The following is a 54,896-nucleotide window of genomic DNA, read 5'->3' as shown; positions in this document are numbered from 1 at the left end:
TGGCTGTGGTTCACCGTACTGTTCGCCAATTTTGCCGAAGCCCTCGCCGAAGGCCGGGGCAAGGCGCGCGCCGATAGCCTCAAGGCCGGCAGCCAGGGCCTGAACGCCCGGCGTCGCACGCGCTCGGGTGATTTCGAGGTGGTGCTGGCCAGCGACCTGCGCAAGGGCGATGTGGTGCGTGTCGAGGCCGGCGAGATGATCCCCGGCGACGGCGAGGTGATCGAGGGTATCGCTGCGGTCAACGAGGCGGCCATCACCGGTGAGTCTGCGCCGGTGATCCGCGAGTCCGGTGGCGACCGCTCGGCGGTTACCGGCAACACTCGGCTGGTCTCCGACTGGCTGCTGGTGCAGATCACCAGCAATCCCGGCGAGTCGACGCTGGACCGCATGATCGCCCTGGTGGAAGGCGCCAAACGCCAGAAAACCCCCAATGAGATCGCCCTCGACATCCTGCTGATCGGCCTGACGCTGATCTTCCTGGTGGTGGTGGTTACCCTGCAACCGTTCGCGCATTTTGCCGGCGGCAGTATCCCCATGATCTTCCTGGCGGCGCTGCTGGTGACGCTGATTCCCACCACCATCGGCGGCCTGCTGTCGGCCATCGGCATCGCCGGCATGGACCGCCTGGTGCGGCTCAACGTGATCGCCCGTTCCGGGCGCGCAGTGGAGGCGGCGGGTGACGTGCATGTGCTGCTGCTGGACAAGACCGGCACCATCACCTTCGGCAACCGCCGCTGCAGTGCGGTGCACGCCGCCCCTGGCATCAGTGCCCGTGAGCTGGGCGAGGGCGCCTTGCTAGCCTCGCTGGCCGACGATACCGCCGAGGGCAAGTCGATCGTCGAGTACCTGCGCCAGTGGCATGACATCTCTACGCCCGACGCCACGCAACTGGTGCCGGTCGCATTCAGCGCCGAAACCCGCCTGTCGGGGGTCGACTTCGGCGTGCACCGCTATCGCAAGGGGGCGGTGGACTCGGTACTGGCCTTCGTCGGCATGCAGCGCCTGGACCTGCCCGCCGCGCTGGCCCGTGAAGTGGAGCGTATCGCCCAGAGCGGCGGCACGCCGTTGCTGGTGTGCGTGGACAAGCGCCTGCTTGGCGTGATCCACCTCAAGGACGTGGTCAAGCCCGGCATTCGCGAGCGCTTTGCCGAGCTGCGTACGCTGGGCATCCGCACCGTGATGGTGACCGGTGACAACCCGCTGACCGCCGCCGCCATCGCCGCCGAAGCCGGGGTCGACGACGTGCTGGCCGAGGCCACGCCCGAGAAGAAGCTGGCGCGCATTCGCCAGGAGCAGAACGACGGGCGCCTGGTGGCCATGTGCGGTGATGGCGCCAACGATGCGCCGGCGCTGGCCCAGGCGGATGTCGGCATGGCCATGAACGACGGCACCCAGGCGGCTCGCGAGGCGGCCAACATGGTCGACCTGGACAGCGACCCCACCAAGTTGCTGGAGGTGGTGCAGGTGGGCAAGGAACTGCTGGTGACCCGCGGGGCGCTGACGACCTTTTCCATCGCCAACGACGTGGCCAAGTACTTTGCCATCCTGCCTGCCCTGTTTGCCGCGATCTACCCGCAGTTGGGCGTGCTCAACCTGATGCAACTGGCCAGCCCGCAGAGCGCGATCGTCTCGGCGATCGTGTTCAACGCGCTGATCATCGTGGTGCTGATCCCGCTGGCGCTGCGCGGGGTGCGCGTGCAGGCGGCGAGTGCCGCGCAACTGCTGCGGCGCAACCTGCTGATCTATGGCCTGGGCGGGCTGATCGTGCCGTTCGCCGGGATCAAGCTGATCGACCTGCTGCTCAACGCGCTGCACCTGGTCTGAACCAAGGAGAGAGACATGACATCTGTCGTACGTCCGGCCCTGAGCCTGATTGTGTTGATGAGCCTGATCACCGGTGTGGCCTACCCACTGGTGGTCACCGGGGTCGCCCAGCTGGCGTTCCCCGAACAGGCCAATGGCAGCCTGCTGCATGACGCTACAGGGCAGGTACGCGGTTCGCGCCTGCTCGGACAGTCGTTCAGTGGCGATGCCTGGTTTCATTCGCGGCCGTCGGCGGCCGACTACGCCACCGTCGCCAGTGGCGCGAGCAACCTGGCGCCGAGCAACCCGGCCCTGGCCACGCGGGTCGGCGACGCAGCCCGCAGCCTGTATGTGCAAGCGCAGGGGCCGGTGCCACTGGCCCTGTTGACCACCTCCGCCAGCGGGCTGGACCCGCACCTGCCACCGGCCGCCGTGGCCTATCAGTTGCCGCGGGTGGCCGCGGCGCGGCAACTGCCGGTGGCGACCTTGCAAGGGCTGGTGGAGCAGTCCACCCTGCAGCCACTGGTGGGGCCACCGATAGTCGATATCCTGGCCCTGAACATGGCCCTCGACCTGCTGGCGCCGGCTACGAACTAAGGACATGCGTTGACCATGAGTGATTCAGTACGCGCCGATGCGTTGTTGGCCGAGTTGCCCCGTGAAGGGCGCGGCCGGTTGAAAGTGTTCCTGGGGGCGGCGCCCGGCGTAGGCAAGACCTACGCCATGCTGCAGGCTGCGCATGCCCAGGCGCGCCAGGGTGTGAAGGTGCTGGCGGGCATCGTCCAGACCCACGGGCGCAGCGAAACCGAGGCACTGCTGGGTGGCTTGGCGCAGCAGGCGCTGGTGCGCGCCGAGTACCGTGGCGTGATGCTCGAGGAAATGGACCTGGACGGCCTGCTCAAGGCTGTCCCGCACCTGGCGCTGGTGGACGAGCTGGCCCACAGCAACGCGCCCGGCAGCCGCCATGCCAAGCGCTGGCAGGATGTGCAGGAGCTGTTGGCGGCAGGCATCGACGTGTACACCACCGTCAACGTGCAGCACCTGGAAAGCCTCAATGACCAGGTGCGTGGCATCACTGGCGTGCAAGTGCGCGAGACGCTGCCCGACTGGGTGCTGCAGGAAGCCTTCGAGCTGGTGCTGATCGACCTGCCGCCGCGCGAACTGCTCGAGCGCCTGCGCGATGGCAAGGTGTACGTGCCGGAGCAGGCGCGTGCGGCGATCGACGCGTTCTTCACCCAGACCAACCTCACCGCCCTGCGTGAGCTGGCCATGCAGACCGCTGCGGCGCAGGTGGACGCCGACCTGGCGCACGGCTACCGCACCCTGGGCCAGGATGCCCCGGCATTGCGCGGGCGGCTGCTGGTCGGCGTGGATGGCGATGCCCAGGCCGAGCGCCTGGTGCGCCACGCCAGCCGGGTGGCGCAGCGTCGTCATTTGCCCTGGAGCCTGGTGCACGTGGACAACGGCCGGCTGCGTGACGAAAACGCCCGCCAGCGCCTGCAGGCGGCGCAGCAACTGGCCGAGCGCCTGGGGGGCGAAGTGGTGCTGCTGCGCGCGGGCGAGGTGGCCAAAACCCTGATCCAGCATGCCCTGCAACGGCGTGCCAGCCTGGTGCTGGTCGGCCAGTCGCGTGATCGGCTGCGCCGGCGCTGGTTTGGCGCCGGGGTGGCGGCGCGCCTGCTGCGCGAGGCGCACGGGCTGGAGATCAACGTGCTGGACCGCGATGCCCAACCCGCGCCGCCACGTGCACAGGTGGCCAGGGCCTGGGCGTGGCGGCATTACCTGTTGGCGCTGCTGGCGACGCTGCTGGCCAGTGCGTTGGCGTGGGGAGTGGCGGGGCTGCTGGCGTTGCCCAACATTTCCCTGGTGTTCCTGGCGGCAGTGCTGCTGGTGGCGGTGCGCAGCAGCCTGGGGCCTGCGCTGGTGTGTGCGGCACTGTCGTTCCTGGCCTACGACTTTCTGTTCATCCCGCCGAATTTCTCCCTCAGCATCCAGCGCGAGGAGGACGTGCTGACCCTGGTGTTCTTCCTGCTCATGGCCGCACTGACCGGCAACCTGGCCGCACGCCAACGTCGTCAGGTGCAGGCCCTGCGCGAAACCCAGGAGCAGACCGGGCAGTTGCTCGACCTGTCGCGCAAGCTGACTGCCGCCACCGACCGCCAGGCCGTGTTCAGCGCTGCCGGGCAGCACCTGGAGGGCTGGACGGACGTGCAGATGTGCCTGCTGGAGCGCGATGCCGAAGGCCTGTTGCAGGTGGCCAGCGGCGGTGCGCTGCAGTTCAGCGACAACGAACGGGCGGCCGCCGACTGGGCCTGGCAGCACGACCAGGCTGCCGGCCTTGGCAGTGACACCTTGCCCAACGGGCGCTGGTGGTGGTGGCCGCTGTCAGTGGACGAAGGCCCGCTGGCGCTGCTGGGTGTACGCCCGCGTGAAGGCCGGTTGCTGAGCGCGCCACGCCGACGACTGCTCAAGGCCCTTAGCCAGCCGTTGGCCCAGGCGCTGGCACGTGCGCGCCTGGCCGATCAACTGGAGGCCGCGCGCCTGCACGGTGAGACCGAGCAACTGCGCAGTGCGTTGCTGGCGTCGGTGTCGCACGACCTGCGCACTCCGCTGACTGCCATGCGCGGCAGCATCGACAGCCTGCTGGCGCTGGGCGAGGCGATCCCGGCGCAGGACCGGCGTGAACTGCTTGAAGGCACCCGTGACGAGGCCGAACGCCTGGACCGCTACATCCAGAACCTGCTCGACATGACCCGCCTGGGGCATGGCGGGCTCAAGCTGGCGCGTGACTGGGTGGCGCCGGCCGACATTGTCGCCAGTGCCCTGAGCCGCTTGCGCGTGCTGCTGGCACCGCTGCAGTTGCGCACCGAGGTCCCGGCCGAGTTGCCGCTGCTGTACGTGCATGCGGCGCTGATCGAACAGGCGCTGATCAATGTGCTGGAGAACGCCGCACGCTTCTCGCCCGTGCACGGTCGCCTCGAACTGCGGGTGAGCGTGGAGGCCGGCCTGCTGTGCGTTGCCGTGGCTGACCAGGGGCCGGGGATTGCCGTGGAAGATCGCGCGCGCATCTTCGACATGTTCTACACCGCCGCGCGCGGTGATCGGGGCGGGCAGGGCACCGGGCTGGGGTTGGCGATCTGCCAGGGCATGATCGGTGCCCATGGCGGGCAGATCCGGGTGGCTGACGGCCTGGATGGCCAGGGCACCTGCATCACACTATGCTTGCCGCTCCCGGCCCAACCTGAACTCGACAGCGAGACCCCATGAGCCTGAGCGCGACCGTGCTGGTCATCGACGACGAACCGCAGATCCGCAAGTTCCTGCGCATCAGCCTGAGCTCGCAGGGCTACAAGGTGGTGGAGGCCGGTACGGCCGCCGAGGGCTTGAGCCAGGCGGCATTGTCCCGCCCGGACCTGGTGGTGCTGGACCTGGGCCTGCCGGACATGGACGGGCAGCAGGTGCTGCGCGAACTGCGCGAGTGGAGCCAGGTGCCGGTGCTGGTGCTGTCGGTGCGCGCCAGCGAGGTGCAGAAGGTCGAGGCGCTGGATGGCGGGGCCAATGACTATGTGACCAAGCCGTTCGGTATCCAGGAGTTCCTGGCGCGGGTGCGCGCATTGTTGCGCCAGGCGCCGCAGGCGCTGGCCGAAGAGTCGGCGCCGTGCTTCGGGCCGTTGACCGTGGACCTTGCCTACCGGCGGGTGACGCTGGCGGGGGAAGAAGTGGCGTTGACACGCAAGGAGTATGCGTTGCTGGCGCAACTGGCGCGCCATCCGGGTCGGGTGATCACCCAGCAGCAACTGCTCAGGGATATCTGGGGGCCGAGCCATGTGGACGACAGCCACTATTTGCGGATCGTGGTGGCGCATGTGCGCCAAAAGCTTGGGGACGACCCGACGGCGCCGCGCTTCATCGTCACCGAGCCTGGGGTGGGGTATCGCCTGATCGGGCCGCAGCAAACGTAATGGCCCCTTCGCCGGCCTTGCCGGCGAAGGGGCTGGTACTGACGGCTAGCGCCGCTCGGCCTCGTAGTTGTCCAGCGTATCGCGCGCAATCTCGCGCCCCAGTGCGATCAGCTCGGGGGCCTTGTAGAACTCGAAGAAACGGCATACCCGCTTGGGCACGTTGATCAGGATATCGGGCGGGTACCCGGCGATCTTGTACTGCGCCAGTGACGTCTGCATCACCTCGAAACTCTGGTTGATCAGGTCCAGCAGCGAGGCCGGCCCGACGTTGTCGATGATGAACGAGCCCGTCGCCGATTTTGGCGCACCCGCCGACTCGGGCGCCGCCGCCGGCTGCTGCGCCTCGGGCTCGGCCGCATCGCTCAGCCACGGGTTGGGCGCGGCCTGCTCGATGCGGATCAGCCCCTCGGCCGCCTTGCGCCGGAACGGCAGGTGCGAGCCCAGCGAGCTGATCAGGTTGTCGAAGCGCAACTTGAACGCCGCCGGGCGCTCGATCACCGGTAGCTGATAATGCTTCTGGTTGGTCGAGTTGAGGTTCACCGCCACGATCAGGTCGCAATGGCTGGACACCACCGGGATGATCGGCAGCGGGTTGAGAATGCCGCCATCGACCAGCATGCGGTTGCCCTGCACCACCGGGGTGAACAGGCTCGGGATCGCCGCCGAGGCGCGCATCGCCTGGTGCAGGCAGCCCTCCTGGAACCAGATCTCCTGCTGGTTGGTGAGGTCGGCGGCCACGGCGGTGTAGGGGATGCGCAGGTCTTCGATGTTGATCTCGCCGACGATCTTGCGGATCTGCCCGAACACCTTTTCGCCACGGATCGCGCCCAGGCGGAAACTCACGTCCACCAGGCGCAGTACATCGAGGTAGTCCAGGCTTTCGATCCAGCGCCGGTATTCGTCGAGTTTGCCGGCAGCATAGATGCCGCCGATCACCGCGCCCATCGAACAGCCGGCGATGCAGGCGATGTCGTAGCCCCGTCGCTCCAGTTCTTCGATCACGCCAATATGTGCATACCCTCGGGCGCCGCCCGAGCCCAGCACCAGTGCTACGCGTTTGCCCATGATGGTTCCTTGCGCCTGTCCGTCGCCAATGCCCTAACAATGCACCTATTGGTGGCTGTGCTTCAATCGTGACAAGCGCTGCGCTACGCTGAACAGGGCACTTTTTGCGCGCTGTGACGTCGAAGTGCCATCTGAACATCTTCCTTTGAGGTATCACCGATGAAAGCCTGGATCTGTCTTCCCCTGATTGCCCTGGTCCTTGGCGGTTGTGCCGGCAAGACGGCCTACCGTGACAGTTGCGGCAATCAGCTTGATTCAGCCTGGAAGGAGCTTGACCTGGCCAAGGCCGAAGGCTTTGCCGGTACCGTCAGCTACTCCAAGGCCCTGTCGCTGTTGACCGGGGCCAAGACCCAGCAGCAGTTCGAAGCGTTCGAGGGCTGCAGCAAGAAGGCCGAGAAAGCGCGCTTCTATATTCGCGAATCGCGCGCCGGCCGTTGACCAGGGAGTAGACCATGTCGGCGATGCTCGACCATGTGATTGCCCAGGTGCTGAGCCTGCACGTGCGCCTGCTGGCCTGCCAGGCACGTCTGGCGGCCGATACCGACAGCGAGGCGTTGCACGACCTGCGCACCAGCGTGCGGCGCCTGCGCAGCCTGCTGCGGCCTTTGCGTGGCTACCCAGGGGTCGACCAGCTGGAAGCGGCGGCAGCCGCGGTGGGCCAGGTGACTACGCCGCTGCGTGACAGCGAGGTGCTGGCCGCGCAATTGCTCGAGCGCGGGCAACGGGTCGCGGCGCAGCAGCGCCTTTCCGGGCGCCCGCGCACCTTCGCGGCAGTGGCCGCCAGCGCCGAGCTGACGAAACTGCTGGGGGTTGTCGACGCCTTCCCGATGTTCCTGCGCGCCGCGCAGCGTCAGCAGATCATGCGCAAGCTCAAGCCGCGCCTCGACAAGCGCCTCGACAAGCAGTGGCGCCAGTTGCTGCGTGCCCTGCACGACCCGGCGCATGACCGTCACCGCCTGCGCCTGCTGATCAAGCGCGTGCGCTATGGCGCCGAGGCGTACCCGCAGCTTGATCATCTGCCTTCGGCCCTGCGCCGTACCCTCAAGCGTGCCCAGGGTGATCTGGGCGACTGGCACGACCTGTTGCAGTGGCTGCTGCAAGCCGAGCAGCAGCCGGACCTGGCCCCGTGTGTCGCGCACTGGCGTGAGCAGCAGCAGGCTGCCGAGCAAACGGCAGACCGCACGCTGGAGACCTTGGCGAGCGAAATCAAGCGTCGATAGCCGCGTATTTGGCAGATTTGCGGCCTGTTTGCCCAGTGCTGGCTGGGTAACATCGACACATTTGCGCTCAGGTCGAGGTACCGATGAATTTTTCCCAATTGCTGACCGCTGTGCGTTTGCAGCCCCAGGCGGTGGTCATCCCCGCCGAGTGGGCGCAGGGGCGCGCCTGCTTTGGCGGGCTGATGGCGGCCCTGCTGTACGAGGCCATGCATGCCAAGGTCGCGCCGGACCGTCCGGTACGCTCGCTGGCCATCACCTTTGTCGGCCCGGCCGAGCCCGGCATGCCGATCAGTTTTGAAGTGGAGCCGCTGCGCGACGGCAAGGCCGTCAGTTCGCTGCTGGGGCGCGCCGTGCAGAATGGCCAGGTGGTGACGCTGATCCAGGGCAGCTTCGGCGCCGGGCGCAGTTCGGTGGTGGAGGTGGCCGCGTTGCCGGCGGTGGCGCTCAAGCCCCTGGCCGAGGCCACACCCGAGATGCCTTACATCAAGGGCATCACCCCTGAATTCATTCGTCACCTGGCGTTGCGCTGGGGGATCGGCGGCTTGCCCTACAGCAACACCCAGGCCCGCAGCATGGGCGGCTGGGTACGCCTGCGCGGCGAGGATGTGGTCGAAGAGCTGGTGACCGAGGCGCACCTGCTGGCGCTGGTCGATGCCTGGCCCCCGGCCTTGCTGCCGCACCTGAGCACGCCGGCGCCTGGCAGTACCCTGACCTGGACCATCGAGTTCGTGCAGCCGGTGGCGAGCCTGACCACCCTGGACTGGTGCCAGTACTGCGCCCAGATCGACTATGCCCGTGATGGCTACGGGCATGTGTCGGCAGCCCTGTGGACCGCTGCAGGGGACCTGCTGGCAATCAGTCGCCAGACCGTCACCGTGTTTGGTTGAGCGTCAGTGGCGCTGGCGATTCACGGCAACGCCGGCCAGCACCCCGATGATACCCACCGCCGCTGTGCCCGGGTCGGCGTCGTACAGCCCGGCCAGTACCAGCAGGCCACCGATCACCAGCAACGGCAGTGCGATCAGTTGCAGCGCCTGGTTGGTCGGGGTGCGCGGGGCGGGGTGCCAGTGGGGCAGGTGAAACAGGTGCTTGTTCATCACAGGCGTCCTCAGCAACGCTTTGACAGATGACTCAAGCGTAGTGTGGCCCCCTTTCGGGGGCCAATCGCGCCTGGCTATCGGGTTTATAGCTTGAGCTGACCGATGACCTTGTTCAACTCGCCGGCCAGGGTGGCCAGCTCGTTGCTGGTGGTGGCCGAGCCGACGGTTTGTTGCACTGTCTCTTCGGTCACATCACGGATGCTGACCACCGCGCGGTTCATCTCTTCGGCAACCTGGCTCTGCTGTTCGGCGGCCACGGCAATCTGCGTATTGCTTTCGCGCATCTGCGCCACTGCGCCGGTGATTTGCGCCAGCGCTTCGCCGGCTTCCTGGGCCTGCTTGACGCAATCGTCGGCCTTGAACGAGCTTTCGGTCATGAACTCCACTGCATCGCGCGTGCCGGCCTGCAGGGCCGAGACCATGGTGGTGATCTCATCGGTCGAACTCTGCACGCGCTTGGCCAGGTTGCGCACTTCATCGGCCACCACGGCGAAGCCGCGGCCCAGGTCGCCAGCGCGCGCCGCCTCGATGGCGGCGTTGAGCGCCAGCAGGTTGGTCTGTTCGGCAATGCTGTGGATCACCCCGACCACGCTGTTGATCTTCTGGCTGTCTTCGGCGAGCTGGCGGATCATTTCGGCGGTTTGCTGCACCCCGCTGGAGAGCCCGGCAATCGACGATTGCACCCGGCTGACCACCTCTTTGCCGCTGCCGGCGAGGGTATCGGCGCTCTGCGACAGGTCACGGGTAGCGCCCGCATGCTGGGCAATGTGGTAGACGGTGGCGGTCATTTCGTTGATGGCGGTGGCGGCCTGGTCGGTTTCGCTCTGCTGGCCGAGCATGCCGTGACGCACCTCGTTCATGCTCGCGGCCAGCCGCGCAGCGCCCGCATCGAGCTGCGCCGCGGTGCGCGCCACGGTGTTCACCACCCGGTGGTACGTGGTCTGCATGGCATTGAAGGCGCTGGCCATCTGGCCGACCTCGTCGGCGCAGGCCAGCGGCACTCGCGCCGACAGGTCGCCGGTCTTCTCCACATGCAGCATCACATCCTTGAGCGTATTGAGCTGGCTGAGCAGGAAACGGATCAGCAACTGCGAGGCGCACAGCATGGCCAGCATCAACACCAGCACGCAGACCGCGTAGTTGACGAAGCGGTCCGAGAACACCTGGGCCAGGCTTGGGCCCAGGGCCAGTACGGCGATCTGCTGACCGTTGTGGCTGACCACTTCGGCCCCGATCAACGGGTCGGTGCCCAGCAGCGGCAGGTCGTTCAACTCGACCCAGCCCCGCGCCGAGGCCAGGGCGCCAAGCGGTTCGCCGTTGAACGAGGGGGTCTGTCCGGAACTGAAACTCAGCCAGGTGGCCGATTGCGGCAAGCGCTGCTCGGCGGGCCAGGCGGCCAGCAGGCGGGCTTCGGCGTGGACGCGGAGCTGGGCCGCCTCGACCCGGGCCCGCTGCTCCAGGTGCACCGCATACAACACCAGGAACAGGGTTGTGACGAAGGCGACCGCGTTGACCGCCCAGAACTTGTACTTCAGTGAGATATTGCTGAGCCAGGCACCCATGGGTAGGTCTTCTCTGATTGAGCGGAAACAATGTTGGCAAGGTGCCATCATTTTGTCCGACAATTCAGCTCGGAATCTTGATATGCGTCAAGCTATGTCAGGAAGTGAGAAAAATCGCTGTGCGCACTGTGTGGTATGGGCTGCGACCTGTTCGGGCGACTCTCCCCTGTGTAACGCCACTTCACGCAGTACCTCGGGCAGATAGGCGGGTTCGTTGCGCCCGCTTTTGGGTTTTGGTCGCAGGCTGCGCGGCAGCAGGTAAGGGGCGTCGCTTTCGAGCATCAGGCGTCCGGCCGGAATGCTGCTGACCAGTGGATGCAGGTGCGTGCCGCGGCGCTCGTCGCAGATCCAGCCGGTGATGCCGATGTGCAGGTCCAGGTCCAGGTAGCTGAACAGCGCGCTGCGCTCGCCGGTAAAACAGTGCACCACGGCGGCGGGCAGGCGGTCGCGGTAGTCCTTGAGAATCTGCAGCAGGCGCTCGTTGGCGTCGCGTTCATGCAGGAACACCGGCATCTGCAGCGTGACCGCCAATGCCAGTTGCTCTTCGAGGGCTTTTTCCTGCTGCGGGCGCGGCGAGAAATCGCGATTGAAATCCAGTCCGCATTCACCCACGGCACGCACCCGTGGCTGTTCCAGCAGGGCGTGCAGGTGGCGCGCGGTATCGGCGTTCCAGCTGCTGGCATCGTGCGGGTGCACGCCGGCGGTGCTGAACAGGCGGCGGGCATCCGGGTCGAGCTGCTCGCACAGCTCCAGGGCCGCCTCGCTGCCGGCCAGGCTGGTGCCGGTCAGCAGCATCTGATGCACCCCGGCAGCCTGCGCACGTTCGAGCACCGCCTCGTGCTTGCCGGCAAAACTTGAGTTGGTCAGATTGACGCCGATGTCGATGAGTTGCATGGTGCTACCTCGGGGTGTGCGGCAAACGCGCCTGGCAGCGCCGAAAAATATCAATAACGCGAAGAACTTCAAAGCGTTGAAGTGGTCTTTTGCGGTCAATTGTCACGGATCGACAGTTCATTATGGCGTCAACTACTCAACCGCGGCCTGTTGCTGGAGACTGGATGACGCGAGCGCTGTCGCTGCTCCTGCTGTGTTTCACGCTGCTCTGCGCCGGGCCGGCGAGCGCACGTTTGCCAGGGCCTTCGCAGGCGACACCGCCCGCCAAGGTACGTGACCTGGCGCACATTCGCAGCAGCCGTGAGCTGCGCGTGCTGATCAACCAGAGCCGCAACAGCTCCGGTGAGGTCAAGGGCCAGCCGGTGGGTGTCGAGTACCATCGGCTGGTCGCGTTCGAGCATTACCTCAACGCCCGCGCGCGCGACGGCCAGGGCATTCGCCTGAAGATCATCCCCAAGGCCAAGGACCAGCTCATCGGCGCGCTGCAGCGTGGCGAGGGCGACCTGGTCGCCCCTGGTGAACTGATCGACCTCTCATCCACACGTGGCGTCACCGCCAGCGACCCGGTACTCGACAACGTGGCGTTGGTGCTGGTGGGGCGCAAGGGCGAGCGCATGTATCAACGGGTGGAGCAACTGGCTGGACGCACCCTGGCGTTGACCAGCGCGAGCGCGGCGGGGGACACCCTGCACGAGATCAACCAGAAGCTTGCCCTGCGCAAGCTGGCACCGATCAAGATCGAGTGGGTCGACCCGAGCCTGGCGGTCGAGGATGTGCTGGAGATGGTGCAGGCTGGCATCTATCACCTGACCGTGGTCGAGCAGCCGATTGCGTTGCGCTGGGCCAAGGTCATGCCCCGGTTGCAGGTGCAGCGCAAGCTGCAGCTGACTGCGCCCGAGTCCATGCACTGGTACGTGCGCCGCGATGCGGCAATGCTGCATGCGAGCATCGATCGTTTCCTGCAGGGGTACCGCGCGCCTGCCGACCAGGACGCGGCATTCGAGCGAATCTACCGGCGCCTGTACAAGGTGCATTACCCGCTGGCGCGGGCCAATCGCCAACGCCTGGAGAAACTGCGGCCGGTGCTGCAGCGCCATGCCCAGGCGCAGAACCTGGACTGGCTGAGCCTGGCTGCGCTGGCATTCAAGGAGTCGACCCTCAACCCCGCCGCCAGGGGCATGGGCGGTGCGCATGGCCTGATGCAGATCACCCCGAGTGCGGCGCAGCGGGTTGGTGTGCGAGACATCGCCAATGTCGACGGCAATGTGCAGGCCAGTGCTCGCTACCTGGCGTTGATCCGGCGCAAGTTCTTTTCCAGCAACCAGCTCAACGAGCGCGAACGCATGGCGTTCGTGCTGGCCGGCTACAACCTGGGGCCCGAGCGTGTGCAGGCGATGCGCGCCGAGGCACGCCGACGCGGCCTGAACCCCAACCAGTGGTTCTTCCAGGTGGAGCGCGTTGCCATGGAGCAGGTGGGAATGGGGCCGGTCAGCTATGTTAATAGCGTCAACAAGTACTTTTTGGCATTCGACCGCGAGCGTGCATCGCTGGAGCCGCAGGGGCAAAAGGTGGCGGCGCGAAAATAATCTTGTTTTTCGATTGTTATGTGCGGATTATTGCGATTTTAACATTTGTAAATATGATTAATATGGCGACCAACAGACACCTACAACGTTTAAGGAAGATCACATGAACGCCATCAACTCCGTATTGTTTACCCGTGCCGGCTGGGGCATCACCGTGCTGCGCATCATCGTCGGCATCATCTTCATGGCCCATGGTTCGCAGAAGCTGTTCGGCCTGTTTGGCGGTGGTGGCCTGGCGGGCACGGCGCAGTTCATGGAAAGCCTGGGGCTGACCCCGCCGATGCTGATGGCAATGCTGTCGGGGGGGGCCGAATTCTTCGGTGGCCTGGCGCTGGTGATTGGCCTGCTGGTGCGCCCGGCGGCGCTGGCGCTGATTGGTTTGCTGCTGGTGGCGATCTTCTCGGTGCATATCGGCAATGGCTTGTTCATGGCCAACAATGGTTATGAGTTCGCCCTGGCCTTGCTCGGTGGTGCGGTGGCGGTGCTGGTGGAAGGAGCGGGCAGGGCGTCGGTGGATCGTATTATTGCCAAGTGACCTCGGCGGGGCTGGTCGCCCTGCGATGTGCGGCAGTACTGCCAGGGCCGCACCTCGCGGGCGCGGGCCCCGTTGCCAGTCGACGCGCCACAGGCCTGCACCTGTTTTTTCAACGCGCCCACTCGTTCATCAGGCATCGGCGTTGTTGACAGCCAGGCCGCAGCTTCTCTAGGATGCCGACTTGCGCCGATTTAAACAGCTACTTGCGGGGCGCAGGAAGGCCTCGATCAGGTCTTCCGAATACCGCTAAAGCGCTGGTTCGGTGACGCCTCCCACCGCAGCCCAGCGGGATCTGCGAGGCGGAGAAAACTACTCCATGAGTTGCCCACGTACCAGCGTCTGCCTGGCCCCCCTTCCTGCCAGCCAGGTCTCGCGCACCCCGCGCATTCTACTGGGCGGTCAGCATCAACCCACGCTTCTGCGCTACCTCGATGGCTGGCCTCGCCGCAAGGGCCGCGCCACCGCCTTCCTGATCCAGTTCGCCGACACCTGCGAGTCACTCAGCCGTTTCGCCAACGACCGTTTCGACCTGGCCGTGGTGCAGGCACCGTCGCAGCAAGACGCCGCCGAAGTGATCCGCCACCTGACCCGCGTAGCGCGTCAGGGCCTGATTACCCGGGCCTGATGCCCTCAGGGGTAGGCAATCTCCACCACATACAGCGTCTGTTCGCCCGTCGGCGTCTGTACCCGCACTTCAGCATCCAGCGCCTTGCCGATCAGGGCGCGCGCCAGGGGGGAGTCGATGCTGATCAGGCCCTGCTTCAAGTCCAGCTCGTCGGGGCCGACGATTCGATAGCGTGACTGCTCGCCGTCCTCGTTTTCCACCGTCACCCAGGCACCGAAGTACACCTTGTTCGGGTCGCTGGGGCGCTCGCTCACTACCTTGAGGTTCTCCAGGCGCTTGGTCAGGAAGCGCACGCGGCTGTCGATTTCGCGCAGCATCTTCTTGCCATAGGTGTACTCGGCATTCTCGGAGCGATCACCCTGGGCCGCCGCCTCGCTCACCGACTGGGTCACCTGGGGCCTGCGCACATGCCACAGCTCGTGCAGCTCGGCGCGCATGCGCGCCTCGCCCTCGGGGGTGATCAGTGCAGTGCCGGCGGTGCGCGGCGGGCGGTATCGACTCATGGGCTTCCAGCTCCGGGCAACAAGCCGCCGAGTCTATCAGCCCTCGCGAAGCACTGTCAGTGGGCTGGCATTGAGCGCCCGGCGCGTGCCGAATACACCCGCACCGCCCACCAGCAACGCGCCCACCAGCGGCAACAGCAGCAGCCACGGGTGCGGGCTCCAGTGCAGGTCGAACGCGTAGCGGTACAGCAGCAGGCTGATCAGCTCGGTGCCCAGTGCCGCCAGCAAGCCGCTGGCCGCACCCAGCAGGCCGAACTCGATACGCCGCGCCTTCACCAGCAGGCTGCGTCCGGCCCCCAGCGCGCGTAACAACGCACCCTGGCGAATGCGTTCATCCAGCGTCGCCTGCAAGCCGGCGAACAACACCGCCAGCCCCGCCGCCAGCACGAACAGCAACACGTACTGCACTGCCAGCGTCACCTGGGCCAGGATGCTGCGCAACTGCTCCAGCAGCGCGTCCACCTGCAGGATGGTGGCCGCCGGAAAGGCACGCGACAGTGCCACGACCTGCTGGTCGTGGCCAGGGGCAAGGTAGAAGCTGGTCAGGTAGGTGGTCGGCAGGTCCTGCAGGGTGCCGGGCTGGAAGATCATGTAGAAGTTGGGCTGGAAGCTGTCCCAGTTGACGGTGCGCAGGCTGCTGACCCGGGCCTGGCGCTCCAGGCCGCCAATGCTGAAGGTCAATGTGTCGCCGAGCGTGAGCTTCAGGCTTTCGGCCAGTTGCGCTTCGACCGAGACACCGGGCAAGGTATCCGCCGGGGGCTGTGCCTGCCACCACTGGCCGGCACTCAGGGCGTTGCCCTGGGGCAGGTCGGCGGCCCAGGTCAGGCTCAGGTCGCGCTGGATCGCGCGATCACCGGTGGATTCCTTGCTGACGATCTCGCGCACCGGCTCGCCATTGATCTGCGTAAGGCGCCCGGGGATCACTGGGAACAGCGGCGCCGCGTGCATCGAGAATTCGTTGATGCGCTGGCTGAAGGCGTCTTTGTCGTCGGGCAGGATATTGAGCACGAAGTAGTTGGGGGCGTCCTTGGGCAACTGGTTCTGCCAGGTGTCGAGCAATTCGGTACGCAACAGGGCGATCAGCGCCATGGCCAGCAGGATCAGGCCGAAGGCCAGCGACTGACCGGCGGCGGCCAGCGGGTGCTTGAGCAGTTGCCCCAGGCCCAGGCGCCAGGCCAGCGGGGCACCGGCCAGCAGGCGGCGCAGACTGCGCAAGCCCAGCAGCAACAGACCGCCAAGCACCAGCGCCGCCAGCAGGCCGCCGCCCAGCAGGGCGAAGGTCAGCAACAGGTCCAGGCTCAGGCGCCACATGATCAGGCCCAGCGCAAGCAGCGCCGCGCCATATACCAGCCAACTGCTGGCCGGTACCGGCAGCAGGTCGCGACGCAGTACTCGCAGCGGCGGCACCCGGCCCAGCGCGGCCAGGGGCGGCAGGGCAAAACCGGCCAATGCCACCAAGCCTGTGGCGATCCCTGCCAGTGCAGGGCCCACGCCACCGGGTGGTACCACCGCCGGCAACAAGCCTTGCAGCAGGGCGAACAGCCCCAGCTGCGCCAGCCAGCCGAGCAGGGCACCGCTCAGTGCGGCCACGCTGCCCAGTAGCGCCAGCTGCAGGCAGAACAGGGTCAGCGCCTGGCGCCGCGACAGGCCCAGGCAGCGCAGCAGGGCACTGGCGTCGAAGCGGCGGATGGCGAAGCGGCTGGCTGACAACGCCACGGCTACGCCCGCCAGCAGCACCGCCACCAGGCTGGCCATGTTCAGGTAGCGCTCGGCCTTGCCCAGGGCGCCGCCGATCTGCTGATTGCCGTCGCGTGAGTCACGCAGGCGCTGGTGCGCGGCAAGGCCGGCCTTGGTGGCCTGGTTGTAGCGGGCCAGGGCGTCGGGTTCACCGCGCCACAGGTCACGGTAGGTTACCCGGCTGCCGGGCTGCACCACCCCGGTCGCGGCCAGGTCGGCCAGGTTCATCAGCACGCGTGGGGTCAGGCTGTAGAAGTTGCCGGCGCGGTCGGGTTCATAGGTCAGCACCCGGCTCAGGCGCAGGGTTTTGCTGCCCACATCGACGCTGTCGCCAATCTTGAGGTTCAGCGCGGCCAGCAGGCGTGATTCGGCCCAGGCCTCGCCGGGTGCCGGCCCGCCGCCTGCCACTTCCTGGCCATACGCCTCTGGCGCACTGCGCAGTTCGCCACGCAACGGGTAATTGCTGTCCGCCGCCTTGACGCTGGACAGCTGGATACCGTTGTCGGTGGCGATGACGCTGGAGAACTCGACGATCTGCGCATGCTTGAGGCCCAGTGCCTCGCCGCTGCTGATCTGTTGCGGGGCGGCCGGTGCACTGCCTTGCAGCACCAGATCGGCGCCGAGGAACTCGGTGGCCCGCAGCAGCATGGCGCCGTTGAGACGGGCGCCAAAGTAGCCGATGGCGGTGCTTGCGGCCACCGCCACCAGCAAGGCAAAGAACAGCACGCGCAGCTCGCCGGCGCGGGCATCGCGCATCAGTTGACGCAACGCCAGGCTCAGCAGGCGCAGAAACGACAGGTGTGCCATCTAGGGCTCCAGCGGGGTGACCAGGTGGCCGGCGTCCAGGCGGATCAGACGCCCGCAGCGGTGGGCCAGGCGTTCGTCGTGGGTAACCAGCACAAGGGTGGTACCGCGTTCTTTGTTCAGTTCGAACAGCAGGTCGGTGATGCGCTCGCCAGTGTGGCTGTCGAGGTTGCCGGTAGGCTCGTCGGCGAACAGCACTGCCGGGTGCGCGGCAAAGGCGCGCGCTATTGCTACCCGTTGTTGTTCACCGCCCGACAACTGGCGCGGCGAATGGCTCAGGCGCTGGCCCAGGCCGACCCGCTCGAGCAGGGCGTGGGCCTGCTCGCGGGCATCGCGACGCCCCTCCAGTTCCAGCGGCAGCATCACGTTCTCCAGCGCATTGAGGCTGTCGAGCAGTTGGAAGGACTGGAACACGAAGCCGACGTGTTCGGCGCGCACCTTGGCGCGCTGGTCTTCGTCGAGCGCGCCGAGGTCGTGGCCGGCGAGGGCGACCGAGCCCGCGCTGGGCAGGTCGAGCCCGGCCAGCAGGCCGAGCAGGGTGGATTTGCCCGACCCCGAGGCCCCGACGATCGCCAGGCTGTCGCCGGTGTTCAAATCGAGGTCCAGGGGGTGCAGGATGGTCAGGTCGCCTTCCGCGCTGGGGACCACTTTGCTAAGGTTGCGCGCAGTTAATATGCTGGGGCCCATGGAGAATCCAATGCAAAAATGGTTATTGAGTGCAGGCCTGGCCTTGTTGTGCATGGCCCAGGGCGCATCGGCAGGAACGGTGCTGATCGTCGGGGATAGTATCAGTGCCGCTTTTGGCCTGGATACCCGCCAGGGGTGGGTTGCCCTGCTGGAGCAGCGGCTCAGGGCCGAGGGTTTCGACGACAAGGTGGTCAATGCATCGATCAGTGGAGACACCAGTGCAGGAGGCCAGGCACGGCTGCCGGCGCTGCTTGCAGCGCACAAGCCAAGCCTGGTGGTGGTCGAATTGGGCGGCAATGACGGCCTGCGCGGGCAACTGCCTACGCAATTGCAACAAAATCTTGCTTCGATGATCGACCGCTCCCGCGACGCCGGTGCCAAGGTGCTGCTGCTGGGCATGCGCCTGCCCCCCAATTACGGCAAGCGTTACACCGACGCCTTCGCTCAGGTGTATGCCGATCTGCACGCCGAGAAAAAGGTCCCGCTGGTACCGTTTTTCCTCGAGGGCGTGGGCGGCATACCCGAGTTGATGCAGGCCGACGGCATTCATCCGGCGCAGGTGGCTCAGCAAAAGTTGCTGGAAAATGCCTGGCCATCAATAAAACCGCTGCTTTGACGCTTTTATAGTGACCGGCTTTGGGCTAATGTTGCGCCCCCGATTTGGAGCCCCCGATGCCGCGTCCCGCCTGGTCCCTGTATGCCTATCAATTGATCGAGCCTGACGAACAGCTTGACCTGTTCGCCTGCCAGGAGAGTCGCGTCCACCTGATCGCCCGCCAGCTCGAACTCGGCGGCTCGGCCGACCGCACGTTGTGCGGCACCTTGCTGCCCGCACAGCCGCGCTGGTCGGGGGTCGAGCGCACCATCTATCGCGACCAGCGCCTATGCGCGCTGTGCCGGGCCATTCTTGATGCCCAGCGGCGCGGCACCCGGCCGGTCTGGCCGCAGCTGTAGGCCCGCCTATCCGCCTTTTTACCTTTGGCAAGGGCTCTCCCGCCGGGATGCCTCCCGGTTGGGCGGGGGGCGGTGTACAATTGCCCTCTTGACCCTACTGAATTAGCGAAGGATTTCCCGGATGTTGCCGCGCTTTCCCGCCGTCACCCGTTGCCTGTCCCTGGCCGCCCTGCTCGCGGCGGGCCCTGTTGCTGCACTGGAGTTCCCCCTGCCGCCGCCTGGCGAGGACATCATTGGCCAGGTCCAGGTGATCAAGGCCAAGTACGAGGACACCTTTGCCGATATCGGTACTGCCAACGACCTCGGCTACCTGGAAATGGTCGCAGCCAACCCGGGGGTCGACCCGTGGCTGCCGGGCGCCGGTACCGAGATCGTGCTGCCGACCCGCTTCATCCTGCCGCCGGGCCCGCGCGAGGGCATCGTGATCAACCTGGCCGAGTACCGCCTGTACTACTACCCGAAAGGGCAGAACGTGGTGCACACCTTCCCATTGGGTATTGGTCGTGAGGGCTGGGGGTCGCCGATCGCCAACACCAAGGTTACCGCCAAGACCCCGAACCCGACCTGGACCCCGCCCGCTTCGATCAAGGCCGAGCACGCCGCCGATGGCGACCCGCTGCCCAATGTGGTGCCGGCCGGCCCGGACAATCCGCTGGGGCCGTTCAAGTTCACCCTGGGCGTGCCGGGCTACCTGATCCACGGGTCCAACAAGAAGTTCGGTATTGGCATGCGTACCAGCCACGGGTGCTTTCGCATGCTCAACAACAATGTGCTGCAACTGGCCGGCATGGCGCCGGTGGGCACGTCGGTACGCATCATCAGCGAGCCCTACAAGTTTGGCCTGAGTGCCGGCAAGGTCTACCTCGAGGCGCACACGCCGCTGGACGACAACGGTGACCCCTCGGTGGTGGACAAGCACACTGCCGTCATCAATGCCCTGCTCAAGCGTGAAGACCTGGCCAACAACCTGCGCATGAACTGGGACATGGTGCGTGACGTGGTCGCGGCCGAGGACGGTATGCCGGTGGAAATAGCTGTTCCCGTTACAGGTGCGGCGCCCATGGTATCGAGCGTGCCGGTCGAACTGCAGTAACGTCGTGCAGGCTCTTCGAGGCCCGCCTGATGGCGGGCCTCGTCGTTTGCGCCAGGCAATACTGCAGGCAATAAAAAAGCCGACCCACAGGTGGGTCGGCTTTTTCATAACAATCCCGAAGGACTATTACTTGCGGCTGGCTTTTTCCAGCATACGCAGAGCGCGCTCGTTAGCTTCGTCAGCAGTTTGCTGAGCTTTCTGAGCGGCAGCCAGAGCGTCATCAGCCTTGCGGTAGGCTTCATCGGCACGAGCTTGTGCACGGGCTGCTGCGTCTTCGGTTGCAGTCAGACGGGCTTCGGTTTCTTTGGAGACGCTGCTGCAACCGGTGGCCAGTACTGCGGCCAGAGCCAGAGCAGAGAATTTCAGAACGTTGTTCATCGTGTTCCCCTTCAAGGACTTTCTATTAAAGAGCCATCTCTCAACAAAGAGAAACTGGCCGGCGTACATAGTACCCATTACTTGTAGTAAGTAAACTGACCAAGCGCAAGAACTGCAAAAAAAATTGCGCGGCTGCAGGGCGCTTTGCGGTACGTGTGTGAAAAGTGCGTAAACGCCCCTGTAGCCGTGTTGAAACACCTGTGGTGAAGCGTTTTTTTGTTGAACTAAAAGTGACTTCAAGTGTCAGTCTACGTCTTATCCACTAAATCATCCGGCTACTCTTGACGGTGTTGCTCACTGTCGTGTTCGCGTGCTGCAAGTGCAGGATTTCACGATCAAGTACCTTGAGCATCTGTGCGCAGGGCGCCTACTATTTGTACGTGCTCAGTTGCCAGAGAACGACCAGGCTGTTCTTGCTGTCCAAGCGGGCACGGGGTGGCGTAGAGGTTCCTTCGCCGGACAAACATCGGTAAGGTAAGGGTCTACTAATACAAGACCCGCGAGGAGTAGTGATGAGCGAGGCGTTGTCCATCCACCATGACCAGGCTGGTCATCAGTTCGAGACCAATGTGGACGGTCATCGTGCCTACCTGACTTACATGGACCTGGGTAAGCAGACCTTGGATATCTACCGCACCTTTGTGCCGAACGCACTGCGCGGGCGAGGTATTGCAGCGGCGCTGACCGAAACGGCGCTCGCCTATGCCGAAGACATGGGCTACACGGTCATCCCTTCGTGCTCTTATGTCGAGCGCTACATGGAGCGCCAGCAGAAGCACTCCAGCAAGGCTTGAGTCGACTGCACCAGCCATGAACGAAAACGCCGGGCATTGCCCGGCGTTTTCGTTCATGGGGATCAGCCGCGGGCGCGCTTGGGCAGCACATCCTTGAGCTTGGCGCGCATGCTGCGCACAGACTTCTCGGTGGCTTCCCAGTCGATGCAGGCATCGGTGATCGACACGCCGTACTGCAGCTCGGCGAGGTTTTTGGGGATTGCCTGGCAGCCCCAGTTCAGGTGGCTCTCGACCATCAGGCCGATGATCGACTGGTTGCCTTCGAGGATCTGGTTGGCGACGTTGTCCATCACCAGCGGCTGCAGGGCCGGGTCCTTGTTGGAGTTGGCGTGGCTGCAGTCGACCATGATGTTCGGCTTGATCCTGGCCTTGTCCAGCGCCTGCTCGCACAGGGCCACACTGACCGAATCATAGTTGGGTTTGCCGTTGCCGCCGCGCAGCACCACGTGGCCGTAGGCATTGCCTTTGGTGGTCACGATGGACACGCCGCCTTCCTGGTTGATACCCAGGAAGCGGTGGGGGCTGGAGACCGATTGCAGGGCGTTGATCGCTACGGTCAGGCCACCATCGGTACCGTTCTTGAAACCGACTGCCGACGACAGGCCCGAGGCCATTTCACGGTGGGTCTGGGATTCGGTGGTGCGCGCGCCGATCGCCGACCAGCTGATCAGGTCCTGCAGGTACTGCGGCGAGATCGGGTCGAGGGCTTCGGTGGCGGTGGGCAGTCCCATTTCCGCCAAATCCAGCAGCAGTTGGCGACCGATGTGCAGGCCGTCCTGGATCTTGAACGAGTCATCCAGGTACGGGTCGTTGATCAGGCCTTTCCAGCCGACCGTGGTGCGTGGCTTCTCGAAGTACACGCGCATCACCAGGTACAGGGTGTCGGCGACTTCGGCGGCCAGTACCTTGAGGCGTTCGGCGTACTCGTGCGCAGCCTTGAGGTCGTGGATCGAGCAGGGGCCGATCACCACGAACAGGCGATGGTCCTTGCCGTCGAGGATATTGCGTACCACTTCACGGCCCGCGGTCACGGTCTGCAGGGCGGTCGCGCTGAGCGGAATGTCCTTCTTGAGCTGATCGGGGGTGATCAGAGTCTCGTTGGAGGCAACGTTTAGGTCGTCAATCGGTAAATCAGCCATCGTGTTACTCGTCAGGTCACGGGTGCCGGCCGCCAGCTACCCGCGCGGCGGAGCAGCATGATTGAACGCGGCGGGGAGCCGAACCTTAGCGCGTTACACGGTGGCTCGACAATGGGCAAGGGCGGCTTTCCTGCATGTTGTGGCCCATTGCTACGGGCTTTTCAGGTCGCACGTGGCATTGGCGGTGTTTGCAGGGTCCGATCGTGCTGCAGGCTGGCCGCGGAAAATTCGCTGGCATGCAGGCTTACCCACTGCTGGGCCAGGGCCTCGACGTTCACAGGCTGGCCTTCGCTGTCATCCTGCTGCAGGCAGAAATGCTGGATCTGGCACACCTGTTCGCTCATTCGTGCGCCGAACAGCGCCTGCTCATCGGTAAACACGATGCCGACCCGATAACCGTCGTCCTGTCGCTGGCACCACGCCACATAACCGGGATAGCGGGCCTGTTCGCCCAGGGACGGAATCAGCATTTCCACCGCCATGCCGCGGCGATAGGCGCGCGGGTGGTTGCAGGCCACGCCGCCCAGGCTGATAGTGTGAAGTCGCTGGCGAAACAGGCTGGGTGACTGACGCAGGGTCAACTGGACCGGGATGTCGTCAGGGTGAGGCAGAAAACCGCGCATTGTTGACTCCGTGTCGGTTATTTGACCTTGTTTGCCTGAGTATAGTGAAGGAATGAAAAGCGGCTGATTGACGTGTCAAAATTCTGTTTAAAAAATAACCAGTAGAGGGTGGCATGGACAAGGCAAGCGTACGCATCGGTATTATCGGCACGGGTGCGATCGGTGGCTTCTATGGCGCGATGCTGGCCCGCGCCGGGTTCGATGTGCATTTCCTGTTGCGCAGCGAATACGCCGCCGTGCGTGACAACGGTGTGCAGATCGACAGTGCCGTGCATGGCGCAGTCAAGGTGCATCCTGCCCAGGCTTACGCACAGGCAGTTGATATGCCCCCCTGCGACTGGCTGCTGGTAGGCGCCAAGACCACCGGCAATGCCGAGCTGGCGGGGGTGATCGCGCAGGCGGCGGCCTCGGGGGCAAAGGTGGTGCTGCTGCAGAACGGGCTGGAGGTCGAGGAGCAGTTGCGCCCGCTGTTGCCCGAGCATCTGCACCTGCTGGGGGGCTTGTGCTTTATCTGCGTCAACCGCACGGCGCCCGGGGTGGTGCAGCACCAGGCGCTTGGGACGGTGAACCTTGGCTATCACAGCGGGCCGGCGGCCAGTGGCGCAGTGCGACAGGCGATAACCGAAGCGGGCGCAGCGTTGTTCCGTGAGGCCGGCATCGAGTCGCAGGCCATGGCCAACCTGGCCCAGGCGCGTTGGCAGAAGCTGGTATGGAACGTGCCGTACAACGGCCTTTCGGTATTGCTCAGGGCCAGTACCACGCCTTTGATGGCAGACCCCCACAGCCGCGCGTTGATCCAGGCCCTGATGGCTGACGTGGTGGAGGGTGCGCGTGCCTGCGGCCACGAGTTGCCGTCCGGGTATGCCGAGCACCTGTTTGCCATCACCGAGCAGATGCCGGACTACTGGCCGAGCATGTACCACGATTTTGCCCAGCAACGGCCGCTGGAACTGGCGGCGATCTATGCAGCGCCATTGGCGCGTGCGCGGGCGGCGGGGTGCAGCTTGCCGCGTGTCGAGGCGTTGTATCGGGCGCTGGCCTTTTTATCGGTGTGAGCCCGGACCAGGAGAATGCTATGAGCAAAGGCCTTGGCGACAAGCTGGTGGTGGCTATTTCATCGCGGGCGCTGTTCGATCTCAGCGAGAGCCATCGGGTGTTCCTCGACCATGGCGTCGAAGCTTACCGTCAGTACCAGATCGAGCACGAAGACGAGTACCTGCAGCCCGGTGATGCCTTCCTGCTGGTGGAAAAGCTTCTGGGCCTCAATGCCAGCCTTGGCCAGGCGCGGGTCGAGGTAGTGCTGGTGTCGCGCAACAGCGCGGACACCGGGCTGCGTGTGTTCAATTCCATCGAGCACTACGGGCTGGGCATCTCCCGTGCGGCCTTCGTGGGCGGGCGCAGTCCTTACCCCTACCTCGCCGCGTTCGGTTGCCACCTGTTCCTGTCCACCGACGCCGAGGACGTACGCAGTGCGCTCGATGCCGGCTTCGCTGCCGCCACCATTCTCTCCGGGGGCGCGCGTCGGGCCGCCAGCGCCGAACTGCGCATCGCATTCGATGGCGATGCGGTGGTGTTTTCCGACGAGTCCGAGCGTGTGTACCAACTGGGCGGGCTGGAGGCATTCCAGGCCAGCGAGCGCGAGTCGGCCCGAGAGCCGTTGCGTGGCGGGCCGTTCAAGCCGTTTCTGGCCGCCTTGAATGCTTTGCAGAACGAGTTTCCCAGCGGCGCGTGTCCGATCCGCACGGCTCTGGTTACCGCGCGTTCTGCACCGGCCCATGAGCGCGTGATTCGTACCCTGCGCGAATGGGATATTCGCCTGGACGAGTCGCTGTTTCTTGGCGGCCTGGACAAGTCGGCGTTCCTCGAGGCGTTCGCCGCCGATGTGTTTTTCGACGATCAGGCAGGGCACTGCGAACGCGCGCGCGGGGTGGTCGCGACCGGGCACGTACCGCATGGCATCAGCAACGAGCGCACCCCCGGCTGAGTCGGGCGGGCAGGGCGCCAGACGGCCGGGCGCGTCGTTTGCGCGCTGCTAAGCTGAACCTTGCTCTGCCGTCTCGGCAGTCGAGGAGGTCAAATGATCCGTTCGATGCTGTGTGCAACGGACCTCGGTCTGTACTCGCCATATGTCATGCAACACGCGCTGGCGCTGGCGCGCAGTTTCAGCGCCGAGCTGTATGTGATCCACGCCGTCGAGCCGATGGGCCAGTTCGCCGAATCCCTGCTGGAAAGCTACCTGGACGAACACACCCTGGCCCAGGTGCGTGGTCGTGCCTTGAACACGGTGATGGCCAATATCGAGCAGCGCGTGCTGGAAAACTTTCGTGATGAGCTGGGCGAGGAAGAAGACCTCGCTCTGATCCGTGCCGTGCGCGTACGCCAGGGCGATCCGGCGGATGTCATTCTGGAGCAGGCCCAGCGCCTGAGCGTCGACCTGCTGATCGTCGGCAGCCACAGCCAGGGGGCGGGCGCAGAGATTCCGTTGGGGCGTACTGCAGTGCGCATTTTGCAGCTGTCGCCGGTGCCGGTGTATATGGTGCCGCTGGCGCAGCATCGAGGGCGGCGCAAGGCCTAGGCAGCGGGTGCAGGGCGATGCAAGAAAACTGAAGAAATAGTTCTAGATTTATTCTCTAAGCCACTAATATAGTTATAAATCGTCGCTGCTGCCGGTGACGCCCAGTTGATTTGAGGGATACCTATGAAGCTTCAACAATTGCGCTACATCTGGGAAGTGGCGCACCACGACCTCAACGTCTCCGCGACAGCGCAGAGCCTGTATACCTCCCAGCCGGGCATCAGCAAGCAGATCCGCCTGCTGGAGGATGAGCTGGGCGTTGAAGTCTTCGCCCGCAGCGGCAAGCACCTGACCCGGGTTACCCCGGCTGGCGAGCGCATCATCACCACCGCTGGCGAGATCCTGCGCAAGGTCGAGAGCATCAAGCAGATTGCCCAGGAATTCTCCAACGAGAAGAAGGGCACCCTGTCGATCGCCACGACCCACACCCAGGCGCGCTATGCGCTGCCGCCGGTGATCAGCTCGTTCATCAAGCAGTACCCGGAAGTGGCCCTGCACATGCACCAGGGTTCGCCCATGCAGATCGCCGAGATGGCCGCCGACGGTACGGTCGACTTCGCCATTGCCACCGAAGCCCTGGAGCTGTTCGGCGACCTGGTGATGATGCCGTGTTACCGCTGGAACCGCTGCGTGGTGGTACCCCAGGGCCACCCGCTGACCAAGTTGCCCAAGCTCACCCTTGAGGCCCTGGCCGAATACCCGATCGTGACCTACGTGTTCGGTTTCACCGGCCGTTCCAAGCTCGATGAGGCGTTCAGTCACCGTGGCCTGACGCCAAAGGTAGTGTTCACCGCCGCCGACGCCGACGTGATCAAGACCTATGTGCGCCTGGGCCTGGGCGTGGGCATCGTGGCCAAGATGGCGGTGGACACCAAGCTCGACAACGACCTGGTGGTGCTCGATGCCAGCGAGCTGTTCGAATCCAGCATCACCAAGATCGGTTTTCGCCGTGGCACCTTCCTGCGCGGGTTCATGTGCGACTTCATCGAGAAGTTTGCACCGCACCTGACCCGTGAAGTGATGGCCAAGGCCATCCAGTGCCACAACAAGCAAGAGCTCGAAGAGCTGTTTGCCGGCGTCGAACTGCCGGTTCACTAAGCCATTGCGGCGTGTTCAGGCCGCCACGGCGGTGGCCTGGGCACGTTGATGGAGTTTTCCCGTCCCTGCGATCATTGCGCTCGCCAGCACTGCCCAGCCCGCCATCCAGGGCGCCGGCAAGTCGCCATGCAGATGCAGCATCGTGCTGCTGGCGATGCCCGCCGTCATCATCACGCCGATTGACGCCACGCGCAGCGCAGGCTTGCCTGGCCAGTGCCAGGCCAGCAATGCCATCCACAGCGCAAACACCAGCAACAGCAGGGTGAAACCCGTCAGCCCCAGCAGCCAGGCTACGTTCAGCCGTGGCCAGGTGGTGCCCAGCGCAGCCATGGTCAGGGCGACGATCAGCAGCTTTTCGCCCTGGCTTGCCAGCAATTGCCGGGCCATCGCGCGTGGCAGTTGCGAGGGGCTGGGCAGCCCGGGTATCAGCAGCAGCTCGGCCAGCGTGGCGCGACTGCGGGTACGCAGGTTGGCCAGGGTGCGGGCGGGTTGGCTGGCCAGCATCACCAATGCGAAGGAGGCCATGCCGGACACGAAGATGGCCTGTTGCTGGCCTTGCAGCCACAGGATGAAGCCTGTGCAGGCACTGAAAATCAGGTAGCCCAGCCATTGCCCGCGGCGACCGTACTGCTGGCGCAATGTCTGGAATACCGGCCCGAGTATCGCAGACAGGCGATCGCCTGCTGGCGGCGGGCGCACTGCGCGGGTTTGTGTTCTGTGGGTGGCAGTGCGTGCTCGGGCAATCGGCAGCAGCAGGTGTTCGAAGCTGCCCTCCAGTGCAGCCCCCAGTGGCATCATCCAGGCACTGCGTATTGCGCTCAGTTGCCAGCGCCAGGCCAGGCTCGCCAGCAGCACGGCGAGCACGCCGAGGCCCGTGCTGAGCAGAGGGGCTTGCAAGGTCCCCGGGCTCAGGCCGACGATCAGCAACGCTACCATCGACAGCGGCAGCGGCAGGCTGACCAGCAGCAGCCCGGCTGTTGCGCCCAGCCACACCGCGGCCATCAGCAGCAGGTTGCTGATGCCGGCCGGCTGCCATGCCAGCAGGCCAAGCAGCGGCAGGCCGATGCTCAGCAGCAGGTGTAGCGCCGCGCCGCGCGCCAGCGTGCGGGGTATGCCCGGCACGCGCAGGCGGACCATGCTGTAGGCCAGGTTGCACAGGCGGGTGCCGAGCAGCACGGCCCAGGCGCTGGTGGCCAGTGCCCAACCTTGTGCGGTGATCAGCGGGAAACTGGCCTCGCCGTAGGTTCGCCCGACCAGGGCGCTGAAGATCAGCCCCGTCACGCACAGCGCCAGCCCCACCGCCCTGAGCCAGGCGGTGGGGAGCGTCCAACGCAGCCATGCGCTCATGCGGCCAACTCCACGAACAGGTCTTCCAGGTTCAGGCCATGCACGCGTGCGGCGCCAGGCAGCGTGGCCGCAAGGTCGCGCGCCGGGTCACGTACCACCAGGCTCCAGCCCCCCTCGTCGAGCGGGCGTCGTGACAGTTCGCCAGGCAACGGCTGTGCCGGTGGCGTGCGCTCGGGCCACACTACCCGGCGCAGTTCGTCCTTGAGCAGGTCCAGCTCGCCATGCAGGCGTAGGCGTCCCTGGTGCAGCACGGCGATGTGCGAGGCGACCCGCTCCAGGTCCGAGATGATATGGGTGGAGAACAGTACCGTGGTGCCGCGCTCGCCGGCCATGTCGACGATTTCGCGCAACAGTTCGCGGCGTGCCAGCGGGTCGAGGGCGGCGGCCGGCTCGTCCAGCACCAAAAGGCGCGGTTGCGGGCCGAGGGCGCGGATGATCGCCACCTGCTGGCGTTCGCCTGGCGAGAGCGTCAACAGGCGGCGCCCGCTGTCCAGGCCAAAGCGTTCGATCAGGCGCGTCACCAGCGCAGGGTCCCAGTCGGGGTAAAGACCCGCCATGAAGTCGAACAGCTCGCCGACCTTCATCCAGTCGAAGCTGACCGGCTGCTGAGGCACATAACCGAGCATGGCCTTGCCCAGGTCGTCGATGTGGCTGGCAGGTTTGCCGAACAGCCAGGCCTGGCCGTGGCTGGCCTGGCGCAGGCCCAGCAGGCATTCGATCAGGGTGCTCTTGCCCGCGCCGTTGCGTCCGACCAGGCCCAGGATCGTGCCGGGCTCGATACTCAGTGAAACCTCATCCAGCACGCGCACGGACGCATACTGCTTGCTGAGCGTGCGCAGTTCGGCCACGGCGTGCCGGCAGGGTGTTTCGATCATGGCTGATTCCTTTTTTCGTCAATGAGGGGGCGCAAAGCCTCGATCACCTGGTCGGCGCCCAGGTTCAACTGATGGGCCTGGCGTGCCAGCTCCAGCAGCGCTGGCTGCAGGGCTTCGAGGCGGCTGTGCACGGGGCTTGCGTGGGGGCTGGCGCCGGCGACCAGCATGCCTTTGCCGCGCTGGCGCTCCAGCAGGCCCTGGCTTTCGAGCAGGGCATAGGCCTTGGAGACGGTCATCGGGTTGATCGCATGTGCGCCGGCAACGTCGCGCACCGAGGGCAGGCGCGTACCTGGCACGCACTGGCCGGCGCTGATCAGGCGGGTGATCTGGCCGACGATCTGGCGATAGATCGGGTCGGGGGAGCTGGGTTCGATATGCAGGGTGATGGCGTCCATGTGTATTAGTGTAGCAATACACTAGTGGAGCCAGGCAAGGCTTTTCTTGGGGCATGAAAAAACCGGCCGGGGCCGGTTTTTTGTTCAGTGCAGCGTGATCAGCTCTTGGTGATCAGGTTGCCGGCGTGCAGGCCGCATTCCTTCTGCGTCGACTCTTCCCACCACCAGCGGCCTTCGCGCTCGTGCTGATTGGGCAGTACCGGGCGGGTGCAGGGCTCGCAGCCGATGCTGATGAAGCCGCGCTCGTGCAGGCTGTTGTAGGGCAGTTCAAGCATGCGGATGTAGCCCCACACTTCTTCGCTGCTCATTTGCGCCAGCGGGTTGAACTTGTACAGGGTGCGCTCAGGGGTGGAGAAGGCGCTGTCGATTTCCAGCGCGGCCACCTGGCTGCGGGTGCCGGGGCTCTGGTCACGGCGCTGGCCAGTGGCCCAGGCGCTGACGGTGCTCAGCTTGCGGCGCAGTGGCTCGATCTTGCGGATGCCGCAGCATTCGCCGTGGCCGTCCTTGTAGAAGCTGAACAGGCCCTTTTCCTTGACGAAGGGGTCGAGTGCGCTGCGGTCGGGGGACAGCAGTTCGATGGGCAGCTTGTACTGTTCGCGTACCTGGTCGATGAAGCGGTAGGTCTCGGGGTGCAGGCGGCCGGTGTCGAGGCTGAAGACCTTGACCTGCTTGTTGAGTTTCCAGGCCATGTCCACCAGTACCACGTCCTCGGCACCGCTGAAGGAGATCCACAGGTCGTCGCCGAAGTGCTCGAAGGCGAGCTTGAGGATGTCTTGCGGGGACTTGTTGGCGTAGGTCGCGGCGAGGGCGGCGACGTCGAAGGGTTGGCTCATCAGGCGGCTTCCGGTCATTGAATGGCGCTTGGCGCTCGTAATAGGCGAATGTTAACAAAAATTGCCGGGTTAGACGGCGCGCCTGTAGAGTGCGGCTTCCATTTTTAGCGTTGTTCGAGGAGTGAGCTGTGGAAATTGCCTGTCTCGACCTGGAAGGTGTACTGGTCCCGGAGATCTGGATCGCCTTCGCGGAAAAAACCGGAATCGAATCGCTGCGGGCGACCACCCGTGACATCCCCGATTACGACGTGCTGATGAAGCAGCGCCTGCGCATTCTGGATGAGCACGGCCTTAAGCTGTCCGACATCCAGGCGGTGATCGCCACGCTCAAGCCGCTGGACGGCGCCATCGAGTTCGTCGACTGGCTGCGTGAGCGCTTCCAGGTGGTGATCCTGTCCGACACCTTCTACGAGTTCTCGCAGCCCTTGATGCGCCAGCTGGGCTTTCCGACCTTGCTGTGCCATCGCCTGATCACTGACGAGAACGATCGGGTGACCGGCTATCAACTGCGCCAGAAAGACCCCAAGCGTCAGTCGGTACTGGCCTTCAAGAGTTTGTACTACCGGGTGATTGCGGCGGGCGATTCGTACAACGACACCACCATGCTGGGCGAAGCGGATGCGGGGATTCTGTTCCATGCGCCGCAGAACGTGATCAGTGAGTTCCCGCAGTTCCCGGCGGTGCATGACTTCGACGCGTTGAAGAAAGAGTTCATCAAGGCTTCGAACAGGACGTTGAGCCTGTAAGGCCGCCTTCGCTGGCAAGCCAGCTCCCACAGGGATCACCGCTGACCCTGTGGGAGCTGGCTTGCCAGCGAAGTTTTCAGAGGCCCTGCAAGGTCTCGAGCAGCACCTTGACCTTGGTGATCGACTCGGCGTACTCCGCCTCCCATTGCGAATCCGCCACCACCGCGCCGCCGCCCCAGCAGCACACCTGGCCGTCCTTCACCAGCAAGCTGCGAATGGCGATCGAGCTGTCCATCTCTCCGCGCACGTCCACATACAGCAGTGACCCGCAATACAGCGCGCGCCGGCTGGGTTCCAGCTCGTCGATGATCTGCATCGCGCGAATCTTCGGCGCGCCGGTGATCGAGCCCCCGGGGAAGCTGCCGGCGATGAGGTCCAGCGCGTCCTTGCCCGGCGCCAGGCGCCCGGTCACGCTGCTGACCATGTGATGCACATTGGGGTAGCTTTCCAGGCTGAACAGCTCCGGCACGCTCACCGAGCCGATGGCGCAGGTGCGGCCCAGGTCGTTGCGCAGCAGGTCGACGATCATCAGGTTCTCGGCACGGTCCTTGGCGCTTTCCAGCAGTTCCGCGGCGTTGGCCGCATCTTCTGTCGGGTCGGCGCTGCGCGGGCGGGTACCCTTGATCGGCCGGGTCTCGACCTGGCCCGCGCTGACCCGGATGAAGCGCTCCGGCGAGAAGCTCAGCAGCGTGCTGCCGTCGGCCAGTGCCTGGAAGCCCGAGAACGGTGTGGGGCAGGCCGCCCGCAGTGCCTGGTAGGCGACCCACGGCTCGCCCTGGCAGGGCGCGCGAAAGCGCTGGGTCAGGTTGATCTGGTAGCAGTCCCCGGCGTGGATGTAGGCCTGCACCTGCTCGAATGCCTGGCGGTAGTCATCGGCACTCAGGTCGCCCTGCATGGGCGAGGCCAGGGTGAACGTGCCCGCTACGTGAGCCGGTGCACTGTCGAACAGCTGTACCAGCCGTGCGCGCTCGGTGGCCGCCAGGGCCGGATGAAACAGCAGTTGGCTGGTCTGCAGCTGGTGGTCGCTGATCAGTGCCCAGGCATACAGTCCAAGGCTCGCATCGGCCAGGCCCAGGTCGTCGCGGGCAACGGCGGGCAGGTGCTCCAGGCGCCGGCCGAAGTCGTAGCTGAGGTAGCCTATCAGGCCGCCGGCAAACGGCAGTTCCACCCCCGCCGGCAATTGTGCGGGGCCAAGCGCCGCCAGCTGTTCGCGCAGGCGTTGGAGGTAGCTCAGGCCGTCTTCATCGGTGTCGGGGGCAAGGGTGCACACAGGCCAGGCGCTGAGCAGGTCATAGCGACCGCGCTCGGCGCTGGGGCGCGCGCTGTCGAGCAGTACCGCACCTGGGGCGTGGCGAACACGGGCGAAATAGGCGCCAGGGTCGGCCAGGTAGGGCAGGGGGTGGAGTGTACAGGTGTGCATTCGAGTAAGCAGCTGTCGAGGCGGGGCAGGCATTGTAGCCCCCTGCAGGCGTTGCTCCTAGCGCATCGACCGACCGCCCCGTGCGCAGGTGCGCCGGGGCGGGGGCCGATCATTGCGCGGGGATGTGGCCGAACAGCTCCTGGGCGAAGCGCACGCGCTCTTCGACGCTTTCCTTGATGCCATTTTTGGCCAGCGTTTCCAGGTGCGCCTCGACTGCGTGGGTGCGCAGCGTGAGCCCGCAGTCGTTGGCGATCTGGATATTCAGGCCGGGGCGGGCGTTGAGTTCCAGAATCAGCGGGCCCTTGTCCTGGTCCAGCACCATGTCCACGCCGATGTAGCCCAGCCCGCACAGCTCGTAGCAACCGGCGGCGAGCTTCATGAAGCCGTCCCAGTTCGGCAGTTGCACGCCGTCCACCGCGTTGGTGGTGTCGGGGTGCTTGCTGATGATGTTGTTCAGCCAGGTGCCGCGCAGGGTCAGGCCGGTGGCCAGGTCCACACCCACGCCGATGGCGCCCTGGTGCAGGTTGGCCTTGCCGCCGGACTGGCGGGTCGGCAGGCGCAGCATGGCCATCACCGGGTAGCCCATCAGCACGATGATGCGGATGTCCGGCACGCCTTCGTAGCTGATGCTCTTGAAGATCTGGTCGGGGGTCACCCGGTACTCGATCAGTGCGCGGTCACGGTGGCCGCCCAGCGAGTACAGCCCGGTGAGGATGCTCGACACCTGGTGCTCGATTTCCTCGTGGCTGATGATCTTGCCCGACACCGTGCGGTAGCGGTTCTCGAAGCGGTCGGCGATCACCAGGATGCCGTCACCGCCAGCGCCCTGCGCCGGCTTGATGACGAAGTCGCTGCGCCCGCCGATGATCTCGTCGAGCTTGTCGATTTCCTTCTCGGTGGAGATCACCCCGTACATTTCCGGTACGTGGATGCCGGCCTTGATCGCCCGTTCCTTGGTGATGATCTTGTCGTCGACGATCGGGTACAGGTTGCGCTTGTTGTACTTGAGGACGTAGTCCGCATTGCGCCGGTTGATACCCATGATGCCCCGGGCCTCCAGGGCTTTCCAGGTTTTCCATAGGCCGAACATCAGGCGTCAGCCTTCACGAAGGCCTTGAAGCGCATCAGCTCCGTCAGGCGGTAGCCGCGATAGCGACCCATCGCCAGCATGAAGCCCACCAGAACCAGCAGCACCGCCGGGAAGGTGAACACGAAGTACACCAGCTCAGGCACGCTCATCAGCAGGTGTGCGACGGAGGCGGCGAACAGCGTGCCGATGGCGACCTTCATCGCGTGGCCACCGCCGCGCTCTTCCCAGGTGATCGACAGGCGTTCGATGGTCATGGTCAGGATCACCATCGGGAACAGCGCCACCGACAGCCCGCGCTCCAGGCCCAGCTTGTGGCTGAACAGGCTGATGGCGGCAATCAGTACCACCACGAACGTCAGTACCACCGACAGGCGCGGCAGCATCTGCAGCTTGAGGTGCTCTAGATAGGAGCGCAGTGTCAGGCCCAGCGCCGTGATCACCGTGAACAGGATGATGCCGAAGCCCAGCTGGGTCTCGCGGAACGCCAGGGCGATCAGCACCGGGGTAAAGGTACCCAGGGTCTGCAGGCCGATCAGGTTGCGCAGCACCAGGATCACCAGCACGCCGATCGGGATCATCACCATGATCATGAAGGTCTGCTGGGTCTGCAGCGGCAGGCCATAGAGCGAGTATTCGAGGAAGTCGGCGTCGGTGTTCTCGTCGGTCAGCTTGGCCAGGCGGATGGCGTTCATCTCGCTGTTGTTCATGCTGAAGCTGACGTTGACCTTCTTGCCGCCGTCCACGGTGATCAGCGGGTCATCGCCGGTCCACCACAGCAGGCGGTCGGAAGGCAGGCCCTGTTCGCCGGTGTCCGGGTTGAAGTACAGCCAGTCGTTGCCGTTGAAGCTGCGCAGCCACAGTTCAGGGCTTTGCGGCTGGTCGGCGAGCAGGCGGATGGTGTGCACCTTCTCGACCGGCACGTGGGCGATCGACAGCAGCAGGTCGATGACCTTGGCCTTGTTCAGCGACGAGGCATCGCCGGCCAGCAGCAGCTTGACGTTGTCGTCGTTGGGGTTGTTGACCCGCTTGATGGTCTCGCTGACAAAGGTCTCGACGTCGGCCGAATGCTGGCGGATAGGCGCCATCAGGGCTTCGGCGGCGATCTTCTCGGGGCCCTCGACCGGCTGGCTGTCACGGAAGGTCGGGCCTTTGACCTTGACTTTCTCGCTGCTGTAGCGCTTGGTCAGTACCAGGCGGTAGTACAGGGTCTGGTTGCCCTTGGCGCGGCGTGCCGACCAGGTCACCTTGCGGTTGCCGTCGACGCGGTTGACGCTCACGCCATAGTTGTTGGAGATGAAGCTCTCGTTGAGGCTGACATAGTCGCTGCTCAGCGGCGGAACGAACATCTGGATCTTGATCGGGTCCTTGGGGCTGGCGACGAACTCGACCTTGGCATCGATGTTCCACAGGTCGTCGGTTTCGTCTTCGGTCACCGGAATGCCGAGCATGAAGATCTGATACGCCGTGATCGACACACCCAGCAGCACCAGGAGGGTGATCAGGACTTTCAAATGAAGGGTAAGAGAGCGCATCGGAATTACTCTGCGGTATGAGCGTCAGTGGCGCAGGCGGGTTTGCCGGCAGCGTATTTAAGGCTTGGGTCGACCAGTGCATCGAAGTGCTTGAGCGCCTCGGAGCCGATCAGCAGCGGGTACTGGAAGGCACTGCGGTCGGTCAGGTTCACTTCGATGCTGCGCAAGGCCGTACCCATGCAGATATTCAGCGCAATCACCGGGCGGGCAGTGTAGGCCTTGCCTTCGTCCGGGTTGTAGTCACCAGCGCGTCGCTTGATCTTGCTGACGCGGGCCAGGGGTCGTTCTATCGGATGCGAATGGGCGGCGTCAATTGCCAGGTAGAAGCGCACCCATGATTCGCCGTTGCGCTTGAAGCGCTTGATGTCGCGCGCGCTCAACGAGGCGGTCTTGGCCCCGGTGTCGAGCTTGGCCGCGACCTCCAGGTCGATATCGGCAAGGCGGGCGTATTCATTAAGGCCGTAGACAGTCTTGTCCGCCGCCTGGCCCAGGGCCGGCAGCCCACAGAGGCTGAGTAACAGTAGAAAGGGCGTGAGTCTCATAAATCCTGGCGCGATGCTGTGGGGTGTGCCCCCTCAGAGGCGGCGGCATTCTATCACGCTGGTGTATCGATGCCAGCGGCTGGAGTCAGACAACACTGACAGGCTTGAAGTTCGTTATTAGGTGATTGTCGACAATGTGCATTTTGTCTTTGACTGATTAGGCATTTTTGGCTAGTTTTGGTCGTATTGATTTTAAAGGTGTCGACAATATGCTGGACGCAGCCCAGGCCACCGTCGCGGTTCAGGAAGATTCGGAAACCCTGTCCGAAAACGTCTTCCGGCGTATTCAGGCCGCCATCGTCAAGGGCGAGATTGCCCCGGGCAGCAAGATCTCCGAGCCCGAGCTTGCGCGCACCTACGGCATCAGTCGCGGCCCGCTGCGCGAGGCCATTCACCGCCTGGAAGGCCAGCGCCTTCTGGTGCGGGTGCCGCATGTCGGGGCTCGGGTAGTGTCGTTGAGCCACGCCGAACTGATCGAGCTGTACGAGATTCGCGAGTCCCTCGAAGGCATGGCCTGTCGCCTGGCGGCCGAACGCATGAGCGTAGCCGAGATCGACGACCTGCGCCGGGTGCTCGACACCCACGAGCGCGACGCCGCGTTCCAGGCGGGTGTGGGCTATTACCAGCAGGAAGGCGATTTCGACTTTCATTACCGGATCATCCAGGGCAGCGGCAACCGCACCCTGGTGCAGATGCTCTGCGGCGAGCTGTACCAGCTGGTGCGCATGTACCGCATCCAGTTTTCCGCCACGCCCAACCGGCCTCGCCAGGCGTTCGCCGAACACCACCGGATTCTCGATGCCATCGCCGAGCGTGACGGCGAACTGGCCGAATTACTGATGCGCCGTCACATCGGCGCCTCCAAGCGCAACATCGAGCGTCACTATAAAGACGCCACTGCCCCTAGCCCACGAGGTGAGTCATGAGTCAGAAAAGCAGTCCCGGCCAGCGTTTTCGTGATGCGGTTGCCGCCGAGCATCCGCTGCAGGTCGTCGGTGCCATCAACGCCAACCACGCACTGCTGGCCAGGCGCGCCGGGTTCAAGGCCATCTACCTCTCCGGCGGCGGGGTGGCTGCAGGCTCCCTGGGCCTGCCTGACCTGGGCATCACCGGGCTGGACGACGTGCTCACCGATGTGCGCCGCATCACCGACGTGTGCGACCTGCCGCTGCTGGTGGATGTGGACACCGGGTTCGGTTCGTCGGCGTTCAACGTGGCACGCACGGTCAAGTCGATGATCAAGTTCGGCGCTGCTGCCATCCATATCGAAGACCAGGTCGGGGCCAAGCGCTGCGGGCATCGCCCCAACAAGGAAATCGTCTCACAGCAGGAAATGGTCGACCGCATCAAGGCCGCCGTGGATGCGCGTACCGACGACAGTTTCGTGATCATGGCGCGCACCGACGCACTCGCCGTCGAAGGCCTGGAGGCCGCGCTGGACCGTGCCGCGGCGTGCATCGAGGCGGGCGCCGACATGATCTTCCCCGAAGCCATCACCGAACTGTCGATGTACAAGACCTTCGCCAGCCGCGTGCAGGCGCCGATCCTGGCCAACATCACCGAGTTCGGCGCCACGCCGCTGTACACCACCGACGAGCTGGCGTCGGTCGACGTATCGCTGGTGCTGTACCCGCTGTCGGCGTTCCGTGCCATGAACAAGGCGGCCGAAAACGTCTACACCGCGCTGCGTCGCGACGGCACGCAGAAGAATGTCATCGACACCATGCAGACTCGCATGGAGCTGTATGACGCCATCGACTACCACGTGTTCGAGCAGAAGCTCGACGCACTGTTCGCTCAGAAAAAGAGCTGAGCCGCTGCACACCGTCATCAGCCGTTTCCCATAACAAATTCAAGAGTGGAGAAAACCAATGGCCGAAGCAAAAGTACTCAGTGGTGCCGGCCTGCGTGGTCAAGTGGCCGGGCAAACCGCACTGTCGACCGTGGGCCAGGCCGGTGCCGGGCTGACCTATCGCGGTTACGACGTTCGCGACCTGGCCGAACACGCACTGTTCGAGGAAGTCGCCTACCTGCTGCTGTATGGCGAACTGCCGACCCAGGCCGAGCTGAGCGAGTACCAGCACACGCTCAAGGCCCTGCGTGACCTGCCGCAGGCCCTCAAGGAAGTGCTCGAACGCATTCCGGTCACTGCCCACCCGATGGATGTGATGCGTACCGCGTCCTCGGTGCTGGGCACCCTGGAGCCGGAGCTGAATTTCGACCTGCAACACGAAAAGACCGACCGCCTGCTGGCGCTGTTCCCGGCGGTGATGTGCTACTGGTATCGCTTCAGCCACCATGGCGTGCGCATCGACTGCACCAGTGATGAGGACACCCTGGGCGGTCATTTCCTGCACCTGCTGCATGGCAAGGCGCCGAGCGAGCTGCATGTCAAGGTGATGAACGTGTCGCTGATCCTGTACGCCGAGCATGAGTTCAATGCCTCGACCTTTACCGCACGGGTGTGTGCCTCGACCCTGTCGGACCTGTATTCGTGCGTGACCGCGGCCATCGGCTCGCTGCGCGGCCCGCTGCACGGCGGCGCCAACGAGGCGGCGATGGAGATGATCGAGCGCTTCAAGACCCCGCAGGAGGCGATCGCCGGCACCCTCGGCATGCTCGAGCGCAAGGACAAGATCATGGGCTTCGGGCATGCCATCTACAAGGAGTCCGACCCGCGTAACGAAGTGATCAAGGGCTGGTCGAAAAAGCTTGCCGACGAGGTCGGTGACACCGTGCTGTACCCGGTGTCCGAGGCCATCGACAAGACCATGTGGGAGCAGAAGAAGCTGTTCCCCAACGCCGATTTCTACCATGCCTCGGCGTATCACTTCATGGGCATCCCGACCAAGCTGTTCACCCCGATCTTCGTCTGCTCGCGCCTGACCGGCTGGGCGGCGCATGTATTCGAGCAGCGTGCCAACAACCGCATCATCCGCCCGAGCGCCGAGTACACCGGCGTCGAACAGCGCAAGTTCGTGCCAATCGAACAACGCTGAGACTGGCGCGCAGTACCGATGCAGGGACCCATGCTGATCCTTGTGGGAGCGGTACTGCGTACCACCGACTTATCCGTGATTGAGTCCCGCGTCCATGAATACTGAATTTCGCAAGAACCTGCCGGGCACCACGCTCGATTACTTCGACGCCCGCGCCGCCATCGACGCCATCCGCCCCGGCGCCTACGACACGCTGCCCTACACCTCCCGCGTACTGGCCGAAAACCTCGTGCGCCGCTGCGACCCAGCCACCCTCGATGCGTCACTCAGCCAACTGATCGAGCGCAAGCGCGACCTCGACTTCCCCTGGTACCCGGCGCGGGTGGTGTGCCACGACATCCTGGGCCAGACCGCACTGGTGGACCTCGCCGGCCTGCGTGACGCCATCGCCGACATGGGCGGCGACCCGGCCCAGGTCAACCCGGTAGTGCCGGTGCAACTGATCGTCGACCACTCGCTGGCGGTGGAGTGCGGCGGCTTCGACCCGCAGGCGTTCGAGAAGAACCGTGCCATCGAGGACCGTCGCAACGAAGACCGCTTCCACTTCATCAACTGGACCAAGAAGGCGTTCAAGAACGTCGATGTGATCCAGCCGGGCAACGGCATCATGCACCAGATCAACCTGGAGAAGATGTCGCCGGTGATCCATGCCGAGCACGGCGTGGCCTACCCCGACACCTGTGTCGGCACCGACAGCCACACCCCGCACGTGGATGCGCTGGGCGTGATCGCCATTGGCGTCGGTGGCCTGGAAGCCGAAAACGTGATGCTCGGCCGCGCCTCGTGGATGCGCCTGCCGGAGATCGTCGGCGTGCAGCTCACCGGCAAGCCGCAGCCGGGCATCACTGCCACCGACGTGGTGCTGGCCCTGACCGAGTTCCTGCGCAAGGCCAAGGTGGTCGGTGCGTACCTGGAGTTCTACGGCGAAGGCGCCCGTGCGCTGACCCTGGGTGACCGCGCGACCATCTCCAACATGGCCCCGGAATACGGTGCGACCGCCGCGATGTTCTCCATCGACCAGCAGACCATCGACTACCTCAAGCTCACCGGGCGTGAAGACGCGCAGGTCAAGCTGGTGGAAACCTACGCCAAGGTCGCCGGTTTGTGGTCCGACAGCCTGGCCAATGCCGAGTACGAGCGCGGCCTGCAGTTCGACCTGTCGAGCGTGGTGCGCAACATGGCCGGCCCGTCCAACCCGCATGCGCGGGTGGCCACCAGCGAGCTGGCGGCACGCGGCATTGCGGGGCAGTGGGACGAAGTGCCGGGGCAGATGCCTGACGGCGCGGTCATCATTGCGGCCATCACCAGTTGCACCAACACCAGCAACCCGCGCAACGTGATTGCCGCCGGTTTGCTGGCACGCAACGCCAACAAGCTCGGCCTGGCACGCAAGCCGTGGGTCAAGTCGTCACTGGCGCCGGGCTCCAAGACGGTCGCGCTGTACCTCAAGGAGGCCGGCCTGGATGACGAGCTGGAACAGCTCGGCTTTGGCATCGTGGCGTTTGCCTGCACCACTTGCAACGGCATGTCCGGTGCGCTGGACCCGGTGATCCAGCAGGAAATCATCGACCGCGACCTGTACGCCACCGCCGTGTTGTCGGGCAACCGCAACTTCGACGGGCGTATCCATCCGTATGCCAAGCAGGCCTTCCTGGCCTCCCCGCCGCTGGTGGTGGCCTACGCGATTGCCGGCACCATCCGTTTCGATATCGAGAAGGATGTGCTGGGTGTGGTCGATGGCAAAGAGATTCGCCTCAAGGACCTCTGGCCGAGCGACGAAGAGATCGATGCAGTGGTCAAGGCGGCGGTCAGGCCCGAGCAGTTCCGCCAGGTGTACATCCCGATGTTCGCCGTGCACGAAGACACCGGGCCGAAGGTCGATCCGTTGTACGACTGGCGCGCCATGAGCACCTACATTCGCCGCCCGCCCTACTGGGAAGGGGCCCTGGCCGGCGAGCGTTCGCTCAAGGGCATGCGCCCGCTGGCGGTGCTGCCGGACAACATCACCACCGACCACCTGTCGCCGTCCAACGCGATCATGCTCGACAGCGCTGCGGGTGAATACCTGGCGAAGATGGGCTTGCCGGAGGAGGACTTCAACTCCTACGCCACCCACCGTGGCGACCACCTGACGGCGCAGCGCGCAACCTTTGCCAACCCCAAGCTGTTCAACGAGATGGTGCAGGAGAACGGCAAGGTCAAGCAGGGTTCGCTGGCGCGCATCGAGCCGGAGGGCCAGGTGACGCGGATGTGGGAGGCCATCGAGACCTACATGCAGCGCAAGCAGCCGCTGATCATCGTGGCCGGTGCCGACTACGGCCAGGGCTCGTCGCGCGACTGGGCGGCCAAGGGTGTGCGCCTGGCAGGTGTCGAGGCGATCGTGGCCGAGGGTTTCGAGCGCATCCACCGTACCAACCTGGTGGGCATGGGCGTGTTGCCGCTGGAGTTCAAGCCGGGCACCGACCGCAAGACCCTGGGCATCGATGGCAGCGAGACCTTCGATGTGGTGGGGCAGCGTACCCCGGGGGCGACCTTGACGTTGGTGATCACGCGCCGTGATGGCGAGCGCCTGGACGTGCCGGTGACGTGCCGCCTGGACACGGGCGAAGAGGTGTCGATCTACGAGGCGGGCGGTGTACTGCAGCGCTTTGCCCAGGACTTCCTCGCGTCGTCGGTGGCGGTTTGATCGAGTAAGGCAAGGCTGGCTCGGTCCCTGTGGGAGCTGGCTTGCCAGCGAAGGCAGCGACGCGGTGTGTGCTATTGCCGCGGCGTCTGCTTCGCTGGCAAGCCAGCTCCCACAAGGGATGGGGTAAGCCTGAAGAGTGCTGAACGACTACAGGACAAGGTTCCCATGCCACACGTACCCCAGATCAGAATCCCCGCCACCTACATCCGTGGTGGCACCAGCAAAGGCGTGTTCTTCAACCTCGAAGACCTGCCCGAAGCCGCCCAGCTCCCCGGCGTCGCGCGTGATGCGCTGCTGCTGCGCGTGATCGGCAGCCCCGACCCCTACGCCAAGCAGATCGACGGCATGGGCGGGGCTACCTCCAGCACCAGCAAGACGGTAATCCTGTCGCGCAGCATCAAGCCCGATCACGACGTCGACTATCTGTTCGGTCAGGTCGCCATCGACAAGGCCTTCGTCGACTGGAGCGGCAACTGCGGCAACCTCTCGGCCGCCGTCGGCTCGTTCGCCATCAGTGCCGGCCTGGTCGATGCCGGCCGCATCCCGCGCAATGGCGTGGCCGTGGTGCGCATCTGGCAGGCCAACATCGGCAAGACCATCATTGCCCATGTACCGATCACCGAGGGCCAGGTACAGGAAACCGGCGACTTCGAGCTCGACGGCGTGACCTTCCCGGCCGCCGAAGTGCAGCTTGAGTTCCTCGACCCGGCCGCCGACGAAGACGGTGCGGGCGGCTCGATGTTCCCCACCGGCAACCTGGTCGACGACCTGGTGGTGCCTGGCGTCGGTACCTTCAGGGCCACCATGATCAATGCCGGTATCCCGACCATCTTCATCGACGCCCAGGCCCTGGGCTACAAAGGCACCGAGCTGCAGGAGGCGATCAACAGTGACCCCGAGGCGCTGGTGCGTTTCGAAACCATCCGTGCCTACGGCGCGGTGCACATGGGCCTGATCGAACACATCGAGCAGGCCGCCCAGCGCCAGCACACGCCCAAGGTGGCGTTTGTCGCGCCGCCGGCTGCGTATCAGTCGTCCAGCGGCAAGGCCGTGGCAGCGGGCGATATCGACCTGCTGGTGCGCGCGCTGTCCATGGGCAAGCTGCACCACGCCATGATGGGTACGGCGGCGGTGGCCATCGGCACCGCAGCGGCCATCCCCGGCACCCTGGTCAACCTCGCTGCCGGCGGCGGCCAGCGCAGCGCCGTGCGCTTCGGTCACCCCTCGGGCACCTTGCGCGTCGGCGCCCAGGCACAGCAGGTGAATGGCGACTGGACCGTGACCAAGGCAATCATGAGCCGTAGCGCTCGCGTGCTGATGGAGGGCTGGGTACGCGTGCCCGGCGATGCCTTCTAGGCACAGCGGTGCTCGGCTTTCCTTTCACCCTCAGTGAACAGAGAGACGACGATGAGTGCCAATGTTGACCTGAACAACCGCCCCGACTACGACCGGGTTCTGCAGGACATTGCCGACTATGTCCTGCACTTCAGGGCCGAGCCCGGGGAGGCGCTGGACACGGCGCGCCACTGCCTGATGGACACCCTGGGCTGCGGTTTGCTGGCGCTGCGCTTTCCCGAGTGCACCAAGCACCTCGGGCCGCTGGTGGAGGGCACCGTGGTGCCGCACGGCGCGCGCGTGCCCGGCACGTCGTACCGCCTCGACCCGGTCAAGGCGGCCTGGGACATTGGCTGTATCGTGCGCTGGCTGGATTACAACGACACCTGGCTGGCGGCGGAGTGGGGCCACCCCTCCGACAACCTCGGCGGCATCCTCGCGGTGGCCGACCACCTCTCGCAAAAACGCGTGGCCAATGGCGAGGCGCCGCTGAGCATGCACACGGTGCTCGAGGCCATGATCATGGCCCACGAGATCCAGGGTGTGATCGCGTTGGAAAACGCTTTCAACCGGGTGGGCCTGGACCATGTGCTGCTGGTCAAGGTCGCGTCCACGGCGGTGTGCGCCCGGCTCATGGGCGCCAATCGCGAGCAACTGCTGGCGGCCTTGTCCCACGCGTTCGTCGATGGCCAGGCGCTGCGTACCTACCGTCATGCCCCCAATGCCGGCTCGCGCAAGTCGTGGGCGGCGGGTGATGCGTCCAGCCGTGGGGTGCGCCTGGCAGACATCGCCCTGCGCGGCGAGATGGGTATCCCTGGGGTGCTCACGGCGCCGCAGTGGGGCTTCTATGACGTGCTGTTCAGCCATACCAACAAGGATCTGGTGCTCAAGCCCGAGGGCCGGCGCGCGTTCAGCTTCTCGCAGCCGTTCGGCAGTTACGTGATGGAGAACGTACTGTTCAAGATCAGCTTCCCGGCCGAGTTCCATGCACAGACCGCGTGCGAGGCGGCGGTAACCCTGCACCCGCAGGTACGCAACCGGCTGCATGAAATCGAGCGCATCGTGATCACCACCCATGAGTCGGCGATTCGCATCATTTCCAAGGTCGGCACGCTGGCTAACACGGCGGACCGTGACCACTGCCTGCAGTACATGACGGCGGTGCCGCTGATTTTCGGCAACCTGGTGGCCGAGCAGTACGAAGATGACTTCCATGCGGCGCACCCGACCATCGACCGCTTGCGCGAGAAGATGGTGATCGTCGAAGACCCGCGTTTCACCCGTGAATACCTGGAGGCCGACAAGCGCTCTATCGCCAACGCGGTGCAGGTATTTTTCGCGGATGGGTCGAGCACTGAACAGGTAGTGGTGGAGTACCCTATCGGGCATCGGCGCCGGCGTGAGCAGGGTATCCCGTTGCTGGAGGAAAAGTTCAAGGCGAACCTGGCGACGCGCTTTACGGCCCAGCGTTCGGCGCAGATTCTTGCCTTGTGCAAGGATCAGGCGACGCTTGAGGCGACTGCGGTGCACCGGTTCATGGACCTGTTTGTGATCTGAAGGCCTCTTCGCTGGCAAGCCAGCTCCCACAGGTTTTTGTGGTGTTCGCGCAACCCCTGTGGGAGCTGGCTTGCCAGCGAAGCTTTTCGGGGGGCAACAAAAAGCCCCGCCAATTGGCGGGGCTTTTTTTCACGCTAAGTCAGCTTACGCTTGAACGACCGGGATATTGGCGTTCGCAGCGGCTTCACGGAACTCGGCGATCTGGTCGAAGCTCAGGTAACGGTAGATGTCGGCAGCCATGCTGTCGATATTCGCCGCGTACTCCATGTACTCCTCGACGGTTGGCAGCTTGCCCAGGATCGAGGCAACGGCAGCCAGTTCGGCGGAGGCCAGGAACACGTTGGCACCATCGCCCAGACGGTTCGGGAAGTTACGGGTCGAGGTCGACACAACGGTCGAGTTCGGCTCTACGCGTGCCTGGTTACCCATGCACAGCGAGCAGCCCGGCATTTCCATGCGCGCGCCAGCCTTGCCGTAGATGCCGTAGTAGCCTTCCTCGGTCAGCTGGTGAGCGTCCATCTTGGTCGGCGGCGACAGCCACAGGCGCGTTGGCAGCTGACCCTTGACCTTGTCCAGCAACTTGCCGGCAGCGCGGAAGTGGCCGATGTTGGTCATGCACGAGCCGATGAACACTTCGTCGATCTTCTGGCCCTGAACGCTGGACAGCAGGCGAGCGTCGTCCGGGTCGTTAGGCGCGCAGAGAACGGGCTCCTTGATGTCGGCCAGGTCGATCTCGATGATTTCGGCGTACTCGGCATCGGCGTCGGCCGACAGCAGCTCAGGGTTGGCCAGCCAGGCTTCCATCGCCTGTGCACGGCGTTCCATGGTGCGCGCATCGCCGTAGCCTTCGCTGATCATCCAGCGCAGCAGGGTGATGTTCGACTTCAGGTACTCGGCAACCGCTTTTTCCGGCAGTTTGATGGTGCAACCGGCAGCCGAACGCTCGGCCGAGGCGTCGGACAGCTCGAACGCCTGTTCAACGGTCAGCTCGTCCAGGCCTTCGATTTCCAGGATGCGGCCGGAGAAGGCGTTGATCTTGCCTTTCTTCTCGACGGTCAGCAGGCCCTTCTGGATGCCGTAGTAAGGGATGGCATGGACCAGGTCACGCAGGGTGATGCCTGGGTTCAGCTTGCCCTTGAAGCGCACCAGTACCGACTCCGGCATGTCCAGTGGCATTACGCCAGTGGCTGCGGCGAAGGCGACCAGGCCGGAGCCGGCCGGGAACGAGATGCCGATCGGGAAGCGGGTGTGCGAGTCACCACCGGTACCGACGGTGTCCGGCAGCAGCATGCGGTTCAGCCAGCTGTGGATGATGCCGTCGCCTGGGCGCAGGGACACGCCGCCACGGGTGCGGATGAAGTCCGGCAGGGTGTGGTGGGTGGTCACGTCGATCGGCTTCGGGTAGGCCGCGGTGTGGCAGAACGACTGCATCACCAGGTCGGCCGAGAAGCCCAGGCACGCCAGGTCTTTCAGTTCGTCACGGGTCATGGGACCGGTGGTGTCCTGGGAGCCGACGGTGGTCATCTTCGGTTCGCAGTAGGTGCCAGGGCGCACGCCTTTGCCGATTGGCAGGCCGCAGGCCTTGCCGACCATCTTCTGCGCCAGGGTGAAGCCCTTGCCGGTGTCGACCGGTGCTTCAGGCAGCTTGAACAGGTCGGTCGGGCCCAGGCCCAGCTCGGCACGAGCCTTTTCGGTCAGGCCACGGCCGACGATCAGCGGGATACGGCCGCCAGCACGTACTTCGTCGAGCAGCACCGGGGTCTTCATTTCGAAAGTGGTGATGACGTCGTCGGTACCGTGCTTGCAGACTTTGCCTGCATGCGGATACAGGTCGATCACGTCGCCCATGTTGATGTTCGAGACGTCGAATTCGATCGGCAGGGCGCCGGCGTCTTCCATGGTGTTGTAGAAGATCGGCGCGATCTTGGAACCGAAGCAGAAACCGCCAGCGCGCTTGTTCGGCACGTACGGGATGTCGTCGCCGAAGAACCACAGCACCGAGTTGGTGGCCGATTTACGCGAGGAACCGGTACCGACCACGTCACCGACGTAGGCGATCGGGAAGCCTTCGCCGCGCATCTGCTCGATCTGCTTCATCGGGCCGATGGCGCCTTGCACGTCCGGCACGATACCGTCGCGGGCCATTTTCAGCATGGCCAGGGCGTGCAGCGGGATGTCAGGGCGCGACCAGGCGTCCGGGGCAGGGGACAGGTCGTCGGTGTTGGTTTCGCCAGTGACCTTGAATACCCGCAGGCTGATCTTGTCGGCCAGGGTCGGGCGCTTCTTGAACCACTCGCCGTCAGCCCAGGATTGCAGCACGGCTTGGGCGTGGGCGTTGCCGTTCTTGGCTTTCTCGGCCACGTCGTGGAACGCGTCGAACATCAGCAGGGTGTGCTTGAGCTGTTCTGCAGCAACGGCGGCCAGTTCGGCGTCGTCGAGCAGTTCAACCAGGGTGGCGATGTTGTAGCCGCCTTGCATGGTGCCCAGCAGTTCAACGGCGCGTTGCCTGCTGATCAGCGGGGAGGTCGCTTCGCCCTTGGCGACAGCCGACAGGAAACCGGCCTTGACGTAGGCGGCTTCGTCCACACCCGGTGGTACGCGGTTGGTGATCAGGTCGAGGAGGACTGCTTCTTCGCCAGCAGGGGGATTTTTCAGCAGCTCGACCAGGCCTGCGGTTTGTTCGGCGTTAAGCGGCTGGGGCACGATACCCTGGGCGGCACGCTCTTCGATGTGTTTGCGGTAGGCTTCAAGCACAGTTATTACCCTCATCAGTGGTCCCAAATGGGTGTCCGGGACGCTCATCCAGAATAACCGGCACCCATGCGCATTACGGCTTTTTGAGCCGCATAGCCAGGGTTGCAGGAAATCCTTACAGAAGCTGCTTTCAAAGTTTTACGCCTGTAGAACGGAGGCTGATGAGGGCCTGGCGCGGTGTGTTCGACAGGCGAATACACCGTGCCAGCGCCGTTCTACCGGATCAACTGTGCTCGTGACGCTTTGAAAACAGCTTCTAACGGACATTACTGCCTTAAAAAGGCCGAGTGATTCTACGGTAAAAATGCGCAGAAGGTAAGGCGGGCGCAACGACTTTACGGGGTGACCCCCGTTAGACAAAGGGCTAACATGGCTGCCTGTTCCATCGCCATGCCGTTGAATCTTTCATGTCCAATCAGTCAATTAAAACGCCTTGTGTCGGCCTCTGCTCCACGGTTTACGGGGATCTGGTGTGCCGCGGCTGCAAGCGTTTTCACCATGAAGTGATCCACTGGAACGGCTACAACGACGACGAAAAACGTGCGGTATGGCTGCGCCTGGAGCAACTGCTGGTGCAGGTGATGGCGGCCAAGCTGGAGGTGTTCGATGCCGGCAAGCTGCGTGTGCAGCTGGAGCAGCGCAAGATCCGCTTCGTGCCGCACCAGTCCGAGTATTGCTGGGCGTACCAGCTGATTGCACGCGGTGCGCGAGTGATTCGCGAGCTGGAGGCGTACGGGATGGTGCTGTTGCCGGAGTTTCGCGACTGGGAGCTGCCCGAGCTGCGCGATGCCATCGATCGGGAATTCTTTCTGCTGTCCGAGGCGCATTACCAGCGCTATATCGCGCCGGGGTTTCTCAACGATGCGCTCGGCTGAGGCGCTGTAGTGCGCCCTTCGCTGGCAAGCCAGCTCCCACAGGATGTCATTGCTCCAGAGAGCGGTGCAGTACCTGTGGGAACTGGCTTGCCAGCGAAGAGGCCATGACGGTCAGCCCCTGGCAAGTTCGTTCAGGTACACCGTCTGATCCTCGCTCTTGAGCACCAGCACGTCGCACTCCAGCGAATCCAGCACCACCTCCGCCGTATTGCCGATCAGTGCGCCGACAATCCCCTTGCGCGCCACGGTACCGATCACCGTCACTACCGCGTCGTATTTGCTGGCCGTATGCGGGATCAGCACATCCGCCGGCCCTTCGGCCACATGCAATCGTTCGTCGGCGATGTCGAACTCGGCCTGGAACACCGCGCATTCCTCGCGGTACTTGCGCTCGAGGGTGTCCTTGAGCTGGTACACCGGGTCGGCGGCCGACAGCATTGGCGAAGGATGGGCGCTGATCACATGCAGCTCGCCCTTGGCCAGGCTGGCGATGGCATAGCCGTGATCGACGATGCTGGTGTGCAGCTTGCGGTGCTGTTCATCGTGGTTGCCCACGTCCACCGCCGCCAGGATCACGCCGCCGGTCCACGGCCGTTCGGTCTTGACCATCAGCACCGCGCACGGGCATTCGCGCAGCAGTTTCCAGTCCGAAGGGGTCAGCAGGGCCTTTTTCAGCGGATTGTCGGGGCGGTGTTCCTTGATCACCAGCTCGCAGCCTTCGGCTTGCTGCACATCGATGATCGACTCGTGCAGGGTGTCGTGCCAGATCTGCTCATGGGTGACTTTGTTGAAGCCGTCGTCATGCAACTGGCTGGCGAGCAGGCTGAGCAGGGCACTGTGGTCGTGCTTCTTGTCGCACATCAGCAGGTGCAGGCGAGCCCCGGTACTGCCAGCGATCAGCTTGGCGCGGGTCAGGGCTTTACTGTGGGCGTGGTCGGGGTCGAGCACCACCAGTATGCTGCGAACTTCAATGGACATGAGCGAGAACTCCTTCGGCAATGGCAAGCGATGCCTGACTATAGTCGGCGCCCCGGGTGCGGCAGTTGTTGATATGTATCAAGCATAGTCACTGGTGATCGGCACCGCCGCCGGTATAATCGCCGGTCTTGTCGACACCCCATGCCCGTTTGTGAGCCTAATGTCCCTTATTCCCGAAATCGAAGCCTTCCTCGCCTGCCGCACCCCGGATGCCTGGGTCGATGCTGCACTGGCCGACCAGGAGACGATGCTGATCGACCACAAGAACTGCGAGTTCAAGGCCGCAAGCACCGCGCTCAGCCTGATTGCCAAGTACAACACGCATGCCGACCTGATCAACATGATGTCGCGCCTGGCCCGCGAGGAGTTGGTGCACCATGAGCAGGTACTGCGCCTGATGAAGCGGCGCAAGATCGAGCTGCGGCCGTTGTCGGCGGGCCGCTATGCCTCGGGGCTGCGCAAGGTGGTGCGCTCCCACGAGCCGGTCAAGCTGGTGGATACGCTGGTGGTGGGGGCATTCATCGAGGCGCGCAGCTGCGAGCGCTTCGCCGCCGTGGTGCCGCACCTGGACGAGGAGCTGGGCACGTTCTACCACGGCCTGCTCAAGAGCGAAGCGCGCCACTACCAGGGCTACCTGAAACTTGCGTACCAGTACGGCGAGGCGGCGGATGTGGAGCGTACCGTTGAGCGCGTGCGTGAGGTGGAGGCCGAGCTGATCATCACGCCGGACGTCGAATTCCGCTTTCATAGCGGCGTGCCAGCCTGAAAGCAGTGCGGGCCACGAGCCCGCCTTTTGTCGACTAAATAGTAAGCAAGCTAATTAATGCTTGGGCATTCGCTGTCTGAGCAGTAATATCTGCGGCATCTCACTGCCTAAGCAGGTATCTCCCTTCATGCAGCACTACACTCCGGAAAACTTCCAGACCTGCACCATTGGCATGCTCCTGGGGCGTGCCGCCCTGGTGAAGGACCGCATTCTCGACAGCCACCTGCAGGCCTTCGGCATCACCGCCGCACAGTTCAAGGTGCTGATCATCGTCGCCCAGTACGGGGTCGACACCCCAGCCGAGGTGTGCCGCTTCCTCAGCCTGGACAGCGGTTCAATGACGCGCATGCTCGATCGCCTTGAGCACAAAGGCCTGATTGTGCGCAGCCGTTGCCCGCAGGACCGCCGCCAGGTGCGCCTGGAACTGACCCCGGACGGCCATGTACTGGCCGAGCAACTGCCGCAGATCGGCGCCTCGGCGATGAACGAGCTGGTTGGCGTGCTGGCACCGGATGAATTGCAAACGCTGGAAAAAATCCTCGCCAAAGTCTTGCTCGGTGCCGGCGATACCGTGGCCGCACAACGGCTGGAGGCCCAATGAAACCGCTTCGTACCGGTATGACGCTGCTGGTGCTGGCACTGAGCCTTGCCGGTTGCGCCAGCTGGCCGAATTGAACGCCGAACAGATCGACCTGTCGATCCAGTTGATGCAGGCGCTGGGGGGCGGCTACCAGGCCGATACCCAGGCGGCTGCATTGCCATCGACCTTCCGAAATCAATAAGCCAAGGTATTTGTCATGGCCACTGCAACTTCCACGGACACTGCCGTTACCGCGCAGGACCTCAACAACCAGCGCAAACGCAAGACGCTGCTGCTCGGCTTGCTGGTGCTCGTACTCTTGCTCGGCGCCGGCGTGTGGGCCTGGCACGCACTCTACGGGCGCTGGAACGAAAGCACCGACGATGCCTATGTGAACGGCAACGTCGTCGAAATCACGCCTCTGGTGACGGGGACGGTGATCAGCATCGGGGCTGACGACGGCGACCTGGTGCACGCCGGTCAGGTACTGATCCAGTTCGACCCGAGCGATGCCGAGGTCGGACTGCAAAGCGCCGAGGCCAAGCTGGCGCGTGCCGTGCGCCAGGTGCGCGGGCTGTACAGCAACGTCGACGGGCAGAAGGCCCAGGTGGCGGTGCACAAGGCCGAACTGCAGAAGGCCCAGGAAAACTACAGCCGACGCAAGACCCTGGCTGCCGGCGGGGCGATCTCGCAGGAAGAGCTGTCGCATGCGCGGGACGACCTGGCGTCTGCACAGAGCGCCCTGAGCAATGCCCGGCAGCAGCTCAATACCACCACCGCGCTGGTCGACGACACCGTGGTCTCCTCGCACCCCGAAGTGCAGGCAGCGGCTGCCGACCTGCGCCAGGCCTACCTGAACAAGGCGCGTACCACCCTGGTGGCGCCGGTCACCGGCTATGTGGCCAAGCGCACCGTGCAACTGGGTCAGCGCCTGCAACCGGGCACCGCGACCATGGCGGTGATCCCGCTGGACCAGCTGTGGATCGACGCCAACTTCAAGGAAACCCAGCTGCGCAACATGCGCATCGGCCAGCCGGTGGACATCGTCGCCGACCTGTACGGCAGCGACGTGAAGTACAGCGGTACCATCGACAGCCTGGGCGCCGGTACCGGCAGTGCGTTTGCCCTGTTGCCGGCGCAGAACGCCACCGGCAACTGGATCAAGATCGTCCAGCGCGTGCCGGTGCGTATCCATATCAACCCCGAGCAGTTGGCCCAGCACCCGCTGCGCATCGGCCTGTCGACCCAGGTGGACGTGGACCTGCACGACCAGAGCGGCCCGGTGCTGGCGCAACAGCCGCCGCAGAAAGCCTCGTTCGCCACCCAGGTGTATGACCGCCAGTTGGTCGAGGCCGACACGCTGATCGCGCGCCTGATCCATGACAACAGCGCCGCCTCCGGCAAGACCGCGCAACGATGAGCGGCCAGGCGTCCTTCACCCCGCCGAGCCTGCTGTTGACCACCATCGGCCTGTCGCTGGCGACGTTCATGCAGGTGCTCGACACCACCATTGCCAACGTGGCGCTGCCGACCATCTCCGGCAACCTGGGGGTGAGTTCGGAGCAGGGCACCTGGGTCATCACCTCGTTCGCCGTGAGCAACGCGATTGCCTTGCCGCTGACGGGCTGGCTGAGCCGGCGCTTCGGCGAGGTGAAGCTGTTCATCTGGGCCACGCTGCTGTTTGTGCTGGCTTCGTTCCTGTGCGGCATCGCGCAATCGATGCCGGAGCTGGTGGGCTTTCGCGTGCTGCAGGGCATCGTCGCCGGCCCCTTGTACCCCATGACCCAGACCTTGCTGATTGCGGTGTACCCCCCGGCCAAACGGGGGATGGCACTGGCACTGCTGGCGATGGTCACGGTGGTGGCGCCGATTGCCGGGCCGATTCTGGGCGGGTGGATCACCGACAGCTACAGCTGGCCGTGGATCTTCTTCATCAACGTGCCGATCGGCCTGTTTGCCGCCGCCGTGGTGCGCCAGCAGATGCGTACGCGGCCGGTCGTCACCAGCCGCCAGCCGATGGACTACGTGGGGCTGTTGAGCCTGATCGTCGGGGTGGGCGCCTTGCAGATCGTGCTCGACAAGGGCAATGACCTGGACTGGTTCGAGTCGAACTTCATCGTGATCGGCAGCCTGATCTCGGTGGTGTTCCTGGCCATCTTCATCATCTGGGAACTGACCGACAAGCACCCGGTGGTGAACCTGCGGTTGTTCGCGTACCGCAACTTTCGTATCGGCACCCTCGTGCTGGTGGGGGGCTATGCGGGCTTTTTCGGGATCAACCTGATCCTGCCGCAGTGGTTGCAGACCCAGATGGGCTACACCGCCACCTGGGCGGGCCTGGCGGTGGCGCCGATCGGCTTGCTGCCGGTACTGATGTCGCCGTTCGTGGGCAAGTACGCGCACACGTTCGACCTGCGCGTACTGGCGGGGCTGGCGTTCGTGGCGATTGGCGCGAGTTGCTTCATGCGTGCCGGGTTCACCAGCGAAGTGGACTTCCAGCACATTGCGCTGGTGCAGTTGTTCATGGGCATCGGCGTGGCGCTGTTCTTCATGCCGACCTTGAGCATCCTGCTCTCGGACCTGCCACCGCAGCAGATTGCCGACGGGTCGGGGCTGGCGACCTTCCTGCGTACCCTGGGCGGTAGCTTTGCCGCGTCGCTGACCACCTGGATCTGGATTCGCCGGGCCGACCAGCATCATGCGTACCTGAGCGAGAGCATCAGTACCTATGAGCCGGCGACGCGCGAAACGCTCAACCACCTGGGTGGGGCGAGCGGGCAGTCGTATGCGCAGTTGGAGCAGATGCTCAACAGCCAGGCGTACATGATGTCGACGGTGGATTACTTCACCCTGATGGGCTGGGTATTTGCCGGGCTGGTACTGCTGGTGTGGCTGGCCAAGCCGCCGTTTGCGGCCAAGGCCGGGCCTGCGTCGGCAGGGCACTGAGCAACAGCGTCAGCGCGCTGCGCTGACTTCGCTGGCAAGCCAGCTCCCACAGGTACAGCGGTGATTTCGAGGTCACTGCGCATCCTGTGGGAGCTGGCTTGCCAGCGAAGAGGCCGGATCAGGCAAAGTCGAAGGGCGCAAGCTGGAACCCTTGTTCATCCACCTGCAACGCCCAGCCCTGGCGGTCCCAGTCGCCCAGCACGATACGCCGCGCCGGCGCATCGCCTGCCACCAGCTTGTGGATCGCCGGGCGATGGGTATGCCCATGCACCAGGGTGCGCACGCCATGCTGCTGCATCACCCGTGGCACTTCCTCGGGCGTCACATCGACAATGTCGTTGGCCTTCATGCGCGTTTGCGCACGGCTTTCGCTGCGCAGCTTGCGCGCCAGCTTCTGCCGGGTTCGCAACGGCAGGTGCCGCAGAATCCACAGGCTCAGCGGGTTGCGCAGGTAACGGCGCAGCTTCATGTAGCCTTCGTCACGGGTGCACAGGCTGTCGCCATGCATCAGCAGCACCGGCTCACCGCCCAGCTCGACCACGCTAGGGTCGGGCAGCAGGGTAGCGCCGGCCGCCTTGCAGAATGCCTGGCCGATCAGGAAGTCGCGATTGCCGTGCATCAGGAACACCTGGGTGCCCGTGTCGCTCAGCGCACGCAGGGCCTGGCAGATCGACACCTGGTACGGCGTCATGGCGTCGTCGCCGATCCAGGCCTCGAAAAAGTCCCCGAGGATATACAGCGCTTGCGCGCTGCGGGCACGGGTGGCCAGCAGATCAAGAAACGCCCGGGTAATGTCCGGGCGTTCTTCTTGCAGATGCAGATCAGAGATCAGCAGTATCACTCAGTGATCTCGGCTTTCTCGATGATCACGTCTTCGACCGGCACGTCCTGGTGGCCGGACTTGGAGCCGGTGGCAACGGCCTTGATCTTGTCGACCACGTCGGTGCCGGCGGTGACTTTGCCGAATACCGCGTAACCCCAGCCCTGCACGTTCTTGCCGCTGTGGTTGAGGAAGCTGTTGTCGGCGACGTTGATGAAGAACTGTGCCGAGGCCGAATGCGGCTCCATGGTACGGGCCATGGCGATGGTGTACTTGTCGTTGCTCAGGCCGTTGTCCGCTTCGTTCTGGATGCTCGGGCGCTTGTCTTTCTTCTCTTTCATGCCTGGCTCGAAACCGCCGCCCTGGATCATGAAGTTGCCGATGACGCGGTGGAATACGGTGTTGCTGTAGTGGCCAGCGTTGACGTATTCGATGAAGTTGGCCACGGTGATCGGGGCTTTTTCGGCATTCAGCTCGATGACGATGTCACCGTGATTGGTGGTCAGTTTGACTTGGGTCATGCTTGAAATCTCGCTTTTAAAGGCATTTGAAAGGGGAGCGCAGGATCGCGTATACACCCTGACGCACAGTTTACAGGCCAGGATACGCAGGTCACGGCAGTTTTTTTTGCCCGGCCAGTCGAATATCGCGCCAGTTTGTCGGCGCTGCCCTGTCGGCAGCTCGGGCGCTTGGGCTATGATAAGCCCTTTGATTCAGTCGGCCTACCCAGGCCGTGTACCGGTATTTCAAGGATCCTATGAGCAAGCCCACCGCCGACACCGCTCCGAACGCCGCTGCCAAAGGCGCGCCCGCCGTACCCGTGAACTTCCTGCGCCCGATCGTGCAGGCCGACCTGGACGCCGGCAAGCACAGCAGTATCGTCACCCGTTTCCCACCAGAGCCCAACGGTTACCTGCACATCGGCCATGCCAAGTCGATCTGCGTCAACTTCGGCCTGGCCCAGGAATTCGGCGGTGCCTGTCACCTGCGCTTCGATGACACCAACCCGGCCAAAGAGGACCAGGAGTACATCGACGCGATCCAGAGCGACGTGAAATGGCTGGGCTTCGAGTGGACCGGCCC

General features: G+C 64.5%; 53 protein-coding genes and 1 pseudogene (2 of these 54 cut by a window edge). 32 read left to right on the top strand and 22 right to left on the bottom strand.

Annotated elements, in window-relative coordinates:
• The 4 genes in view from kdpB to KUO17_RS13990 are tightly spaced (at most 15 nt apart) and all read left to right on the top strand, a layout consistent with a single transcriptional unit that may run on beyond the window.
• Nucleotides 1–1,824, top strand: partial view of a potassium-transporting ATPase subunit KdpB gene (kdpB, locus tag KUO17_RS14005; protein WP_217976142.1) — the 3' portion only. 228 nt of this gene lie to the left of the window's left edge; 1,824 of the gene's 2,052 nt are visible here — the last part of the coding sequence; its start codon lies off the left edge, out of view; its stop codon occupies nt 1,822–1,824.
• A gap of 15 nt (nt 1,825–1,839) precedes the next feature.
• On the top strand, nt 1,840–2,400 hold the full coding sequence (gene kdpC, locus KUO17_RS14000) for a potassium-transporting ATPase subunit KdpC (RefSeq protein WP_217976141.1): 561 nt from the start codon (nt 1,840–1,842) through the stop codon (nt 2,398–2,400).
• 15 nt (nt 2,401–2,415) lie between these two features.
• Nucleotides 2,416–5,070 carry a sensor histidine kinase gene (locus KUO17_RS13995; protein WP_217976140.1) on the top strand — a complete coding sequence of 885 codons (2,655 nt, stop codon included), beginning with the start codon at nt 2,416–2,418 and terminating at the stop codon, nt 5,068–5,070.
• Nucleotides 5,067–5,765 (top strand): response regulator, encoded by a 699-nt coding sequence (locus tag KUO17_RS13990; RefSeq protein ID WP_217976139.1) that lies wholly within the window; start codon nt 5,067–5,069, stop codon nt 5,763–5,765. The genes KUO17_RS13995 and KUO17_RS13990 overlap by 4 nt, the downstream gene beginning before the upstream one ends.
• A 45-nt stretch (nt 5,766–5,810) precedes the next feature.
• On the opposite strand, the gene KUO17_RS13985 is transcribed toward KUO17_RS13990, so the two are convergent.
• Entirely contained in the window at nt 5,811–6,830 is a 1,020-nt protein-coding gene (locus KUO17_RS13985) for a patatin-like phospholipase family protein (RefSeq protein ID WP_217976138.1), read from the bottom strand.
• Nucleotides 6,831–6,989: 159 nt separating this feature from the next.
• Here KUO17_RS13985 and KUO17_RS13980 point away from each other — a divergent pair, with 159 nt between their 5' ends.
• From KUO17_RS13980 to KUO17_RS13970, 3 genes are all read left to right on the top strand, one after another.
• Entirely contained in the window at nt 6,990–7,268 is a 279-nt protein-coding gene (locus KUO17_RS13980; RefSeq protein WP_217976137.1) for a hypothetical protein, read from the top strand.
• A gap of 14 nt (nt 7,269–7,282) precedes the next feature.
• Nucleotides 7,283–8,050 (top strand): CHAD domain-containing protein, encoded by a 768-nt coding sequence (locus tag KUO17_RS13975; protein WP_217976136.1) that lies wholly within the window; start codon nt 7,283–7,285, stop codon nt 8,048–8,050.
• Between the two features lie 83 nt (nt 8,051–8,133).
• Nucleotides 8,134–8,937, top strand: coding sequence for an acyl-CoA thioesterase (locus tag KUO17_RS13970; protein WP_217976135.1), 804 nt, complete (start codon nt 8,134–8,136; stop codon nt 8,935–8,937).
• Nucleotides 8,938–8,940: 3 nt separating this feature from the next.
• On the opposite strand, the gene KUO17_RS13965 is transcribed toward KUO17_RS13970, so the two are convergent.
• The 3 genes from KUO17_RS13965 to KUO17_RS13955 all read right to left on the bottom strand — a co-directional run bounded on the left by KUO17_RS13965 (nt 8,941) and on the right by KUO17_RS13955 (nt 11,606).
• Nucleotides 8,941–9,147 carry a hypothetical protein gene (locus KUO17_RS13965; protein ID WP_217976134.1) on the bottom strand — a complete coding sequence of 69 codons (207 nt, stop codon included), beginning with the start codon at nt 9,145–9,147 and terminating at the stop codon, nt 8,941–8,943.
• An 86-nt stretch (nt 9,148–9,233) separates the two neighbouring features.
• Nucleotides 9,234–10,712 (bottom strand): methyl-accepting chemotaxis protein, encoded by a 1,479-nt coding sequence (locus tag KUO17_RS13960; RefSeq protein WP_217976133.1) that lies wholly within the window; start codon nt 10,710–10,712, stop codon nt 9,234–9,236.
• An 87-nt stretch (nt 10,713–10,799) separates the two neighbouring features.
• Entirely contained in the window at nt 10,800–11,606 is an 807-nt protein-coding gene (locus KUO17_RS13955) for a TatD family hydrolase (RefSeq protein ID WP_217976132.1), read from the bottom strand.
• A gap of 164 nt (nt 11,607–11,770) precedes the next feature.
• Here KUO17_RS13955 and KUO17_RS13950 point away from each other — a divergent pair, with 164 nt between their 5' ends.
• From KUO17_RS13950 to KUO17_RS13940, 3 genes are all read left to right on the top strand, one after another.
• On the top strand, nt 11,771–13,192 hold the full coding sequence (locus KUO17_RS13950; protein WP_217976131.1) for an MltF family protein: 1,422 nt from the start codon (nt 11,771–11,773) through the stop codon (nt 13,190–13,192).
• 103 nt (nt 13,193–13,295) lie between these two features.
• Nucleotides 13,296–13,727 carry a DoxX family protein gene (locus KUO17_RS13945; protein ID WP_217976130.1) on the top strand — a complete coding sequence of 144 codons (432 nt, stop codon included), beginning with the start codon at nt 13,296–13,298 and terminating at the stop codon, nt 13,725–13,727.
• A gap of 316 nt (nt 13,728–14,043) precedes the next feature.
• On the top strand, nt 14,044–14,352 hold the full coding sequence (locus KUO17_RS13940; RefSeq protein WP_217976129.1) for a hypothetical protein: 309 nt from the start codon (nt 14,044–14,046) through the stop codon (nt 14,350–14,352).
• A 5-nt stretch (nt 14,353–14,357) separates the two neighbouring features.
• Here the strand turns inward: KUO17_RS13940 and greB are convergent, their stop codons facing one another.
• The 3 genes from greB to KUO17_RS13925 are packed head-to-tail and all read right to left on the bottom strand — an operon-like array spanning nt 14,358 to nt 18,083.
• Nucleotides 14,358–14,855 (bottom strand): transcription elongation factor GreB, encoded by a 498-nt coding sequence (greB, locus tag KUO17_RS13935; protein WP_217976128.1) that lies wholly within the window; start codon nt 14,853–14,855, stop codon nt 14,358–14,360.
• A gap of 36 nt (nt 14,856–14,891) precedes the next feature.
• Nucleotides 14,892–17,399 carry an ABC transporter permease gene (locus tag KUO17_RS13930; RefSeq protein ID WP_217976127.1) on the bottom strand — a complete coding sequence of 836 codons (2,508 nt, stop codon included), beginning with the start codon at nt 17,397–17,399 and terminating at the stop codon, nt 14,892–14,894.
• A complete protein-coding gene (locus KUO17_RS13925) occupies nt 17,400–18,083 on the bottom strand; it encodes an ABC transporter ATP-binding protein (protein WP_217976126.1) in 684 nt (227 codons plus the stop codon). It lies immediately after the preceding gene.
• A gap of 10 nt (nt 18,084–18,093) precedes the next feature.
• Here KUO17_RS13925 and KUO17_RS13920 point away from each other — a divergent pair, with 10 nt between their 5' ends.
• The 3 genes from KUO17_RS13920 to KUO17_RS13910 all read left to right on the top strand — a co-directional run bounded on the left by KUO17_RS13920 (nt 18,094) and on the right by KUO17_RS13910 (nt 20,130).
• A complete protein-coding gene (locus tag KUO17_RS13920; protein WP_217976125.1) occupies nt 18,094–18,699 on the top strand; it encodes an arylesterase in 606 nt (201 codons plus the stop codon).
• Nucleotides 18,700–18,755: 56 nt separating this feature from the next.
• Complete coding sequence (locus KUO17_RS13915) at nt 18,756–19,037, top strand: hypothetical protein (RefSeq protein ID WP_217976124.1); 282 nt, start codon at nt 18,756–18,758, stop codon at nt 19,035–19,037.
• Between the two features lie 121 nt (nt 19,038–19,158).
• The gene (locus KUO17_RS13910; RefSeq protein WP_217976123.1) at nt 19,159–20,130 is read left to right on the top strand and encodes a L,D-transpeptidase family protein; all 972 of its coding nucleotides are present in this window, start codon (nt 19,159–19,161) and stop codon (nt 20,128–20,130) included.
• 126 nt (nt 20,131–20,256) lie between these two features.
• Here KUO17_RS13910 and oprI read toward each other — a convergent pair whose 3' ends face one another.
• On the bottom strand, nt 20,257–20,508 hold the full coding sequence (gene oprI, locus KUO17_RS13905; protein WP_037058464.1) for an outer membrane lipoprotei OprI: 252 nt from the start codon (nt 20,506–20,508) through the stop codon (nt 20,257–20,259).
• A 512-nt stretch (nt 20,509–21,020) separates the two neighbouring features.
• Between oprI and KUO17_RS13900 the strand changes: the two genes are divergently transcribed.
• Complete coding sequence (locus tag KUO17_RS13900) at nt 21,021–21,302, top strand: GNAT family N-acetyltransferase (protein WP_217976122.1); 282 nt, start codon at nt 21,021–21,023, stop codon at nt 21,300–21,302.
• 62 nt (nt 21,303–21,364) lie between these two features.
• On the opposite strand, the gene KUO17_RS13895 is transcribed toward KUO17_RS13900, so the two are convergent.
• Both KUO17_RS13895 and KUO17_RS13890 read right to left on the bottom strand, forming a co-directional pair.
• On the bottom strand, nt 21,365–22,441 hold the full coding sequence (locus tag KUO17_RS13895) for a 3-deoxy-7-phosphoheptulonate synthase (RefSeq protein ID WP_217976121.1): 1,077 nt from the start codon (nt 22,439–22,441) through the stop codon (nt 21,365–21,367).
• Between the two features lie 161 nt (nt 22,442–22,602).
• Nucleotides 22,603–23,064: a PilZ domain-containing protein gene (locus tag KUO17_RS13890; RefSeq protein ID WP_217976120.1), complete on the bottom strand. Its 462-nt coding sequence runs from the start codon at nt 23,062–23,064 to the stop codon at nt 22,603–22,605.
• 113 nt (nt 23,065–23,177) lie between these two features.
• On the opposite strand from KUO17_RS13890, the gene KUO17_RS13885 reads away from it, so the two are divergent.
• From KUO17_RS13885 to cysB, 4 genes are all read left to right on the top strand, one after another.
• Complete coding sequence (locus tag KUO17_RS13885) at nt 23,178–24,119, top strand: putative 2-dehydropantoate 2-reductase (protein ID WP_217976119.1); 942 nt, start codon at nt 23,178–23,180, stop codon at nt 24,117–24,119.
• Nucleotides 24,120–24,139: 20 nt separating this feature from the next.
• Nucleotides 24,140–25,048 (top strand): 5'-nucleotidase, encoded by a 909-nt coding sequence (locus tag KUO17_RS13880; RefSeq protein WP_217976118.1) that lies wholly within the window; start codon nt 24,140–24,142, stop codon nt 25,046–25,048.
• Nucleotides 25,049–25,141: 93 nt separating this feature from the next.
• Nucleotides 25,142–25,639, top strand: a complete 498-nt coding sequence (locus KUO17_RS13875; protein WP_217976117.1) for a universal stress protein — start codon at nt 25,142–25,144, stop codon at nt 25,637–25,639.
• A 123-nt stretch (nt 25,640–25,762) separates the two neighbouring features.
• A complete protein-coding gene (gene cysB, locus KUO17_RS13870) occupies nt 25,763–26,737 on the top strand; it encodes an HTH-type transcriptional regulator CysB (RefSeq protein WP_043863083.1) in 975 nt (324 codons plus the stop codon).
• Between the two features lie 15 nt (nt 26,738–26,752).
• Here the strand turns inward: cysB and KUO17_RS13865 are convergent, their stop codons facing one another.
• The 4 genes from KUO17_RS13865 to KUO17_RS13850 all read right to left on the bottom strand — a co-directional run bounded on the left by KUO17_RS13865 (nt 26,753) and on the right by KUO17_RS13850 (nt 30,187).
• Nucleotides 26,753–28,084: a hypothetical protein gene (locus KUO17_RS13865; RefSeq protein WP_217976116.1), complete on the bottom strand. Its 1,332-nt coding sequence runs from the start codon at nt 28,082–28,084 to the stop codon at nt 26,753–26,755.
• Nucleotides 28,081–28,959, bottom strand: a complete 879-nt coding sequence (locus KUO17_RS13860; protein ID WP_217976115.1) for an ABC transporter ATP-binding protein — start codon at nt 28,957–28,959, stop codon at nt 28,081–28,083. Before KUO17_RS13860 ends, KUO17_RS13865 begins: the two co-directional genes overlap by 4 nt.
• Nucleotides 28,956–29,354 carry a GntR family transcriptional regulator gene (locus KUO17_RS13855; RefSeq protein WP_217976114.1) on the bottom strand — a complete coding sequence of 133 codons (399 nt, stop codon included), beginning with the start codon at nt 29,352–29,354 and terminating at the stop codon, nt 28,956–28,958. The genes KUO17_RS13860 and KUO17_RS13855 overlap by 4 nt, the downstream gene beginning before the upstream one ends.
• A gap of 98 nt (nt 29,355–29,452) precedes the next feature.
• Complete coding sequence (locus tag KUO17_RS13850; RefSeq protein WP_217976113.1) at nt 29,453–30,187, bottom strand: phosphoadenylyl-sulfate reductase; 735 nt, start codon at nt 30,185–30,187, stop codon at nt 29,453–29,455.
• A gap of 128 nt (nt 30,188–30,315) precedes the next feature.
• On the opposite strand from KUO17_RS13850, the gene thrH reads away from it, so the two are divergent.
• Nucleotides 30,316–30,933, top strand: coding sequence for a bifunctional phosphoserine phosphatase/homoserine phosphotransferase ThrH (thrH, locus tag KUO17_RS13845; RefSeq protein ID WP_217976112.1), 618 nt, complete (start codon nt 30,316–30,318; stop codon nt 30,931–30,933).
• 76 nt (nt 30,934–31,009) lie between these two features.
• On the opposite strand, the gene pabB is transcribed toward thrH, so the two are convergent.
• From pabB to rloA, 4 genes are all read right to left on the bottom strand, one after another.
• Complete coding sequence (gene pabB / locus KUO17_RS13840; RefSeq protein ID WP_217976111.1) at nt 31,010–32,353, bottom strand: aminodeoxychorismate synthase component I; 1,344 nt, start codon at nt 32,351–32,353, stop codon at nt 31,010–31,012.
• A gap of 109 nt (nt 32,354–32,462) precedes the next feature.
• Entirely contained in the window at nt 32,463–33,443 is a 981-nt protein-coding gene (locus tag KUO17_RS13835; RefSeq protein ID WP_217976110.1) for an alpha-L-glutamate ligase-like protein, read from the bottom strand.
• The gene (rloB, locus tag KUO17_RS13830; protein ID WP_217976109.1) at nt 33,443–34,975 is read right to left on the bottom strand and encodes an osmotic stress tolerance membrane protein RloB; all 1,533 of its coding nucleotides are present in this window, start codon (nt 34,973–34,975) and stop codon (nt 33,443–33,445) included. Before rloB ends, KUO17_RS13835 begins: the two co-directional genes overlap by 1 nt.
• Before the next feature lie 5 nt (nt 34,976–34,980).
• Nucleotides 34,981–35,517, bottom strand: coding sequence for a retropepsin-like aspartic peptidase RloA (gene rloA / locus KUO17_RS13825; protein ID WP_217976108.1), 537 nt, complete (start codon nt 35,515–35,517; stop codon nt 34,981–34,983).
• 209 nt (nt 35,518–35,726) lie between these two features.
• Between rloA and KUO17_RS13820 the strand changes: the two genes are divergently transcribed.
• The 6 genes from KUO17_RS13820 (at nt 35,727) to prpD (ending at nt 44,094) form a co-directional block, all read left to right on the top strand.
• Nucleotides 35,727–36,443, top strand: a complete 717-nt coding sequence (locus KUO17_RS13820) for a GntR family transcriptional regulator (RefSeq protein WP_217976107.1) — start codon at nt 35,727–35,729, stop codon at nt 36,441–36,443.
• A complete protein-coding gene (gene prpB / locus KUO17_RS13815; RefSeq protein ID WP_217976106.1) occupies nt 36,440–37,330 on the top strand; it encodes a methylisocitrate lyase in 891 nt (296 codons plus the stop codon). Before KUO17_RS13820 ends, prpB begins: the two co-directional genes overlap by 4 nt.
• Before the next feature lie 58 nt (nt 37,331–37,388).
• Nucleotides 37,389–38,516, top strand: a complete 1,128-nt coding sequence (gene prpC, locus KUO17_RS13810) for a bifunctional 2-methylcitrate synthase/citrate synthase (RefSeq protein ID WP_217976105.1) — start codon at nt 37,389–37,391, stop codon at nt 38,514–38,516.
• 94 nt (nt 38,517–38,610) lie between these two features.
• Nucleotides 38,611–41,202, top strand: a complete 2,592-nt coding sequence (gene acnD / locus KUO17_RS13805) for a Fe/S-dependent 2-methylisocitrate dehydratase AcnD (RefSeq protein ID WP_217976104.1) — start codon at nt 38,611–38,613, stop codon at nt 41,200–41,202.
• Between the two features lie 165 nt (nt 41,203–41,367).
• The gene (prpF, locus tag KUO17_RS13800) at nt 41,368–42,558 is read left to right on the top strand and encodes a 2-methylaconitate cis-trans isomerase PrpF (RefSeq protein ID WP_217976103.1); all 1,191 of its coding nucleotides are present in this window, start codon (nt 41,368–41,370) and stop codon (nt 42,556–42,558) included.
• A 51-nt stretch (nt 42,559–42,609) separates the two neighbouring features.
• On the top strand, nt 42,610–44,094 hold the full coding sequence (gene prpD / locus KUO17_RS13795) for a 2-methylcitrate dehydratase (RefSeq protein WP_217976102.1): 1,485 nt from the start codon (nt 42,610–42,612) through the stop codon (nt 44,092–44,094).
• Nucleotides 44,095–44,238: 144 nt separating this feature from the next.
• Here the strand turns inward: prpD and acnB are convergent, their stop codons facing one another.
• Nucleotides 44,239–46,848 carry a bifunctional aconitate hydratase 2/2-methylisocitrate dehydratase gene (acnB, locus tag KUO17_RS13790; RefSeq protein ID WP_217976157.1) on the bottom strand — a complete coding sequence of 870 codons (2,610 nt, stop codon included), beginning with the start codon at nt 46,846–46,848 and terminating at the stop codon, nt 44,239–44,241.
• 407 nt (nt 46,849–47,255) lie between these two features.
• Between acnB and KUO17_RS13785 the strand changes: the two genes are divergently transcribed.
• A complete protein-coding gene (locus tag KUO17_RS13785) occupies nt 47,256–47,723 on the top strand; it encodes a DUF1289 domain-containing protein (RefSeq protein WP_217976101.1) in 468 nt (155 codons plus the stop codon).
• 111 nt (nt 47,724–47,834) lie between these two features.
• Here the strand turns inward: KUO17_RS13785 and KUO17_RS13780 are convergent, their stop codons facing one another.
• On the bottom strand, nt 47,835–48,701 hold the full coding sequence (locus KUO17_RS13780; protein WP_217976100.1) for a universal stress protein: 867 nt from the start codon (nt 48,699–48,701) through the stop codon (nt 47,835–47,837).
• 160 nt (nt 48,702–48,861) lie between these two features.
• Between KUO17_RS13780 and KUO17_RS13775 the strand changes: the two genes are divergently transcribed.
• The 5 genes and pseudogenes from KUO17_RS13775 to KUO17_RS13760 all read left to right on the top strand — a co-directional run bounded on the left by KUO17_RS13775 (nt 48,862) and on the right by KUO17_RS13760 (nt 52,993).
• Complete coding sequence (locus tag KUO17_RS13775; protein WP_217976099.1) at nt 48,862–49,467, top strand: MiaE family protein; 606 nt, start codon at nt 48,862–48,864, stop codon at nt 49,465–49,467.
• Nucleotides 49,468–49,594: 127 nt separating this feature from the next.
• Complete coding sequence (locus KUO17_RS13770) at nt 49,595–50,068, top strand: MarR family winged helix-turn-helix transcriptional regulator (RefSeq protein WP_217976098.1); 474 nt, start codon at nt 49,595–49,597, stop codon at nt 50,066–50,068.
• 55 nt (nt 50,069–50,123) lie between these two features.
• Nucleotides 50,124–50,249, top strand: a pseudogene (locus tag KUO17_RS26675) (hypothetical protein); the annotation flags it as partial.
• Nucleotides 50,250–50,264: 15 nt separating this feature from the next.
• Nucleotides 50,265–51,467: an HlyD/EmrA/EmrK family protein gene (locus KUO17_RS13765; protein ID WP_217976097.1), complete on the top strand. Its 1,203-nt coding sequence runs from the start codon at nt 50,265–50,267 to the stop codon at nt 51,465–51,467.
• Nucleotides 51,464–52,993, top strand: coding sequence for a DHA2 family efflux MFS transporter permease subunit (locus tag KUO17_RS13760; protein WP_217976096.1), 1,530 nt, complete (start codon nt 51,464–51,466; stop codon nt 52,991–52,993). Before KUO17_RS13765 ends, KUO17_RS13760 begins: the two co-directional genes overlap by 4 nt.
• Nucleotides 52,994–53,111: 118 nt before the next feature.
• On the opposite strand, the gene lpxH is transcribed toward KUO17_RS13760, so the two are convergent.
• Nucleotides 53,112–53,834, bottom strand: a complete 723-nt coding sequence (gene lpxH / locus KUO17_RS13755) for a UDP-2,3-diacylglucosamine diphosphatase (RefSeq protein ID WP_217976095.1) — start codon at nt 53,832–53,834, stop codon at nt 53,112–53,114.
• A complete protein-coding gene (locus KUO17_RS13750; RefSeq protein WP_163943112.1) occupies nt 53,831–54,334 on the bottom strand; it encodes a peptidylprolyl isomerase in 504 nt (167 codons plus the stop codon). Before KUO17_RS13750 ends, lpxH begins: the two co-directional genes overlap by 4 nt.
• Before the next feature lie 236 nt (nt 54,335–54,570).
• On the opposite strand from KUO17_RS13750, the gene KUO17_RS13745 reads away from it, so the two are divergent.
• Nucleotides 54,571–54,896 carry the 5' portion of a glutamine--tRNA ligase/YqeY domain fusion protein gene (locus KUO17_RS13745; protein WP_217976094.1) on the top strand. The gene runs 1,378 nt beyond the window's last position, so the window shows 326 of its 1,704 coding nt (coding positions 1–326); its start codon is at nt 54,571–54,573; the stop codon falls past the right edge of the window.

Origin of the sequence: Pseudomonas aegrilactucae (assembly GCF_019168305.1) — a bacterium.
Lineage (GTDB): Bacteria > Pseudomonadota > Gammaproteobacteria > Pseudomonadales > Pseudomonadaceae > Aquipseudomonas > Aquipseudomonas aegrilactucae.
Note: the sequence above shows the minus strand (reverse complement) of the source record. Positions and strands in the feature narration are given on the sequence as shown.

Excerpts from the sequence above, each read along its gene's own strand:
- kdpC (WP_217976141.1), top strand. The coding sequence starts at position 1,840 with ATGACATCTGTCGTACGTCCGGCCCTGAGCCTGATTGTGTTGATGAGC.
- KUO17_RS13995 (WP_217976140.1), top strand. The coding sequence starts at position 2,416 with ATGAGTGATTCAGTACGCGCCGATGCGTTGTTGGCCGAGTTGCCCCGT.
- KUO17_RS13990 (WP_217976139.1), top strand. The coding sequence starts at position 5,067 with ATGAGCCTGAGCGCGACCGTGCTGGTCATCGACGACGAACCGCAGATC.
- KUO17_RS13985 (WP_217976138.1), bottom strand. The coding sequence starts at position 6,830 with ATGGGCAAACGCGTAGCACTGGTGCTGGGCTCGGGCGGCGCCCGAGGG.
- KUO17_RS13980 (WP_217976137.1), top strand. The coding sequence starts at position 6,990 with ATGAAAGCCTGGATCTGTCTTCCCCTGATTGCCCTGGTCCTTGGCGGT.
- KUO17_RS13975 (WP_217976136.1), top strand. The coding sequence starts at position 7,283 with ATGTCGGCGATGCTCGACCATGTGATTGCCCAGGTGCTGAGCCTGCAC.
- KUO17_RS13970 (WP_217976135.1), top strand. The coding sequence starts at position 8,134 with ATGAATTTTTCCCAATTGCTGACCGCTGTGCGTTTGCAGCCCCAGGCG.
- KUO17_RS13965 (WP_217976134.1), bottom strand. The coding sequence starts at position 9,147 with ATGAACAAGCACCTGTTTCACCTGCCCCACTGGCACCCCGCCCCGCGC.
- KUO17_RS13960 (WP_217976133.1), bottom strand. The coding sequence starts at position 10,712 with ATGGGTGCCTGGCTCAGCAATATCTCACTGAAGTACAAGTTCTGGGCG.
- KUO17_RS13955 (WP_217976132.1), bottom strand. The coding sequence starts at position 11,606 with ATGCAACTCATCGACATCGGCGTCAATCTGACCAACTCAAGTTTTGCC.
- KUO17_RS13950 (WP_217976131.1), top strand. The coding sequence starts at position 11,771 with ATGACGCGAGCGCTGTCGCTGCTCCTGCTGTGTTTCACGCTGCTCTGC.
- KUO17_RS13945 (WP_217976130.1), top strand. The coding sequence starts at position 13,296 with ATGAACGCCATCAACTCCGTATTGTTTACCCGTGCCGGCTGGGGCATC.
- KUO17_RS13940 (WP_217976129.1), top strand. The coding sequence starts at position 14,044 with ATGAGTTGCCCACGTACCAGCGTCTGCCTGGCCCCCCTTCCTGCCAGC.
- greB (WP_217976128.1), bottom strand. The coding sequence starts at position 14,855 with ATGAGTCGATACCGCCCGCCGCGCACCGCCGGCACTGCACTGATCACC.
- KUO17_RS13930 (WP_217976127.1), bottom strand. The coding sequence starts at position 17,399 with ATGGCACACCTGTCGTTTCTGCGCCTGCTGAGCCTGGCGTTGCGTCAA.
- KUO17_RS13925 (WP_217976126.1), bottom strand. The coding sequence starts at position 18,083 with ATGGGCCCCAGCATATTAACTGCGCGCAACCTTAGCAAAGTGGTCCCC.
- KUO17_RS13920 (WP_217976125.1), top strand. The coding sequence starts at position 18,094 with ATGCAAAAATGGTTATTGAGTGCAGGCCTGGCCTTGTTGTGCATGGCC.
- KUO17_RS13915 (WP_217976124.1), top strand. The coding sequence starts at position 18,756 with ATGCCGCGTCCCGCCTGGTCCCTGTATGCCTATCAATTGATCGAGCCT.
- KUO17_RS13910 (WP_217976123.1), top strand. The coding sequence starts at position 19,159 with ATGTTGCCGCGCTTTCCCGCCGTCACCCGTTGCCTGTCCCTGGCCGCC.
- oprI (WP_037058464.1), bottom strand. The coding sequence starts at position 20,508 with ATGAACAACGTTCTGAAATTCTCTGCTCTGGCTCTGGCCGCAGTACTG.
- KUO17_RS13900 (WP_217976122.1), top strand. The coding sequence starts at position 21,021 with ATGAGCGAGGCGTTGTCCATCCACCATGACCAGGCTGGTCATCAGTTC.
- KUO17_RS13895 (WP_217976121.1), bottom strand. The coding sequence starts at position 22,441 with ATGGCTGATTTACCGATTGACGACCTAAACGTTGCCTCCAACGAGACT.
- KUO17_RS13890 (WP_217976120.1), bottom strand. The coding sequence starts at position 23,064 with ATGCGCGGTTTTCTGCCTCACCCTGACGACATCCCGGTCCAGTTGACC.
- KUO17_RS13885 (WP_217976119.1), top strand. The coding sequence starts at position 23,178 with ATGGACAAGGCAAGCGTACGCATCGGTATTATCGGCACGGGTGCGATC.
- KUO17_RS13880 (WP_217976118.1), top strand. The coding sequence starts at position 24,140 with ATGAGCAAAGGCCTTGGCGACAAGCTGGTGGTGGCTATTTCATCGCGG.
- KUO17_RS13875 (WP_217976117.1), top strand. The coding sequence starts at position 25,142 with ATGATCCGTTCGATGCTGTGTGCAACGGACCTCGGTCTGTACTCGCCA.
- cysB (WP_043863083.1), top strand. The coding sequence starts at position 25,763 with ATGAAGCTTCAACAATTGCGCTACATCTGGGAAGTGGCGCACCACGAC.
- KUO17_RS13865 (WP_217976116.1), bottom strand. The coding sequence starts at position 28,084 with ATGAGCGCATGGCTGCGTTGGACGCTCCCCACCGCCTGGCTCAGGGCG.
- KUO17_RS13860 (WP_217976115.1), bottom strand. The coding sequence starts at position 28,959 with ATGATCGAAACACCCTGCCGGCACGCCGTGGCCGAACTGCGCACGCTC.
- KUO17_RS13855 (WP_217976114.1), bottom strand. The coding sequence starts at position 29,354 with ATGGACGCCATCACCCTGCATATCGAACCCAGCTCCCCCGACCCGATC.
- KUO17_RS13850 (WP_217976113.1), bottom strand. The coding sequence starts at position 30,187 with ATGAGCCAACCCTTCGACGTCGCCGCCCTCGCCGCGACCTACGCCAAC.
- pabB (WP_217976111.1), bottom strand. The coding sequence starts at position 32,353 with ATGCACACCTGTACACTCCACCCCCTGCCCTACCTGGCCGACCCTGGC.
- KUO17_RS13835 (WP_217976110.1), bottom strand. The coding sequence starts at position 33,443 with ATGTTCGGCCTATGGAAAACCTGGAAAGCCCTGGAGGCCCGGGGCATC.
- rloB (WP_217976109.1), bottom strand. The coding sequence starts at position 34,975 with ATGCGCTCTCTTACCCTTCATTTGAAAGTCCTGATCACCCTCCTGGTG.
- rloA (WP_217976108.1), bottom strand. The coding sequence starts at position 35,517 with ATGAGACTCACGCCCTTTCTACTGTTACTCAGCCTCTGTGGGCTGCCG.
- KUO17_RS13820 (WP_217976107.1), top strand. The coding sequence starts at position 35,727 with ATGCTGGACGCAGCCCAGGCCACCGTCGCGGTTCAGGAAGATTCGGAA.
- prpB (WP_217976106.1), top strand. The coding sequence starts at position 36,440 with ATGAGTCAGAAAAGCAGTCCCGGCCAGCGTTTTCGTGATGCGGTTGCC.
- prpC (WP_217976105.1), top strand. The coding sequence starts at position 37,389 with ATGGCCGAAGCAAAAGTACTCAGTGGTGCCGGCCTGCGTGGTCAAGTG.
- acnD (WP_217976104.1), top strand. The coding sequence starts at position 38,611 with ATGAATACTGAATTTCGCAAGAACCTGCCGGGCACCACGCTCGATTAC.
- prpF (WP_217976103.1), top strand. The coding sequence starts at position 41,368 with ATGCCACACGTACCCCAGATCAGAATCCCCGCCACCTACATCCGTGGT.
- prpD (WP_217976102.1), top strand. The coding sequence starts at position 42,610 with ATGAGTGCCAATGTTGACCTGAACAACCGCCCCGACTACGACCGGGTT.
- KUO17_RS13785 (WP_217976101.1), top strand. The coding sequence starts at position 47,256 with ATGTCCAATCAGTCAATTAAAACGCCTTGTGTCGGCCTCTGCTCCACG.
- KUO17_RS13780 (WP_217976100.1), bottom strand. The coding sequence starts at position 48,701 with ATGTCCATTGAAGTTCGCAGCATACTGGTGGTGCTCGACCCCGACCAC.
- KUO17_RS13775 (WP_217976099.1), top strand. The coding sequence starts at position 48,862 with ATGTCCCTTATTCCCGAAATCGAAGCCTTCCTCGCCTGCCGCACCCCG.
- KUO17_RS13770 (WP_217976098.1), top strand. The coding sequence starts at position 49,595 with ATGCAGCACTACACTCCGGAAAACTTCCAGACCTGCACCATTGGCATG.
- KUO17_RS13765 (WP_217976097.1), top strand. The coding sequence starts at position 50,265 with ATGGCCACTGCAACTTCCACGGACACTGCCGTTACCGCGCAGGACCTC.
- KUO17_RS13760 (WP_217976096.1), top strand. The coding sequence starts at position 51,464 with ATGAGCGGCCAGGCGTCCTTCACCCCGCCGAGCCTGCTGTTGACCACC.
- KUO17_RS13750 (WP_163943112.1), bottom strand. The coding sequence starts at position 54,334 with ATGACCCAAGTCAAACTGACCACCAATCACGGTGACATCGTCATCGAG.